This is a genomic window from Christensenella sp. (assembly GCF_034927525.1).
In the GTDB taxonomy this organism is placed as follows: domain Bacteria; phylum Bacillota; class Clostridia; order Christensenellales; family Christensenellaceae; genus Christensenella.
On record NZ_JAYFPU010000010.1, the window covers coordinates 1 to 42,789 of the forward strand.

A 42,789-nucleotide genomic window follows, 5' to 3' on the forward strand; every position below is an offset into this window, starting at 1 on the left:
ATTATAATAACGGCAGACAAAAATGTACATCAATATATTGCCGTAAATTGTCACTATCGTAGCGAGGTATCGTTATGCACATCACATATTTATCCAGCGACCAGACATTGTGCAAATTGAATCAGGACGCTTCCCTCGACATCTATCTCGACCAGATCGAGCATTGCCGTCGCGGCAATATCCCGTGGCAGCGCGGCAGCATCCCGTGGCACTGGCACGCAGAGATCGAGTTCGCTGTCGCAAGCCGCGGCGCGACTGAATTTTCCATAGCGGAAGAGACCGTTGTTTTGCAGGAGGGCGAGGGTCTGTTCATTAATAGCAGCCAACTGCACTGTATCCGTCCGCTGCGCGGGGACACTTCCTCCCTGTTTACCGTCGCGGTCAACCCCCGCCTTCTGAGCAGCGGGTTCGATCTATTGTCAACCAAATACGTGCTTCCCCACATCGGCGATACGGCGGTCAAATATGCAAAGCTTAGTCCACCCGTTGCGTGGCAAAAGCAGGCGCTCAGCCACTTGGACCATATTAGCAGCGTATCGTCAAAGCCCTCCTTCGGATTCGAATTCGATATGCGCAACGCACTGTGCCATATATGGCTGCTGCTCCTGCAAAATGTTTTCAACGCTTCTTCCCCCGCGCCGCGTTCGGGCGCAGACGACGACCTGCGCATCAAGCGGGCGCTGGCCTTCATACACGAGCACTATGCCGATGATATTTCCTTAAGCGACATCAGCAACGCCATCAACCTGAGCAAAAGCGAATGCTGCCGTTCCTTTCAGCGCGTCCTGCGCACAACACCTGTCGATTTGCTGATCACCTACCGTTTAGAGCGCGCCGCCGCCCTTCTTTCAGATACCGGCCTGCCCGTCAGCACCATCGCGACCATGTCGGGCTTCAATAGCCTCAGCTATTTCAGCAAGCTCTTTCGCGAGCGGATCGGTTGCTCCCCCAGAGAGTACCGCTGCTCCCCAAAATGACGCACAAAAAAAGGCTTTGCATTGCTGCTAAGCCTCTTTTTGTACGTATTTGCGTCAGATACTTGCGAATCCGCGCTTCAAATCGTCCAATATATCCTCTATGTTTTCGATGCCCACCGACAGGCGGATCATACCCGGCGTGATGCCCGCCGCGGCAAGCTGCTCGTCATTGAGCTGACGGTGCGTTTCGCTCGCCGGATGCAGTACACACGTTTTCACGGTCGCCACATGTACCACATTAGAGGCCATCTCCAGACTGTCCATAAATTTGATTGCCGCGTCACGGCCGCCCTTTAAGGAAAAAGCGATTACACCGCTCGCGCCGTCCGGCAGGTATTTCTGCCCCAGCTCATAGTATTTGTCGCCCACAAGGCCGGGATAGCTCACGCTGTGCACCTGCTCCTGCGATTTCAAAAACTTCGCGGCGGCAAACGCGTTTGCAGTGTGCCGTTCCATGCGCAGCGCAAGTGTTTCAAGCCCCAGATTGAGTAAAAATGCCGCGTGCGCCGTGGGGCTTGCACCAATATCGCGCATCAGCTGTACACGCGCCTTTGTGATGTACGCAAGCTTGCCAAACGTTTCTGTATACACGGTGCCGTGATAGCTTTCATCCGGCTGTGTAAGACCGGGATAATCCTTCCAGTCAAAGTTACCGCTGTCAACGATCACGCCCCCGAGCTGCACCGCGTGCCCATCCATGTATTTGGATGTGGAGTGCGTCACGATGTCCGCGCCGAATTCAAACGGGCGGCACAGGATAGGCGTTGCAAACGTGTTGTCCACAATAAGCGGAACGCCATGCCCATGTGCCAGCTTGGCAAACCGTTCGATGTCAAAGACTGAAATAGCGGGGTTGGCGATCGTTTCCCCAAACACAAGCTTGGTATTGGGGCGAAATGCCTTCTCGATTTCCTCATCCGGCGCATTCTGGTCAACAAACGTCGTCTCAATGCCCAGCTTTTCGAGCGTAACGCCAAACAGGTTGATCGTCCCGCCGTAAATTTCAGAGGCACACACCATATGATCGCCCGCGTCCATGATGTTCAAAATAGCGATCATGTTCGCGCTTTGTCCGGACGCGGTACACATCGCGCCTACGCCGCCTTCTAAGGCAGCGATCTTTTCTTCCACATAGCCGACTGTCGGGTTCGCAAGGCGCGTATAAAAGTATCCCGCCGCTTTCAAGTCAAACAAGTCGCCGATATGCTCCGTCGAATCATAATCAAAGGTCGTGGATTGGTAAATAGGCAGCGCATGCGGCTCCCCGTTTTTAGGCTTCCATCCTTCATGCAGGCATTTCGTTTCGATTCTCATATGATGTTTCCCTCCATAAGATTTTATATTTTATAAACGCACACCTTCCTAGCGCAGAAATGCGCCATACTACGTGCGCTTTATATCACGATACCGCCATTGGGGCTCAATACCTGCCCCGTAATAAATTTGCTCCGCTCCTCCGCCAGAAACAAGATCGCCTGCGCGATGTCGTCCGGCTCCCCGATGCAGCCGAGCGGCGTTTCTTCCCGCAGCTCCTCCTTTGTGTCCGTGTCGAGCGCCGCGTTCATTTGTGTCTCCACCACACCGGGCGCAACGCAGTTGACCTGTATGCCCGACGGGCCCACCTCTTTTGCAAGCGCCTTGGTAAAACCGATCACCGCAGCCTTGGAGGCCGAATAATGCACCTCGCACGATGCCCCCGCAATCCCCCAAATAGAAGATACATTGATGATCTTGCCGCGTTTTTCACTGACCATCTGGGAAAGCGCCGCCTGCGCACAATGGAACATACCTTTGATGTTGATGTCAAACATCCTGTCCCAGTCGCTCTCCGTAATATCCGAAAACAGCTTCTGCTGGGCGACGCCCGCATTGTTGACCAGCACATCCACACGAAAAAACAGTTCACGCGCATAGGCAAACATCTCGTCCACGTCTTCACGCTTTGAAACATCAGCATACACCATCTCCGCCGAAGCACCAAGCGCCCGCAGCCCGTCTCGCAGCTCTTGTGCATCCTGTTCGTGCGTACGGTAATTTATCAGTACGTTATAGCCCTCTTTTGCAAACGCCAGCGCCGTCGCGCGTCCAATCCCGCGGGAAGCGCCTGTTATGAGTACCGTCCTGTTCATAACATGTCCTTTCCAAAGCTTATGCTTCATTATAACGCATCTCCCTGCGAATGAAAACATCAAAAAACAGGCGGTTCCAACGGAAACGCCTGTTTTGTTTGTACTGCCCTCTTACTTCATCAAAGAAGCAATGTCGCTCGGAAGCTCCTGATTATAGATAACAGGCCACGACTCTGCCAGTGTTTCCTGTGTCACATTGATCGGGTCGATCAATACCATCTTGGGAACGCTTTCATCAACCGCGTCAAGCGCGCCTGCGATCATGCAGTGATACCCTACGCTGTACGGCTGCTGTGCGCCAATGCCCTTTACCATGCCGCCTTCCGCCATGATCCTTGCCACGTTGTATCCAAGGTCAACGCATGTCACGGCAAAATCATCGCCAAGCCCCACGCTCTTGGCAGAGGATATCACGCCTTCCGCCGGAACGTCCCACTGGGCATACGCGCCGTCAAGATCAGGGTACTTCGCAAACACACCGTCCGCGAGGGCTGCGCAATCTGTCGCTTCTGTATATCCTTCCTGTGTCACGATCTCGATGTTCGGGAAGTTCTTTTCAATGTAATCGCGGAAGCCTTGGTCGCGCGCTTTGTTGCCGAGATTGGGAGCAGTCCAGCTAAACATTGCGATTTTGCCCTCTCCGCCAAGCTGCTGTGCCATGTCCTTTGCACATTCCATGCCCGCGCCATAGGTGTTTGTCGTCACGAGGCTTACGTAATCTTCTTCTGCGAGGTTTGCATTGATGTTATCGAAGTAAACCATGGACGTACCGTTTGCCTGCGCACCCTTTAATTGCTGTGTCATCGCTTCCACATCCACCTGCATGATGATGACGATATCAGGATTTAAGGCCAGCACGCTTTCTAGATCCGTTGCCTGTTGCTCCGCCTTCCAGTCGCAATTGGTCTGCGCAACGATCTCGATGCCCAGCTCCTCCGCCGCTTTTGTCGCGCCATCTACCACCGCCGCGGAATAAGATTCGCCCGTCGTATGCATGACAAGCGCCGCCGTCAGCTTTCCTTCCTTGATCTTTGCCGCCTGCTCGTCTGTCAGCTTGAAGTCGTTCACGCTTACAGGCTCCACACCGTCAAAACGCACCACCCATTCATTGGGCGTTTCCATGTCCGGCAGGTCGATGCTTGCCTTTTGCGCAGGTGCGGACGATTCCGTCCCTGCCTCCGTCGGTGCCGCGGATGCTTCCGTTGCCGGCGCGGACGATTCCGCCGGGGCAGACGACTGCGCTGCCGGTGCCGTACATCCCGCAATACACGTCAAAACGAGCATCACTGCCAAAATGAGTCCCACTGTCTTTTTCATTTTCTTCCTCCTGTTTTTTCTTATTTATATCAACCCCCGCATAAGCCGGAAGGCCAATCCTTTGTTATTCTTTTCCCTTACGCAGCGTGCTGATCGTTCCAAGAGCGGTCGCCGCGATCACAACAATCCCGCGAATGACCATCTGCTGCGACGCAGACATCCCCGCAATGACAAGACCGTTGTCGATCATCGCCATCATCCACGCGCCGATAAACGTTCCCACGATCGTCGCTACGCCGCCGTTCATGCTCGTACCGCCAAGCACCACCGCCGCGATGACGTTCATCTCCGCGCCGTCGCCGTATACATAGTTCGCCGCCTCCAGCCTTGCCGAATAGAGGATGCCCGCAAAGCTCGAGAACAGCCCGCTCAAAAGCATCACCTTCAGCTTGATGTCCTTTACGTTCACGCCGGAATAGCGTGCAGCCTGTTCGTTTCCGCCCACAGCCAATACCTTCGGCCCAAAGGGTATCTTTTTCAATAATATGAATGCGATAACAAGACAAACGATGCACCAGACGATCATGACCGGTATGCCGAACACCGTGCCGTTTCCAAACACTTCAGAATATGTCTTGTCATAGATCGGGATCGATTGGGAGTTGGCCAGCCACAGAGAAAGGCCTTTTAAAATCGTCATCGTGCCGATGGTGATCAAAAACGAGGGCAGCCCTGTCCCCACAAGTATCCCACCGTTGACAAAGCCGATCAGCGCCCCCGTCCCAAGCGCCGCCAGTACGGCTACAAAAGCATTGCCGCCGCTTTGCATAACGAGCGCCGCAACAATACCCGACATGGCGACGTTCGCGCCCACCGTCAGGTCGATCTGCCCGCAGCCGATCACGAACACCATGCCAAAGCACATAATGCCGATCGTACTCATCTGCCGCAGGATATTCACCTGATTGAGGGGCTTTAAAAAGCCCGTGTCCCCAAGCGTGATCGTAAAGACCAAAAACGCTACGATGATCGCGATATACACGATCCCTTTTTGTAAATCAAACTTTTTTAACAAACTCCTACTGCTGGACTGCATTTTGTAGTACCTCCTCTGACTCTATTTCTTCATGTCTTAGCTCATTGATAATCCTGCCCTTTTTCAGGATATAAATTCTGTCGCATACCGCCATCAGTTCCTGCAGCTCCGACGAAACAAAGATCGCCCCGTTCCCCTCGTTGGTAAATTTGCGTATCGTCGCAATCAGTTCCTTTTTAGAGCTGATATCCACCCCCGCCGTCGGTTCATCGAGAAGCATGATCTTCATATCCGAACGCAGCCACTTAGAGACAACGATCTTTTGCTGGTTGCCGCCGGATAAGAGCCGGATCATCTGGTCAATCGAATCTGCCTTGACCGCAAGCTCGTCGATGCTGTAGCGCGTCGCCTGCTCCATCTTTTTCTGATCCAGAAAAGGCCCCTTCTTCATTTTCTCCAAAACGGGGAGCGTCAGGTTGTCCTTCACCGAGTGCATAAGCACCAGTCCCTTTGTGCGCCTGTCCTCCGGCACAAGGCCAAATCCCGCCCTGATAGCGTCCTTTACGGATTTCACAGGCCTTTCCTCTCCCAGCACGGTGATCTTGCCCTCCTGCGTCCTGCGGATGCCAAAAAGCGCTTCCAGTATCTCCGTGCGTCCGCTGCTCAAAAGCCCCGCAAAGCCAATCACCTCGCCCTTATGCAGCTGAAAGGATATATCCTTGATCCAGCCGTCCACTTGAAGTCCATCAACTTCTAAAATCGTTTCGTCAAATGCAGCGTTTTTCGGCGGATGCCACTCAAACGACGTGCTGTTTTCCTCGCCCATCATATGTGTAATCATTTTTTCGATGGAAAGCTCCCCGCTGTTAAGCTCCGCCACGATCTGCCCGTCACGCAATATCGTCACACTGTCCGCGATCGACATAATTTCGTTCATACGGTGCGATATATAGATGATGCCGATTCCCTGTTGTTTTAAGTTTTCAATGATGCCGAACAGATTTTCCACCTCTTTGGTCGAAAGGGAGGCCGTCGGCTCGTCCATAACGAGGATACGCGCGTCGCCCGAGAGCGCCTTCACGATCTCCACCATCTGCCGCTCACCAACGGTCAGTTTTCCAAGCGTCACGTCCGGGTCGATGTCCACGCCAAGCAGCGCAAGCAGTTCAAGCGCGCGTTTGCGCATCTGTTCTTTGTTGAGGATACATTTATGCTTGAGTATCTCATTGTTCAAAAAGATATTTTCAGTGACGCTAAGCGTCAGCACGCTGCTCATCTCCTGAAAGATCATAGCGATCCCATGCCCAAAAGCGTCCTTATAGCTCTTAAAGTCCACTTCCTCCCCACAGAATGTCATGCTGCCACTGTCGCGCGCATAAACGCCGGTAAGTATCTTCATCAGCGTGCTTTTTCCCGCACCGTTTCCTCCGACCAATGCATGTACCTTGCCCGCATACACATCAAAATCCACATTTTTCAGTACCTGATTGCCAAAAAAGCTTTTTGTGATGTTTTCAAGCTTCATAATGCATTTTTCCATATTCAACATCCCCCTTATCCGCCCACGACACACAGGAGCCCCGCCTCGTGCACCATCTGTGCGAGCGGTTCTAATTCCTTGCGGTCAAGCGTCTTTAAATTTGCCAACGAATATTCCATATCAAGCGCCTGATATTTATAACTGCCCAGTTGGTGAAAGGGCAGCAGGTCGATCCGCTTGATGCCGTTTTCTTTTGCAAGGGCAATCACCCGTCTAATAAAATCTTTATTCTGGTTAAAACCCGGAACGATCGGACAGCGCAACCTGACGTTTTTATTGTTTTCACGCAATTTTTTCAGGTTCTCCAACACCCGTTCCACAGAACAACCGGAAAATGTGCAAAATTGTGTTTCATTCAGCGTTTTGATATCAAACAATACCTCTCCCGCATATTCAAGCGCCCGCCAGAAGGGCGCCCACAAAGTCGCGCCGCACGTTTCCACCGCGGTATCGATGAATTCCAAGCTGCACCGCCTGATGCACTCCCTCACAAAATCCGGCTGCATCGTCGCTTCACCGCCGGAAAAGGTAACGCCGCCTTCCGAGCGGACATAATACTCCCTGTCCTTTGCGATTTCGTCCATCACCTCGTCCACTGTCATATCCCGTCCAAACAGTGTCCGCGCGTCATAAAAGCATTTGCTTACGCACGCCCCGCAGTTTGTACACAAGTCCCTGTCCGTCAATATTCCGCCCTTTGTTGCAGAGATCGCCTCCCGCGGGCAGGCCGCGATACACCGTCCGCAGCCCACACACTTATGTTTGCTGAACGCCAGCTGGTCTTGCATAGACTGAGATTCCGGATTGCAGCACCACGGGCAGCTTAGAGGGCAGCCCTTCAAAAACACGATAGTGCGTATCCCCGACCCGTCGTGCATGTGATAGCGTTCAATATTGTATATTTTTCCTTTTATCATCCTGCCCCCCGCCACTAGATCGTGTGCACGGTACGCGCGATGATGTCGTCCTGCAGCGCCTCGTCGATTGCCGTAAACAGCGCGCTGTACCCCGCCACACGCACCATCAGGTCTTTGTACTGCTCCGGGTTTTCCTTGGCTGCCTGCAGCACCTTGGTGTCGATCATGTTAAATTGGATGTGCTGTCCCTTAAAGTCTCCCAGATACGTGCGCAGCATGGCGATAAAGCGTTCCCGCGCCTCCGGCGTTTCGATCGTCTTAGGGTCAACGCGCATGTTGTAAAGCGTCCCGCCCGAAAGCAGCAGGTTGGGTATCTTTCCCACCGACTTTAAGGCCGCCGTCGGGCCGTTGATGTCCGTCCCGTGCATGGGGGAGGTCGTGTCCGCAAGCGGTTCTCCGCTCTTGCGCCCGTCGGGCGTCGCACCGACGATCTCCCCTAATGGCACGTTGGATGAAACCGTGTTCGTCGAAGGTACCCACACGCCGCCAATCGGCCCACGTCCATAACGCGTGGTATGGTATTTCACTTCCTCTTCAAATACAAAATTCAAATAATCGCTCATGATGCCGTCCACATAGTCGTCGTCATTGCCGTATTTTGGCGCCCGCAGCAGCATCTGCCGTATCTCCTCGCCGCTCGGCACGCTCGTCATATCTCCAAAATTTGTCTTGAGGGCATGCATCAGCTCTTCACCGCTGAGTACCCGGTCGTCAAAAACCAGCTTTTTGATTGCCGCCAGCGAATTGCCTGTGTTTGCAACGCCCATATAAAGCGGGCCGCAAAAATCATAGATTGCGCCGCCCTCCTTGACCGTCTTGCCCCGCTCGATGCAATCGTCGATCAGCATAGACATGAGCGGATCGGCAATGCCGAATTCCGTCGCCAAATCGAGTGTATTATCATAGATCACGTGCTGGCGGATGTAATAGCGCATCTGCTCCTTAAACGCTTCATACAACTCGTCATAGCTTTCGAACGTCGTAAGGTCGCCTGTCCCCTTATGCGGGCACTTGCCCGTCCGCGGGTCTGTCCCTCCGTTCATCGCCAGCTCCAGCGCTTTTGTCATGTTGACGAACGCCGCCCCGTCGGGGCGGTTGCTCTGCTTGCCCTCGATAAGCGGCTCGCCGCATCCCACGCATGAATAATCGTACGCGTCCTGCAAAGCGATCCCGCGGTTCACCAGCGCTAAGATATAGTTCTCATCGCTGTAGTAGGCCGGCTGCCCGCCGCCCAGCTTGTTGACGTCCAAAACCGCGTTCATATAGCGGTTTGAGGCACGGTCGTGGTATCTTGCCGACATCGGATTATTGAGCTGCATCATGGCCTGGCATTCCAGAATCAGGTACGTCATCTCGTTGGTCGCGTCGCGCCCCAAACGATCCTGCCCGCCGATCGTCATGTTCTGCGCCACCACATAGCCGCGGAACGAAGCCGTGCTCTGCCAGTCAAGTACGCGCGTGATCTGGAACATCTTAAGCATCATGTTTGAAAACAGCTCCTTGATGTCGTCTTCGCTCACACCGTCTTCCATCGCTTTTTTATAGTAAGGATAGAGCTTCTGATCTACTCGCCCAAACGAAAACGCGCTGCCGTTCCCTTCAATATTAAGCACGAGGTTTACAAAAAACATCGACTGGATTGCCTCATGGATGTCGCGTGCCGGTTCCATCGGCACATGCGCGCATACGTCTGCAATTTTGTGCAGCTCCTGCCTGCGCTCCACATCCGCTTCCTTGTCCGCCATTTCCCGCGCCAGCGCGGCATAGCGCTTTGCAAACAGCTCAATGCTGTCGCAGTTGATCAGCACTGACTGCAAAAACGGCAGTTTATTCAAGTTTTCCGGCACAGAAAGGTCAAGCGCTTCGATCGCCGCTTCCGCCCGCCTGCGGAAATTCCCAATCCCCTCTCCTAACACCCTTTTTAAGTTAACCGTAACGTGCCCCTCCGCACAGATGATTAGGTAATCCGTGTCGATCATGCCGATCTCGTACGCTTCCCACGCCGCCCCGGGTATCCTCGCAAGCACATGATCCTTATGCGTCTTTCCCTTCCAGTAAGGCGCGATCTCTCGTATCACCTTTTCGTCTTCTGGTCTGATGATGAATTTGTCCCCCGGACGCTCGTTAAAGCGGTGGGGCTTGCCGTCCAGCTCCTCAACAAACCAGTCGATCGCATAATCCGGATATACCTGCGCACAACGATCGCGCGTGCCGATCTCCCCCACGATCATCTCTCCGTCCAAAATACGGATGTCCAAATTTTCAAGCACGTTTTTAAGCGCTTTTGCCCTGCGCAGTACGACGGGCTCGCCCTCCGTCTGCATATAGCTTTGCGTCACCAGCCGTGCGCGGGACGATTCGATTTCCGGCACCGCCTCAAAAATCCTGCTGCGCAGCCTGTCGAGCCGCGCGCTGCGGTATACGGCGCATCCTTCAAACACCGCCCCCGTATCGATCGCTTCCCTGTTTTTAAAATCGGTATCATTCATCTGTTTTTCCTCCGTTCTTTCGCTGTTCTTGTCCGCCGTCAAACGAATTGTTTTGTGATAAGCATCCGGATATTACGTTCATAATCCATTGCGAACGAAAATGATTACTTTTTCATTCACTAAAAAAACGCATAAAAAAAGCGCCATCTCGGCGCTGAATTACTCAAAAAACGATTGAACGGGAAATTAAACCTTTTGATACAAGCTTTATCAAAATAATAGTCCCATTTTAATAAATTGTCAATCTTGCATAAGCTTTTTTCACATATGTGTAATCCATCTATGTTTTTCCCCATCCAAAAAGGGCTTTCCCAATTTCGGAAAAGCCCTCTGTTTTCTCTATCTACGCGGTTTTGAGCTTAGGTTCCCTGTCAAACTGCCAACCTGTCTTTTTCAGCAGCATCACCAAAATCGGGATCACGATGATCTGGATGATGATACCCGGCAGCGCGACCACAAACGAATTGGTCAGGAAAATCTCAAAGCTGTACGGCGTGCCTGCCATTCCCAGTAGGATCGTGTTCAAAAGCCCTGAAACAACCCTGCCCGCGAGCATCGCGCCGATAAGCGCCAGATATACGTTCAGTTTGCGATACAAAAGTCCACTCACGATGCCATACACGCACAGCTCAAACATCATCACAACGCCAATCGGATAAAGCGGCGGCATGCCCGTCGCAAAAGATGACAGCAGCGGCAGTATAAAACCGCATATTCCGCCGTATTTCCATCCGCAGATCAGCCCGCACACCAGTACCGGAATGTGCATGGGCAAAAACACCTGCCCCGCTCCACCGCCAAACGCATGGAACACCATAGGCAGCAGCATCCCCGCCGCGAGGCACAGTGCCGCCGCTACCAACTTCTTTGTTTCATTCTTCATTCTCTTTCTCCCTCTCTTTTTCTGTATATTTCAATTGCTTTGCAATCTTTTTTATGCTGCCGTCCGCACCGCTTTCAAATATCGCTCCGGCCTGTTCATATATGCCGCATCCGTCAATGTAACGCTGCTCGAGCGGCATCCATTTTTCAAAAAACACCCCTGCGCCCAGATTTCCTTCACGCAGCACGATCCGCTCTTTTTGCACCTTTTCTGCCACGTCCAGTACCATGCTGTCCGTATAATATTCATGCAGCGCGGGGTGCAGTGCATATGCGCCCTCCACTATATTCAAATCCCTGTCCTGTATTTCCCGCGCGTCCCCCAGCACACCTGCCATACAGTCATACGGGCGGTAGCGCACGGTTACCCCTGCGCAAAGCGGCTTTAGCACCTCGTCTTTGACCCGTTCGTAATGCACGTTCCCGCCCGGCTCTGACATTCGCTTCTCTGTCCGCATGTCCTGCGGCAGAAAAAAATCATCCATATGTATCACGCCGCAGCCAAATATCTCCTGTATCCGCTGCGCAAGCGTCGTTTTCCCGCTCCCGCACCGTCCATCAATGGCGATCACGCACTTTTCCTTCTCTCTATATTGTGCGATCCACCGAAGCACAGCATAACAATCCGCGTATTTTTGCTCCACCACACGGTAGTGCGGCTGGTACGCCTCGCGAAATTCCCTGCTGTGACGTATGCTCGGCACGCCTGTCCTCACATAGTCTGCCAGCTCGCTCACCGCGTCCGCCCCTTTGTGCATCCCGTAAAAACGGAACAGCCCCAGCCGTTTCAACTTCCGCAAAAGCGCCGCGCGGCTCCCACGCTTTTTGCCTGCCGTACGAAAAAACAGTTTTTCCAGTAAAAACAAATCCGTCTGATCGAATCCCGCCGCGTTCATGTGCATCCTGCACAGGCCGTTGCCGATCGGTTCAAACATCGCTTCGCACCGGTGCCCACCTATTTCATCATATTCATGCGCCAGCATATCGTGTGCCGCCGCCTCGTCCGCAAGCAGGTGCTCTGCGCCAAACTCGTTTTGATAAACAAGCTTCACCGCGTCCTGCAATGTCATTTTTTCATAGGCGCTTCTGTGCCTGCCTACGATTTCTTCCCATTCTTCCATCTGTATTTGCTCCAACAAAAAAGCCATGAATCGTTTGTTTTCTTTTCGAAAAACGCTAACTCTTCATGACTTAGTATTCACTGTCCGGTCTTATTTTTTCTATCGGGATTTTGAATGGACGCATTCCCGCGTCCCGGCTTCCTTCCTGAAAGCCGCTGCCCCTTGCTTAAGACCTGTTATTTAATTGTTTGATCGTTTCTACCGCCTCGGCGATGTGCGCCGACAGCGCATGATCCTTCAGCCCCATAATATTGATGTGGCACCGCGAAACAGGGATAGCGATCTTCTCCGCCGCACAGGTTGCCAGCGCCTCTGCCATACGCGGTGTGACCTCGCCAAGCATCGCATTTGCAAAAAACACACCGATCGGCCCGATCACAATGTCTGCACGCGCACAGTTATAGAGCACCGCGTTTTCGCCCGTCGCTCCCTGCGCCTGTCCGCCCTTTAGCATATTCGCAGTCGCCGTGGCGTTCGTGCCCACTGCGACCAGCTCAACATCGGGCAGCTCCGCCCGCAGCCGTTCGACGATGCTTCTTCCCATACCGCCGCCCTGACCGTCTATCACCACTACCAGCATACTCAAACCCTGTTTCTCTTTATGTTGGTATTATATCACAAAGCGGTGCGCATCACCAGCTTTTTCACAGCGAATCCCATCCTTTTTTCCTTAAAAACGCTTCCACCGTTTCACGTTTTGGCATATTGCGCGCGCCGATGTTGAGCGCCTTCAAATATCCGCAGGCATTCCCAAGCTGCGCCGCCTTCTCTATCGGATAGCCGTTCAAGTATCCGTACAAAAATCCTCCCGCAAACGCATCACCCGAGCCCGTCGTGTCCACAACAGGCGTATCGGTAAACCCACTCACCAATGCACTGCGCACCATATCGCCTTCACGCCACGCAACCACGCATCCCTTATCGCCGTCCGTTACGATCAGCACCTTATTGTCGTATTTCTGTGCAATGTCGCTCGCCGCCTTCAAGAGGTCGGTTTCCTCCGTTAGATCCTGCACTGCGTCCTTACACAGCTTGATGATATCTACGCACGCAAACGTCTTTTTCAAAAGCGCCGGATCGGCATACTTGTATTCATACAAAAAACGCGGCGCGATATCGATATCCATGGAGGTGACCACTCCGTTTTCGCGACATAGCTCCGCCGCTTCGTATAGCGGCCCCATCGGCATCTGCAGCATTTCCATGTGTACTGCTTTTGCGCCCTTGATATATTCATTTGCAGCGCGGATATCCTCGCTGCCGATCATTCCCTCCCCGCACATGGGGTGCATGATGTGGCAGCGCTCGCCGTCTTTTTTGTTGACCATCACCCACGCAAGCGAGCTGCGCGCTCCCTTCACAACACTGCTGTAAGAAAAATCGATCCCGCTTTCCTTCATGTCACGCTGTGCGCAAGCTGCGTATTCGTCCTCTCCCATCTTGCCGATGTGCCCGCACGAAAGCCCTAGGTTGTTTATCATCGTCAGGCAGTCAAGCGCCACACCCGAGGCCTTCGGTTCTACAAGCTCCGTCGAATTGATCTTCTGCTCCGCCTCCGGAAATTTCGAAACAAACGCGATGATATCACAGTTGATCGCCCCAATCGAAACCACATCCACCTTTTTCATTGCCGCATCCTTTCTGATTAGACCTCTACGTGTACATTTTCAAAATATTTCTTTGCTTCCTGTTCAAGCCCTGCTATCTGCTTTTGACTGAGTGGCTGCGCGTCCACCATCGGATAAACGCTGCCAAGCGCGTTGTGTTTAGAGATCGCCAGCTTATGGAAGGGCAGCAGGTCGATCCGCTTTACGCCTCTCAGGCCTGCGGCAAACGAAACAATGTTCCCGATCTCCTCTTTTGTATCATTGAATGCCGGGATCACCGGGATACGCACCGTGATGCTGGCGTCCGCTTCGCTCAAGCGCCTTATGTTCTCCATGATCCCATCCGGCTCTGTCCCCGTATATTCCCTGTGCTTTTTAGCGTCCGTATGCTTTAAGTCAAACAAGAACAGGTCTACCAGTTCATTGGCCTCCGCAAGCGTTTCCCATGATACCGCCCCGCACGTCTCCACTGCCGTATGCATACCAGCACTTTTTGCCCCGCCAAGCAGCGCGAACGCGAATTCCTTCTGGAAGAACGGCTCCCCGCCGGAAAGCGTTATGCCCCCGCCACTCGTAACATAAAAAGGCATATCCTTTTTTACGATTTCTAGCACCTCGCCCACGCACATCCTTTTACCCGTCATCTCGCGTGCGCCCTGCGGGCAATACTGTGTGCATTGTCCGCACAGGTTACATTTCTCGCGCAACGTCACGACCCTGCCGTTTTTAAAAACAATGGCGTGTTTTGGGCAGTGCGCGATACACGCGCCGCAATGCGTACACTGGTTATCCCAGACATAAAGCGACTGCCCGCTCATACATTCCGGGTTGCTGCACCACCTGCACCGCATCGGGCATCCGGAAAGGAACACCAGCGTCCGGATGCCCGGCCCGTCATGCAGTGCGTGCCGCTCTATGTTAAAAACATTTCCCTCCGTCTGTAATCCAAACTCCATATGTCCCCCAATGCTGCCTCTTAGATTTGATGCTCGGTGCGCGCAATGATCTGATCCTGCAAATGCGGATCGAGATTCACAAACAATGCGCTGTACCCTGCAACCTTGACGACAAGTCCCTTGTATTCGTCCGGTTCTTTCTGTGCCGCGCGCAGCGTTTCCGCCGCAACGATGTTGAACTGTACCTGAAAGCCCTGCAGGTTGAAATACGTCTGCACGAGCGATACAAACTTTTGCAGCCGTTCCTCCCCGCTCACTGCGGTCGGGTGTAGCTTGATATTGAGGATCGTGCCGTCTGTCGCCAAAATGTGATCCACCTTCGCCACGGATTTCAGCGCCGCCGTTGCGCCAGACAAGTCTGTCCCCGCCTCGGGTGATACATTGTCCGCCATCACGCTGCCCGCATAGCGGCCGTCCGGCGTCGCGCCGATTTCTTCGCCCTTATAGGCATTCGCGCTCAGCGTTTGCGGCGATGGGCAATACGTACCGCCCCGCGCGGGCGTATACGAACGTATCTCGTTGAAATACCAATTAAGCGACTCGCGCACCACCAAATCCACACTGTCCTCATCGTTGCCGTATTTATCCGCGTCCAGCATCTTCCTGCGGAGCAGCGCGTTTTTCTCGCCTTCCCAGTTTGCATGAAGCGCCTCATACATTTCCCCCGGCGTACATACCTTTTCTTCGAACACCTTTTCCTTCAGGGCATACAGCGCGTTCCCTACGTTGATCGCCCCGTGGCAGATGCTCAGCGTATTGTTATAATTCGGGCCGCCGCCTTCTTCGACGTCTTTTCCGATCTCCAGCCGATAATCCAGCACGGAAGAAAGGAACGGGCAGGGTGTCAGCTCCGCATGCGCGCGTGAAGTTACCTCGTCGAACATTGGTATCATTGACACATAAAATTCGAGTTGTCTGCGATACGCCTTTTCCACTTCTTCATAGCTTCTCATTTCGGCAAGCGTCTTTTCCTCCGGCAACACGCGCGTTCCCGTATGCCTGTTCCTGCCGCCGTCAAGCGCCATTTCCAGAACCTTGAGCAAATTGATGTGACAGCAGCCTCCATTGATCGTGTTATGCTTGCCGGGCACGATGGGTTCACAACAGCCGTCCACCGCCCAGTCGCGTGCGTCTTCTAATGTCACGCCCGTGCTCATCAGCATAGGAATGGTGACCTGGTCGTTAAAAAGCCCCGGCTGTCCGCCACCATGCGTAACGACGGTCTTTGCGCATTGAATAGCAAATTCGTTGGGCGTGCCCGGATGCAGCCGCGCAATGGTCGTCGGCTCCTGCATCCTTACCGTGCCCGTTGCCTCCAGCACCAGATAGCTCATGTCGTTTACCGCGTCGCTTCCGTCGCGTTTCTGCCCGCCAATGGTCAGTGTCTGGAACATCGGATATCCATGCATCGTGCGCGTATGGCTCATCGCGCGTATCTTCTTGATCTGGTTACATTTTAGAAAGAAGCATTGCAGCATAACAAGAGCCTGCTCCCTCGTGAGCCTGCCCGCCTGCACATCCTTTTCATAGTATGGCTGCATATACTGGTCAAACCGTCCAAACGACATCGAATGCCCGTTGGATTCTATCTGCAGGATCAGATGGATCATCCAGTAGCTTTGCAGCGCCTCATGGAACGTTTGCGCGCCAAACTCCGGCGCCTTCCGGCATACCCGCGCGATTTCAAGCAGCTCCTGCTTTTCCCGCGCGTCCATGATCCCTTCATTTGCCATGCGCTCCGCCTCGTTTGCGTACCGATTTGCAAACGTAACCGCCGCTTCCATGGAAATGACCGCGCTTTTCAAGAAAATTTTCTTCTTGACGTTTTCGCTCTTTCCCCTGTCCTCGTCACATTTTGCAATATATCCCTTTGCCTCGTCGATCACCGAGCGCAGACCCCTGCGGATCGTGTCTTCAAAATTGGCGATCACATGTCCGTCGCCCGTCGTCATTCTGCCTGAATTCGTGACCGTACCGTTAAAGCTCCCGTGTGCCGCGTCCCACACATCCTGATATTCCTCCGGCATCACAAGTGACAGTTCTTCCTTGCATTTGTCAAAATGCGTCTTTCCCTGCCAGTAAGGCGCAAGCTGCTTTAGCTCCTGTGCCGCTTCTACGGACACCTCAAACTTGTCAAGCAAACGGTCGTTCATGCACCCAAGCTCACCTAACAACCATTCCATCCCATATTCCGGAAAAATAGGCGCCGCATTGGGTATCCCCGCCTGGTTTCCCACAATAAGCTCGCCTTTTTCAATAAACACATGCTGGTTTTCCAGAATTTCCTTTAAAGCAAGCGCCCTGCGGATCGCCACCGGTTTGCCCTCTGTCTGCTGCCACGAACGCGTATAATACCGCGCACGCTCGCTGCACAAAGCAGGCTTTTGCTGCATGGCCAGTTCCCTTAAGCCCTGAACCCTCGTGTCCATACTAGACCTCCCTTACAAATTTCAATATTTATATCAGCGCATGGCATTGCAAAAATCCGCCTTTTCCGTATTCCCGCTTGCCCGCGCCTATTCCACTCTTTAAAATGCCGTACCCCTTTTCCTTAAGCTGCTGCTTCGGGAAAAAATCTTCAAAAAGCGCCGCGGCGATCGCCGCGCCCGTCGGTGTGATCAGCTCCTGCTCCACGTCCGTCACATCATACGGGATGTGATGGTCATGGAGTGTGTTTTTTGTTGCAGGCACAGGCACCGGGAGGCGCCCGGCCCTGTACCGTATCATTCCCTTTCCTTCTGTAAGCGGTGAAGCAAAAATGTGTCCCGCACCAAGGTCTTCTAAACATATCGCCGTGCCTACGATATCTACGATCGAATCGATCGCGCCCGTTTCATGGAAATATACGCCGCTTTTCGTCGTTTTGTGCGCTTTGGCCTGCGAATCGGCTGCGATCTCCAAAACTGCGCACGCCCTCCGCTTGACTTCTTTACAAAACGGGCTTTGCCCGATCAGCTTCCGCACGTCATAATAATTTCTTTGTACACGGTTGTCGTATGCGTCCGGGTCGATGAGCACATCAAAGTCGCTCATAACGATCCCGTCCTTTTCTGTTTTTGTATAGCGCAGCGCATATCCGGCAAGCAACAATTTCCGCAGCTCCCTGCTAAGCCGCTCAAAGCTGGCGCCGCTATCAAGAAGCGCCGCGATCGTCATATCCCCGCTAATCCCCCACGCACAATCAAAATACAGGTCCATTGCACACCCTTTTCCTTACGCCTTTCCGTCAGCCATGCACGTCTTAATCCATTCCATGACCGCCTGGCGGCAGCGCTCGACCCCCACAGGCATGACCTCCAGCGTGAACTGGTTTTCTCCGTCCGCCATCAGCTTATCGCGTACCCCGTTCATGTAAGCCGTATAGACCGCCGTTCCTACATTCACCTTATTGATGCCGCCCTTGATCGCGCGACGAATGTCTTCTTCTGGGATGCCCGTACCGCCATGCAGCACAAGGAATGCGTCAAGCGCATCATTGGCTTCCTTCAACTTGTCAAAATTGAGCTCCGGCTTACCCACATAAAATCCGTGCGCATTGCCGATGCCGATCGCCAGTGCATCCGGTCTTGCCTCCTTGACCAGTTTCACCGCCTCATCCAAAATAAAGAGGTAATCGTCTCCTGTATACGATGTCTCATAAGAAGACTCCCCGCGGATCCTGCCGATCTCTGCCTCCACATACGCGCCTTTTTCCCGCGCATAGTCGGTCACCGCGCGTACGTCGGCAATGTTTTCGTCGATCGGCTTGTGCGAAGAGTCCATCATCACAGAGAACACCCCCAAATCGATCGCTTTTTTGCACTCCTGCACAGAGGATGAATGATCCAAATGATGGATGATGGGCACGCTCGCCTCTTTTGTGACAACGTCCACCATCGCAGCACACATCTCATATCCGATATCTTCAAATACCGGCGGGTCTACCCCCACCATAACGGGCGCACGAAGCTCTTCCGCTGCCGCGACGATCGCCTTTAAGTCCCACATATCCGAATAATTGAACATCGGTACCGCAAAGCCTTCGCTGTCCGCGCGTGCAAAAAGCTCCCTGATTTCCTGCCCCGTGTACTTTTTCATATTCATATCTCCTCGCTTATGCCGGAATGTGTTCCGGTTTATTTGCTTTCAAATTTTGTGTAAACATCCTTTAGAGTCCCGCTGGAAAAAGAGCGGATAGGTAGACTTACAGGCTGCTTCCTTTGCTCCGATAAATAAGAGCCGTCAATGAGGCTCATATTGGTAAATTCGTTGCCGAGGTCGTTCGTGAACGGTTTGCCCGAGCGTATTTCGTCCACAAACAGCCCGATCTCCGTCTCAAACGAATCCATATGCCCGGGGTATATCCTGTCGATCGACTCCGGCAGCGCCACGTCTATTGTTTGCGCCGGACTGTCCTCCGCATACAGCGTGACATGGCGCACATCCGTATCATACGAGCTCAGTTCAAAATCGATCTGCCCGCGCGTGCCATAGATGCTACCGCGGTACGTGTTTGCCGTGCGGTCAAAATAGTGGCTAACCAGATTCACGATAGCGCCGCTCTCATAGGTGATCAGGTCAAGCGTCACATCCTCCACCTCGCGCCCAGGCATCACGATCATATTGCGTCCGTAGACCGTTTGCGGCTGCCCCAGCCAGATGGTCGCCACATCAAGGAGGTGTTGCCCCAATTCGCGCAGTATGCCGCCTCCCGACTGGTACAGATGCTTCCATTTGATTTCCGTGCGGTACATGGAATAGTGGAAATCGATATAAAACAGCGTCCCGATACGCGGCAGCAGCTCCGTTACCTTGCGGATCACAGGATGGAATTTCAGCTCAGAGGCCACGCAGAATTTCTTGTCATATCCCTCAAGCAGTCGATCAAGCGCGCTTAACTCGTCCATGTCCATGCAGACCGGCTTTTCACAGATCACGTGCTTGTGGTTTCGGATCGCACACTCCATCTGTGCCATCCGTTCGCTTGTCGGGCTGCAAATGCCGATGATGTCCGCGCCGCTCTGCTCGATCATCTCGCGCCAGTCCTCATAGAATACCGCATCCGGATGCTCAGCCGCCGCTTCGCTTTTTCGCTTCGCGGAATGGTTGTATACCGCGCACACCTCACAGTTTTCATTCCTTGAAAACCAGTCCGCATACACCTTGCCCATCTTGCCATATCCGATCACGCCGACTTTCAGTTTTTCAGCCATCCTATTTCCCTTTCTATTTTCCGCCGATCCCTACCGCAAAACCTTCCTTTTCCAAAAAAGCCTTGATTTCATCCATCCTCTTTTCCGGGGGAGGCTCTAAGTCCGGCAGTTCATAGCCCATGCGCAGGCGTTCATACTTCGATATCCCGAGCCTGTGGTAAGGTAGCAGGTCGATCCTGCACCCCGGGCTGTGTTTCGCTAGAAACGTTGCCATTTTGCGAAAGTTTTCATCATCGTCATTGATGCCCGGGATGACCGGTACCCTGACGATTATGTTTGCGTTCGTTTTTTTCAACCGGATATAGTTTTCCAGGATCAGCGTGTTAGAAACGCCGGTCACCTTTTTGTGCACCTCATCATCCATACATTTCAGGTCATATAAAAAGATATCAATGTACTCTGCCGTGGCCTTCAGCTTTTCCCAGTCAGTATATCCAGTGGTCTCGATACAGGTATGATATCTTCTTTTTTTCGCTGTCTTACAAAGCTCCAGTAAAAAAGGATATTGCGCAAATGCTTCCCCTCCGGAAAAGGTCACGCCCCCTCCGGAGTTCTCATAAAAGCCCTCATCCTTGCTGATCTCACGCATCACGTCCTCAACAGACATGACCTTTCCTACCATCGTAAGCGCTTCCGCGTTACACCCCTGCGCACACAACCCGCAGTAGGTACATCTTTCTTTATCGATCACAATGCCGCCCGGCCCCGCCGCTATCGCTGCGTGCGGACAAACCTCCACACACCGCAGGCAGCCTAAGCACCGCGTTTTCCACCACATGATCTGCGGCCCGCCGACCTGCGATTCCGGGTTGCTGCACCATGTGCACGCAAGCGGGCAGCCCTTCAAAAACACCAGCGTCCGTATGCCCGGCCCGTCGTTGATCGCAAAGCGCTCGATCTCAAAAACCGTACCCTTCTTTTTCGTTTCCATCCCCAACCCTGCAATTCCCAATCTTATAGATTGTGTTCTGTCCTCTCAATAATGTCGTCCTGCGTCCGGGGCTCTAAGTCGTTAAACAACGCACTGTACCCCGCCACACGCACCACCAGACTCTTGTATTCCTCCGGCTTTTTCTGCGCATCCTTTAGCGTGTCCGAGGAAATGATATTAAACTGCACATGCCAGCCTTTCAGGTCAAAAAATGTTTTCAAAAGCCCCATCATTTTAAGAACGCCTTCGTGCGTCGCAAGTGCATCCGGTGCAAACTTCAGGTTTAGAAGGTTCCCCCCCGTGATCAGGAAATTAGGCATTTTCGCAACTGATTTCAGCACCGCCGTCGGCCCGATCTTGTCCGTCCCGTGGTAGGGGGAACAGCCTTCGGTAAGCGGCTCTCCTGCAAACCGTCCTTCCGCGCTCGCCATCACGTTAACGCCGCTCGGTACATTGCCTGAGATCGTCGCCGTACACGGATAGCTTAAACAGCCGATCGGCCCGCGTCCATCACGCGTGGTCTTATACTTCGCCTGCTCGTCGATAAATATCTGGTATATCTCGTTTGCCAGCTCGTCCACGTCGTCCGCGTCGTTGCCGAATTTATCCGCCTTATTGAGCAGCATCTGGCGGACGTTCTCGCCCTCCGTGCCCTCAAAATTGCTTTTCAATACTTCCTGTAGCTTGTCCCCGCTGATCTTCTTTTCCTCAAATACCAGCTTGTCGATCGCTTCTAAGCTGTTTGCCGCGTTCACAATACCTGTTTCCGGCCCCGTGACCATATCGTATATGCTTCCGCCCTCTTTCGCCGTTTTTCCGCGACCGATACAATCGCTCACCAGTCCCGAGCAAAACGCCTCCGGTACAAGCTCCTCTACCGCATAATCGATGACATGCTCGCCCGTTACACGCAGCCTGACAAAATACTTCATTTGCCGAGCAAACTCTGCTAATATCTCGTCCTTACTGTTATATGTTGCCAGGTCCTTTGCCGCCGCAAGCGGTACGATGCCCGTCACCTCGTCTTTTCCCTTGTTGAGCGTAAGCTCCAATATCTTCGAGAAATTCGTAAAGCTCATGCCCGCCGAGCGATAACCGAATTTCCCCGGGATGATGGGCTCGATACAGCCCACGATCGCATAATTGTTCGCATCGTTCCTTGTAATACCGCGGCTCATCAGCGATTCAATCATCAGCTCGTCCGAATGCATCGCCGGCATCCCAAACCCAAGCTTAATGATCTCGATACATTTTTCAAGGTATGCGTCCGGGTTCAGCTTATTGTATCGTGCCGATACGTTCGGCTGCGGCAGCTGCGTCCTGCCCACGCTATCTAGGCACAGCATCGTAAGGTCGTTGACCGCATTCCTGCCGGACGGTGTGATGCCGCCAAGCGTCAAGTTCTGGTATGTAGGGCCGCCGCCCGAAAAGCGTGTGTGCGACCACGGCCTGATCTTAATAACGCCGAACGCCTTGATCCACAAACACGACAGCAGCTCCACCACTTCTTCAGGAGTGATCCTGCCCTGCGCGATATCCTCTTTATAATAAGGATACATGTACTGATCCAGCCGTCCAAACGACATCGAATGCCCGTTCGATTCGATCTGCGAGATCAAATGCACAAACCACACCGATTGCAGCCCCTCGTAAAACGTCCGTGCCGCCTTCTCGGGCACCCACGCGCAAACCTCCGCTATTTTGAGAAGCTCCCGCTTGCGTTTTATATCCGTTTCCTTTTCCGCCAACTCTTTTGCAAGCGCAGAATACCGCCGCGCAAAATCGATCACACCCTCATAAGCAACGATCACCGATTCATAAAAAATACGTTTGTGGTGGTTTTTCGGATCGGTCAAATCAAGCGCATCCAGTTTTTCCTTTGCCTGCGCAATAACGCCCGCCGCGCCGATCTTAAGTATCTTTTCAAAATCGAGCATAATATGTCCGTCGCCCGACGTCATGTTGCCATTCGCAGAAAGCACGCTTGCTTTATACGCGTCCTTCACATCGAGGGGCAACGTGGCCTGACACCTGTCCTCTAAGGTTTTTCCCTTCCACCATTCCGCGATCTCAAGCAGTTCAGCCTTCGTCTCAGGCGCAACCTTAAATCGGTCGCCCGGACGTTTTTCCAACTCGTCGATCTCCTCGAATATCCAATTGACGCAATACTCCGGAAAAATCGCCGCAGCACGCAGCTTGCCCGCCTGATTGCCCGCCAAAAGCTGTCCGTCCTCGATGAACAGCGTCATCTTGTTAAGCACATTTTTCAGCGCCTTTGCCCGCCGCAGTATCATTGGATCCGCCTTATGTAAGCGATACGCCTCGGTCAGATACCGCGCACGCTGCACGCAGACCTCCTGCTCCACAGCGACAGATTCCTGTTTCAGTTTTTCAATACGCAATTCCATTTCTATCTCATCCTCCGGTAACACGATTTCCCCACCGTCTACCATATATTTCTGATCAAAGTACTGGGAGCTTCATAACCTGCTCTGTCTCGACAAGCGTAGGCATAGACTTCATCGTGCCCACACGCTGTACGGAAAGCGAAGCCACCGCGTTGCCAAAATGCGCCGCCGTGAAAAGATCGCACCCTCGCCAGTACGCATACGCAAACCCGCCGTTGAAAGAGTCTCCCGCGCCACTCGTATCAAGCGCATTCACCTTATAGCTATTGACCATCATCCGTTCCTTGCCGTCTGATACGAACGCCCCCCGGCTGCCCATCGTGATAATCACGTTTTTCACGCCCTTATTATGGAAGAACGTGCACGCCTCAGAAGCGCTCTCCTCGTTTGTGATCGCAAACCCGCAAAAGTCCGCCGCCTCGATCTCGTTGGGGGTGATAATGTCGATATATGGATAAAAACTGTCGTCGATGGGGCTTGACGGCGCCGGATTCACCAGTGTCACAATGCCCTGCTTTCTCGCCGTCCTGATCGCGTGCTCGCACGTCTCCATAGGGATCATAAACTCCACCATGCAGATTTTTGCCCTGTCCATGCACGCCTTGTTTTTGTCCACATACGCAGGCGTGATTTCTCCATTTGCACCCAGTATGATGATGATCGAGTTCTGTCCCGTCTCGTTGACAAGCACATACCCGGAACCGCTGTACACGTCAGGCACCGTCTCCACGAAATCCGTATTGACGTTTGCCCACCTAAGGTCGTCCATCACCGTATCGTTGTAATGGTCAAGCCCGCCGATCTTGCTCAACAGCACGGTCTCTGCGCCCAGGCGCGCCGCAGCTGCGATCTGGTTTGCGCCCTTGCCGCCGCCCATGATGGTCACGCCTTTTCCATAGATCGTCTCTCCCGGCACAGGCAGCCGTTTATTGTGGATGATATAGTCTACATTGATGCTACCAATCTCTAAAATCATTTTTTCTTCTCCTGCTCTGCTCTCAGTTTATCCAGCTCGCGGTGCACAGACGCAATAGGCGGACAGCCGTCCACACAGATCGCGCGGTCTCCTAATGCATAGCGCAGGTTTGCCGCCGTGCTGATCGCACAGTCGCCGATAAAAAGTGCCTTTCCCTTGATCTGCTCCACCGGTATCTGCTTGGGGTTGATGCCCACAAATACATTCGTCACATTCGCATTGTCCGGAAAGTTTTCCGCCAGCAGATCGTCTAACATGATCTTCGTACGCCCGTAGCAATGCACGCACGGTCCGCCTTTGATGATCTGAAAATCCGGATATATCCCGTCGATCGAAACATCCGGCCGGTCAAATTTCTTTTTCACATCGTCAAGCTTTTCGCCCACAATGTCGATGTTATCCATAAAACCGTTTCCGATGCCCTGCATCCGCGCGATACGGATAGATTCCACCTCGTCCGCGCCGATCTCCATAACCTCGCTCGCGACCGCGTCAAGCGACACCATGTCCGCCGAAGCCATAATCAAATCCATCTGTACGTTCGTTCCGCAGCGCGGGCCTAAGCCCTGCATCGCGACCATGCCGTCAAGGATCGTCAAGTCCGTTTTCACGACCTTGTGCAGATCGATGATCTTCTGCATGATCTCGTCCTTGTGCCACTGTACCTTGTAATGATCGGGCAAAATGCCATGGTAATTCTTAAGGCCCAGCGTCACAAGCGTTTCAAAGTGCGTTTTCAGCGCCGGAATGTTGATGATCACTTCCGTCTCCAGCATCCGCTTTGCAATGGGCGCCTCCTGCAGGATCACGCCGTCCGGAATCTGCGTCATCACAAATTCGTCCTCATCAAAATCCACGATGACCGCGCCCGTTTCCTCCGCGACCTTTGCCATTCCCGTCTTTTCGATCACGTCCCAGTTTGTCCAGCGACCCACGCCAAGTATCTTCTTGCAGGAATAAGCCGAGCTGTCACCGATATACACCTTAGAAGCCCCCGCCTCAAAGCACAGCTTAACAACCGCCTTCACGACCCGCGGGTCTGTCGTCGCCGGCGGCGGATAAGGATACGCCAGATTCGGCTTGAGCATTACCTCGGCTCCTTTTCTCACATATCGCTGCATCCCCCCGACCAGGTCGACAGCCGCCTTGACTGCCTCATATATCTTTTCATCCCTGACCTTCGTGATCGACACAGTCGTCCTCTCATACTTGTGCTTCATCAATGTTTCCTCGCTTTCTTGCCTGCCTGAGCACTCTGCCGGTTGCCGGCAGCGCCGCCCATTGCTGCTATATCATATATTTTTTATACTTCGTCATATACCGTGCGCTCAATGAGGTCGTCCTGTACCTCTCGGCTCAGTTCAGTGAAATATGCGCTGTATCCTGCCACACGTATGAGCAGGTTTTTGTATTTCTCAGGCGTTTTCTGCGCCTTTTTCAAAAGGTCGCTGCTCACCACGTTGAACTGGATGTGGTAACCGCCCGCGAGGCAGTACGCCCGCAGGAAATTCGCAAATTTTGCGATATCCCTGTCCTCCTTAAGAACGGAAGGCGAGAAGCGCATATTGAGCAGCGTCCCGTTGCACGCGCTCACACTGTCCACCTTTGCCGCCGATTTGATCAGCGATGTCGGCCCGTTGACGTCCGAACCGTTCGTCGCAGAGATACCGCCGTTCGCAAGCGGTTCTCCCAACTTCCTGCCGGACGGCAACGCGCCTGTCGCAAGACCATGAGGAACATTGGAGGATACAGTAAATTCACCCGGCCAATATTTTTCGCCGTGCGGCCCTTCGTGCTTTTCCACTTCCTTGCACCATATCCGGCCGGCTTTTCTGACATAATTGTCTACAAAATCGATATCGTTTCCGTATTTGGGCACGCTGTACAAAAGCTGGTGCCGCAAATCGTCATACCCTTCAAAATCCTTGCGCAGCGCATCGATCAGCTGCGGCATCGTGCAAAACTTGTCCCCAAACACCGCCTGGTCGATCGCCGCCAAAGCGTCTCCCGTGTCCGGCAAGGCAACGCCGTTCACACCGACCGCTTTATACTTACAGCCGCCGCGCGTCATATCCAGCCCGCTTTCCATGCACCCGTCAAGCAGCGACGAGGTAAACGTGTTGGGTCCCAGCTTTCCATGATACTTGATGTATGTGCTGATCGCCGTCGTTGCCTGTCCCACAAAATACGCAAGCTGCTGCCGGAACGCTTCTATTACCTGTTCCATGCTCTCAAACGTTTCCGGCTCCTGCGTTTTCGGGCCGATCTGTTCTCCCGTCACCAGACATACGCCGCCGTTTAAGGCAAGCTCCAAGCACTTTGCCACGTTGAACTGCACCGCGTTTGTCCACCCGCAGCAATTTCCCGAGGTAGAAGGCTCGACACATCCCACGATGCAGAAATCCCGTGCTTCTTCTAGGGTTGCGCCCCGTTTGAGCATAGCCGGAATCCCCACCTCGTCCATAAACATCTTCGGCTTGCCGTGCCCTAACTTACTGACCTCCGCAAGCTTTTTCAAATATTCAAAGGGCGAATTTTTATGGATGCGTGCCGCAAATTCCGGCTGATAAAGCGGCACCTGCGCTTCGGCCTCCAAAAACATATACGTCAGCTCGTTCGTTGCGTCGATGCCGTCCGCGTCCACGCCGCCGACCATGATCGTCTGCGTCAGCGAAAATCCCGCGTAATACCGCGCCGTCGTATAATCCCAAAGCACGCTCATATGCGAGAATTTGATGAACAGCAGCTCGATCAGCTCCTGCACCTCTCCATCCGTCATACGTCCCGCTTCCCTGTCCGCTTTATAATAAGGATAGAAGTATTGATCCACGCGCCCCGGCGATATTGCCGTATCGTCCTGCTCGATGCCAAACAATACGATCTGTGCAAACCAGAACGACTGCATCGCCTCGCGCAGTGACTGTGCGGGATATTCCGGTATCCTTGTGCATATATCCGCGATCTCCATAAGCTCTTTTTTGCGCATCGGGTCGTCCGTTTGTTCCGCCTGCTCCTGCGCAAGTTCTGCGTACCTGTGCGCAAAAGCGATCACCGCTTCATAAATAATGACGATCGCGTCGTAAAAGCTTTTCTTTTCCTGCTCACCGGCGCCAAGCGCCGCCATGCGTTCTTTTGCTTCGTCAATGATCGAGCGAGCGCCGCGTTCGATGAATTTTTTATAATTGACATTCAAATGTCCCGCTCCGTGACGCAGATGTATCTCCGTCCCCGGCGGGATCGTGTGTACCTTCGCTTCGGAGGGGATCGCCGCATTGATACATTCCTCGGGCAACTCCCGCATCACATAATATTCGATGGTCTTATCCGCCCAGTAAGGGAAGATGTCTTCCATCAACTCTTTTCTCACCGCGTCAGACATCTCGTGCCTGTCGTACGGCCTGTCTACCGGATTCTTTTGCGGGTCTTGAAATTCTTTATTTAAAATAGTCGTCGAATATTCCGGATCCACGACCGACGCTCTCGGTTTTGTGGCCACATTCCCAACTATCAGTTCTCCGTCTAAAATATAAATGGACATCTTTGCAAGAACGTTTGCGATCGCCTTCGCGCGGCGGATCTCAGCCGGCTGCCCCTCTGTCTGCTTCCAGCTCTGCGTAAAATAACGCGCGCGCTCCACGCAAACGGAGGCTGTCGCGTCTATCGCGTTCTGATATAGCTTCTCCACTCTGGGAGTGATATTCTTCTTAAAATTCAATTGATAACTGCCTACGTCTGCCATGATAAAGTCTCCTTATTTGTAGAAATCCCATCCTACGTGGCGTTCTAAGGGAGGCCGCGGCTGCGCCATATACGCAGCCGCCTTTTCCCTTATGTTAGTTGTGTTCGTTCTTAATACATTTCCGTACGTGTGTCGACATTCTCCTGTGTCGCCTGCTCTGTTCCGAGGTTGATCTTCTGCGGAATGTCTTTGCCCATCAGGCTTGCGATCGCTGCCTGGCAAGCATAGTCGCCGTTGTTCATGTAGATCTGTGTCAGCTGCATTTTGCCTGCTTTGATCGCGTCAAATGCTGTCTGCTGATAGTCGCCTGCGGAGTATACCAGGATGTCCTTACCCGGCTCTTTTCCCGCTTTTTCGATCGCTTCGATTGCCCCGAGAGCCATCTCGTCGTTGTGCGCATAAACCGCTTTCACGTCGGGGTTCGCCTGCAGCGCGTTCGTCACTGTGTCAATCGCGTTGTTCCTCAGCCAGTTGCAATCCTGGTCTGCAACCATTTCGATACCCGGGTTCTTTGCAAATACTTCTTCAGCGCCGCCTTTTCTTCCCGTCGTGCACGAAGAACCGGACGTACCCTCAAGCTGGATGATCTTTCCTTCGCCGCCCAGGTCTTTGGCGATCATTTCACCGGCCATCGTGCCGAGCTGCCAGTCGTCTGTGGACATCCATGTGAGATATGTCCAGTCGTCGAACGGTTTGCCGCCGTCGATCAGTACGACCGGGATATTCGCTTCAGCAGCCTGCTGCAAAGCGGGAGAGATCGCGATACCGCCATGAGAGCTGATCACGATCGCATCGACCTTCTGCGCGATCAGGCTTTCGATGTTGGACACTTCCTTGGAAGGCTCACCTTCCCCGTCCATCATGACCATCTTTACGCCGTTCTCGTCGCACCATTTCTGTGCCCTGTCGACCATATCCAGTCTGTACGGATGATCCATTACGCACTGCGCAAAACCGATCGTGTAGTTGCCAGCCTTAACTTCGTCAGCATTGAGGCCAAAATCGATGGGGGTCGTGTCAGCCGGCAGTCCCGACCATTCGCTCGAAACATCGCCAGCCGCAGCAGCCGGAGCCGATGCCGACTCAGCCGGAGCCTGCGAAGCCTCTTTTGTTTCCGCCGGAGCAGCTTCCTGTGTAGCCGCAGCTGATGCCGACTCAGAAGCAGCCGGAGCTGCCGGTGCGCCGCACCCTACCGCCAGAACAGCGACGAGCAGTACAGCTACCAAGATCATAATCCCTTTTTTCATTGTTTTCCCTCCTGTTTTTTCTTCTTTATTCAGGCTTTCGCCTGTAGAAAACTTGATTGTTTAGAGCCGTTCCATGGCGTGCTTCCTTGCCGCCCTTTCATTGAAGTACTGCGTGATCACCGGTACCAGTACCGATACGAACACGATCAGTCCCTCCACGACCTTTTGCAGGTACATGTTGACGTTCGCCACATTGAGCAGGTTTGCGATAACGCCCAGTGCCAGCACGCCGAACATCGTTCCGAGAGCGCTCCCGCGTCCGCCGTCCATAGACGTGCCGCCCATCACGACTGCCGCGATCGCCAGCATCTCATAGCCCTCGCCCGACCTCGGCTCGCCGATCTTTAACTTGCTGCACAGCAGCGCGCCGCAGATGCCCGCAAGGACGCCGGTGATCGTATATGCCAGAAAACGTACCTTGCTTACGTTGATGCCCGTATATTTTGCCGCTTCCTCATTGCCGCCCGAGGCAATCAGGTCTCGTCCGTATTTCGTTCGCGTCAGCAGGATATGGATCAATATGATTGCGATGATCCATATGAACATAGGCAGGAAGAACGGGCCGATCTTTGTATTGCTGATCGCACCAAACGCCTCCGGGATACCCGAGCTGACCGGACGTCCGCTGTTGATGAGCAATGCCGCGGCGCGGCCTCCCATCATGGTGACCAGCGTTGCAACAAAGGGTTGTAAATGCCCCTTGGTGATCAGCAGCCCGTTGCCCGCGCCAAGAGCGGCACATACCACCACCGCGAGCAATACGGAAGCGATCGTGGGGAAGCCCGCATAGGCCTGCGTCATCGCCGCCACCATACATCCAAGCGCAACGTTAGAGCCGACCGACAGGTCAACGCCTCCGCCCCCGCCGATGATGACAAGCGTCATACCTGCCGCGAGCAGTCCGTTTTGTGCCGTCTGCTGCAGGATGTCTGCAACGTTGTTTAAGGTAAAGAACGACGGCGATACGAATATTCCAAGCACGAACACGAATATGAACACGATCATGCCGGGATAGTTTTTCACTAAACTCTTCATGTTAAACCTCCACTCCTGCAGCGTTTGCCAGAATACGTTCTTCGTTGAATTCGCTGCGGTTGATCTCCGCTAAGAAGCGTCCCTTGCGCATGATATACAGTCTGTCGCTCATCCCGAGCACCTCTGTCAACTCGGAAGATACGATGATGATAGAATCACCGCCCCTGCGCAGCTCCTCCAATGCCTCATAGACCTGCATCTTCGCTTCCACGTCGATGCCGCGTGTCGGTTCAAAACAGATAAATATGTTCGATTCACGCCCCAGCCATTTTGCAATGACGACCTTCTGCTGGTTACCGCCCGATAGGTTGTTGACAAGAACATTGGGTGACGGCGTCTTGATGCTCAGCTTTTCGATCAGCTTGCCGACCACCTTCTTTTCTTTCTTTCGTTCGACCAGCTTGATCGGGTTAGAAAGTCTGTCGATAAACGGAATAGAAATATTGTTTTTCACACTCAGACGCAGCATCAGGCCGTCGTGTTTTCTTTCCTCCGGTATATATGCAAGCCCGAGGTTCACCGCGTCCACCGGGGTATTCACCTTGACAGGTTTTCCATTGATCTCATATCCCTCGATCTGCATATCCTTGGTATCCACACCGAAAAGCGCTTCCGCAAACTCCCGCTGTCCGCTGCCTACAACGCCGTAGATGCCCAGCATCTCGCCCTTGTGAAGCTTAAACGAGATATCCTTTAGTCTGTAGTTGCTCAGGCTGTCGACCTTCATCACGACCTCGTCCGTCTTTTTGTACTGCAGCTCGGGGAACATATTGTCCATGCTGCGGCCGATCATCATACGGATTAGCTCCGCGGAATCGAGTCCCTGCATCGGACGCGTCGCGATGTGCACACCGTCTTTTAGAACGGTAACCGTATCCGCGATCTCAAAGACCTCCTCTAACCTGTGCGAGATATAGACGACAGTGATGCCGCTCTTTTTGATAGAATCGATAATCTCAAACAAACTCTTGGTTTCCGTCTGCGTCAAAACCGCGGACGGTTCGTCAAGCAGCAGCACCTTTGTATCGATAGAAAGCGCTTTTGCAATCTCTACCATCTGCTTTTGTGCCACCGTCAGGTTTTCCACCGTTTCGCAAGGATCGATGTCAAGGTTGAGCCTTGTGAGCAGCTCCTTTGCTAGCCTGTTCGTTTCCTTATAGCTGATCAGCTTATTTTTCTGCGGCATATGTCCCATAAAGATGTTTTCCGCCACGGTCAGCCCGGGTACCAAAGACAGCTCCTGAAATACCATGCTGATGCCTGCGTGACGGCTCTCGAGGACTCTGTCAAAATGCATTTCCTGTCCGTCTACGAACACTTTTCCCTCGTCCGCCTGATATACGCCCGTGATGATCTTAAGAAGCGTGCTCTTGCCCGATCCGTTCATGCCTAAAAGCGCGTGCACCTCTCCTTTGTTCAGCGCCATGCTGACGTTGTCGAGGGCTTTTACGCCGGGAAATTCTTTTGTAATGTTTTTGACTTCCAATACAATGTTGTTTTCCATGCTCATACCCTCTTTTCCATATTTGCCAGCTGACGCTGCTGGATCAATACCACCGCCATGATCAGCAACGCGGTAATGACCTGCTGGATATAGGAGTTGATGTTGAGCTGTGTCAGCAGGTTTTTGATCAGCGTAATGAACAACAGCCCCATAACTGTCCCGATCACCGTTCCCTGCCCGCCTGCCATGGGCGTTCCGCCGATCAGTACCGCGCTGATCGCGTCAAGCTCGTACCCGTTGCCCGCGTATGGGTCTGCCGACATCGTGAACGACGTGAACAGCATTCCCGCGACCGCCGCGCATACGCCGGAAATAATATATGTAGATATCTGGATTTTCTTTGTTTTTACGCCGGATATCGACGCTGCGTTGATGTTTGCGCCCACAGCGAACAGCTTGCGTCCATAGGCGCTTTTGTGCAGCACAAAATACGATACCAAGACCACCGCCGCAAAAATGATGATGGTATAGGGTATCACGTCTGCGACAAACCCGCTTGCCACGCTTTTAAAGTCCTCACGAACGCCTACGAACTGGAATCCGTTGCTGTAAACAAGCACGATCCCACGCCCGATATTGAGCATCGCCAATGTCATAATGAACGGCGATAGCTTGAGCTGCGCTACGCCAAAGCCGTTGATCAGCCCCATAATGACGCCCGCTGCCGCGCACGCCAGCAAAATCAGTATCACTGGCGACTCAACGCCCGGATACGGCGCGCCGCCTGTGTTTTGTACTTCCGTATACTGCATGGTGATGGATATCATAGCCGCGATGCCGAAGGTAGAACCAACCGATAGATCGATGCCTCCGTTTCCGCCGATGATGACGTATGTCATACCGACTGCCATCAACCCCATAATGCCCATCTGCCGCATCAGTCTGGATAAGTTGAACGCATCCACAAAGCTATCCGTTAATATCGCACCGACGATCAATATGGCGACGACGGCGATGATCAGGAAAAATGTATTTCCTTTAAACATGCTTGTTTTGGATGCTTTCTGCGCCAATGGCACTCTCTCCACTTTACTTGTATTCATAAATCCAACCTTCCTGTCAAACAATTATTTGCCCTGTGTCCGACGATCCGTTTCGCCCTGTCCAGGTCTTTTCAAGCAGGTCTTTCCCCTTCTCCTGCGCCCAGCCTGTCAGCCGCCGATCTGCACACTATCCACATATTGTGCAGCAGCCTTACTGAGCGAGCGCATTGCATTTTCTTCCGGCTTCTTTACATCGTGCATACCATATTGCCTCCCGAGCGCGATATATTTGCTCTCCCCCAGATTATGGTATGGCAGCAGGTGTATCTCTGCTATCCCAATGCCGGAAATAAACCTTGCAATGTCTTTTATTTCTTCCTCCGTGTCATTAAAACCGGGGATCACAGGCACCCTGCAAACGATGTGTTTCTTGTTTTTTGCCGCCCACTCCCAGTTTTTCAAAATTGCATCGTTTCCTCCGCCTGTCCATGTCCTGTGCTTCTCATTGTCCGTATGCTTTAAGTCCATCAAAAGCAAGTCAACATACCCGAGCACCCTTCTAAAGACTTCCGGCTCACAAACGCCGCATGTTTCGATTGCCGTATGTATCCCCCTTTCCTGTGCCGCTTTTAAGAGTTCCAATAAAAATTTGTGTTGATAGAGCGGCTCTCCGCCGCTTACTGTAAGCCCTCCCCCTGAAGTAATATAGAAAATTTCATCCTTTATAATCTCATCCATGACCTCGCTGACGCTCTTCTCGCTTCCCGCAATCTTAAGCCCCTGCGCCCGGCAGTTTGCGATACACGCACCGCAATAATCGCATTTTTCTTTACGATAGCTGATGCCGTCTTGTCCAATACTGATCGCATCTTCCGCGCATACCGCCTCACAAGTCCCGCACGCAATACACTTGCCTCGGGATATCATCATTTCCCGTTCCCGTTTTTGCGATTCCGGGTTTGCGCACCATCTGCACACAAGCGGGCAACCCTTCAAAAAGACGATCGTACGTATCCCGCTCCCGTCATGGATCGAATAACGCTGCAAATCAAATACTGTTCCTACGGCTGGTTCACTCTGATGCAATGGTCTGCCCTCCCATGTGTTTTTTCGACCGGTAAAATACCGCCTGCACGAGTACGATGACCCCGAACAATACCGCCGGCAGCAGCAGCGAAGCCCTTGAACCTGCCGCTTCCCCAATCACGCCCATCAGGTACGGAGCAACGGACATCCCTACCCCGCCCGATGCAAATGCGATCGCGAACACCGTGCCCGTCGAATCCTTTAAGTCCTGTGTTCCATGTGCTAAAATCATTGGGTATTGTGCCGAATAGAATATCCCAATCATGATGATCGATACCCACACCATCGGCTCGCTGGCTGCCATCGCCACCATGAGTGTTGCCGGAATGGAGAGTGCCGCAAGCACGATCGCTATTTTACGTGCGCTCCACTTAGAAGATGCAAAGGACAACAGCGTACGCGACAGGATCATCATTCCCCAGAAAAGGCCTACTGTCAGGTTGGACGCAAAGACGTCAAAGTGCATCGTCTCTTTGGTGAAGGTGGACATCCACCCCCACACGCCTACCTCCGCACCCGTATAACAGAACAAACAGATACAGGTCATCACGAAGTACTTGTTTTTCAGCAGGCTCCTTACGCTTTTAAAGGATATCGTTCCTGCCTGCTCCGGCTGTGGCACCTTCACCAGCAAGAACAAGATCGCTACCGCCGCATAAAGGATGCCCACACCGATATAGATGCTTCTCCACGATACGCCGGCTGCAAGCGCCGATCCGGTAATAAGCGGCATCATCAAGGCTCCCACCCCAAAGATCGCTTGAATAAAGTTGATATGGAATGTCCTTTTTAAAGGGTTCAAATCCGCCGCCATAGAGGTCGACATACTTTCCATGATGCCCGTTCCCCCGCCAATGAAGAACAAGAGCGTCAGCACCTCCGAAAAGCTCTGTACTGTGGCAAACAGAAAAAGCAAAATGCAATTTGCGATCACCGCAACGCTCAAAACCGCTTTTTTACTCACCTTGTCGGCGATGATCCCGCCCAAGATCGTGAAGATCGTAAAACCGATGAACTGGAAGGCTATCAGCATGCCCATTTCTATCGTAGTAAGGGAAAATTCGCTTCCGATCTCATCCAGCATCGGACTGATGATAACAAGCACCGCCGCACAGGCAAACATCAAAGAATATACAGATGCGATCGCTGCCTTTTTGTTACCTATCACTTTCCACCTCAATGCAAGTTAAGACCGTTTATAGCGTCCGGGGCATTCATTGTCCAACGATATTTTACTGATACTGAATTTTGAAAAACTGTGCGTTTTTTACACACGTTACTGTTGTCGCACAATCGGCTTGTTACATGTGTGCCTTTTGGTTACTTAGTTGCTTATCTTTAGTATATATTTTTTTTAAAGGATTACAATACTTAAATTCTATTTTAATAGATTAAAATTTTGTTTTAAATTTATTTAATACTGTTTTTTCTCTTTTTTTCTTAACATTTCTTCGTTTTACTATCATATATCAAAAACAATGCTTTTCTTTACCAATTACTTATGTTATTATATAGCACATAAGTAACATCCTATGTTCACATATCCCCTCTACTTTTCCCGTGTTTTTTGGAAAAGAATACCAATTGTGGCACTTGTGAATATATGTTATAATAAGAAAAAATTGAGGTAGGGTATGAACGACGTAACGTCTTCCAATAAAATTGAATTTTCAGGTGCGGACATCATGGAAAAAGTAACGCTGGCCGCCGAATTATATTATGTATATCATTTACATCAAAAAGACGTTGCCGAACGGCTGGGCGTTTCGCGCCCGTGGGTCTCAAAATTGTTGAAGCGTGCGGAAGATTCGGGGATCGTAAAGATCGATGTTGCGACTACCTCCGCAGGCATTGCCGAGGTCGAACAAAAACTGATCGAAAAATTCCATTTAAAAAATGCAAAAGTGATCCGCAGCGCAGACCGTTCGCAAACGCTCACACAGTGTGCGCGCGCCGCTGCCCATTACTTGATTTCCATATTGAAACCAAATGACTATATCGGTACTGCGTGGGGTTCGACGCTCGCTGCGATGTTCGACCAGAATTACCCGGTCAATTTTCCGGATGTCACGGTGATCCCCCTTGTGGGTGGCATCGGCACCGACGCCGACATCCTGAGCAACCGCCTTGCCGCCAATCTTGCGACCGCCTTAAATGGAAAATACCGCCTACTGCATACGCCCGCCCTTGTTGTGGGCAAGCAGGAGCGCGAGCTGATCATGAACGACCCTGCCACACGCGACATCATCACAAAAACGGAAAATGTCGATATTGCGATCGTTGCAATGGGTTCCCTAAAGCACTCCAAGGTTCTGCGCGACGGAGAATATATCACCAGGAGCGAGTTTCGCGAGTTGGAAGACATGGGCGTAGTCGGAGACTTTGCCCTGCATTTTCTCAACAAAGATGGTGAGCTGATACAGCACATCACACATGAAAAACTGATTGCCGGCGATATTCGCAAAACGCGCAAAAATGCGCGTGAGATGATTGGCTTTGCTATGGGAGAACAGAAGCTTCCCATCATACATGCCGCTCTGGTCGGTCAGTGGATCAACGTGCTGATCACGGATCTTGACACTGCCGACTCTCTTTTAGCCTACTAGATTTCATCTTTTTTGTCCATTAAAAAACCCATTGGTCAACCAATGGGTTTTATTTTTAATCTTTCTATTTACCACGAACCACCGCCACCGCCGCCGATTCCCCCGCCGGAAAATCCGCCGCCGCCGAAGCCGCCGCCGCCACCGATCCCTCCGCCAAAGCCGCTGCCTCCGGAATTTTGCGTCATCACCATTTGCTGCTGGGTATAATAAAGCGAATTGTTGAGCATACTCGCAAACCAGATCGTTGTAAATAACGAACCGTTATAGCCATAATACCAGCTTGGCGGCTCGACCGCGATGCTCTCAAACTGCTTAGCCCACTTGTCCGTTACCCCCAGCACATAGGCATACGGCAGGATGTGGTAAAAATACTGTGGGTCACTTTCCACCAGCATTTTTAGCTTTTCCGCCTCCACCGTCTCAATAAAATGCTTTAGCCCGAGAATGCGCCCCGCCCATTGTGCGCCCTTTTCGGTGCGCCGCCGAAGCGTTGGCGCAAGGAGCATCATCACAAGCGAACATCCCGCAGGCACGATCAGCCAAAGACCGAACAGCTCGAGGCTGAGCAAAAATACAAAGGCAAAGTAGATCAACAGCCCTATTACACAACCTATCATCAATGATGTTTTTGTCGCCAGCTTTTCTGATTTCAGCCTGTGCATATTGGAGCACAGCATAGAAGTCAGAGCCCAGCCGACCACCCATGCGATCACACCCGTGAGAATCCCTAGCAAAAGTTCAAACGATTCCGCATAGGTCGCGCTTCCCAGCATGATCGCAGCGGGCAGTGGCGCAAGCAAGGACACAAGCTGCGTCAGGCCAAGGGATTTTTTTGTAAATACCCTGTTCTCCGGCATCTGGTATTTGTCTTTGATGCGCGCCGAAGCCGCGGTAACAGTCGCCGAGAATTTATACTGCATATCCGTAATACTGATTTTGTTCCCCGCCTCAAACATCTTATCAAACAGAATGTGTTCGTAATCGTTTGCCGTTGCCGGCAATTCCTGCAATTTCTCAAAAGCCAGCTTCTTTTCATCCTCCTGGATGATCGAAATATTTCCCTGATCTGCCCAGTAAATGAGCAAGGAAACCACATCCCTGCTTTCTACGCTCCCGTCGATGATGAAGCCCACGTCAGCCGAGTTCATCCCTTCCGGCGGATTGAACTCCACCGTGCGGATCTCTTTTTTACGCTTCCCTGATGTGAATACCAAAACAAGCACAAGCGCAAAGATCGCGATCGAAGCATAGATACACGGCATGATGCCGTCCGCAGCAGTTCTTACTCCTACATAATATCCCTGCGGCAGCTCGAGGCGAATGGTGAAGCTCTCATACGGCGCTACCGTCTGCGTGATCTCTCCCGAAATCGTGGTGCCGTCTACTTTATACTTCACCGCGTCCTGATTGTACCCTGTATTGCCCTTCTGCCCCGTCGTAAAACCGACCTTGGACGCGTCAAATTCCTTGGGCATATGGATCGTGAAGGAAAAGTGGTTGATAGGCGCCGCCCACTTGGAATCGATCAGGTTGAAATAAAATTCATCGAATGCGGTCGTGCCGTCGTCCCCCGCATCCATCGTATAGCCATATTCATAGGTATGGACACCGGAAACCGTCTCGTCCGGATCGCCGATATAAAGCGAAATCATATCCCCTTCTTTTTCCGTATCGAATTGTCCGTCCGCATAAATATCCGTGACTTTCAGATTATACGTATTGGTATATTTCTGTCCGTTCGAAATGCGCACCACTTCGCTGCGGGTCGGGATATCTACCCGCAGTCCATGCTGCCCCTGCGCGATAAAATCTACCGTCATCGTATCGCGTATTTCATACACGTTGTTTTCCCTGACAGTGATTTCCCTGCTATAATCCAAAATTTCCAGATTCGTATCCGCTGCAGACGCAAATGACGGGATGAGCATCGCCAGTACGACCGCAAACAGGACAATCCATTTTTTCATCATATTACTCTCCATTTTTCTTGCAAAGCAAAAACGGGGACAGCATATACCAGTCCCCGTTTCATCTGTTTAGAACTGTACTTTTACGTTTTCGCGCTCCGTCTCATTTTCCACTTCAAACATAGGCTGTTTCGTGAATTTGAATTTGCGCGCAATCAGGTTCGTGGGGAACGTTTCCAGCTTGGTGTTAAACATCCTCACGTTCGCGTTATAGTATTTACGCGCGTTCGCGATATCCGTTTCCACCATATTCAGCTGGTTCTGCAAATCCAAAAAATTGGTGTTTGCTTTTAAGTCAGGATATGCCTCCGCAACCGCAAACAGGCTCCGCAAAGTACCCGTGAGGATATTCTCGTTCTGTAGCCGTTCCTCGGTTGTAGTGGAATTCGCGACATTGGTACGCGCCGCAGTCACCTGTTCGAGCGTCCCTTTTTCGTGCTCCGCATATCCTTTGACCGTTTCCACCAGATTAGGGATCAGGTCAAATCTTTTTTTCAGGTATACATCGATGGTGGCAAACGCCTCTTCGATGCTGTTCTTCATTTTGATGAAGTTGTTGTAGGATACGATATACCAGATCACAATGATCACAATAATCGCTGCAACGACTCCGATCAATATCCATAGCCATGTCATAATTGGGTCTCCTTTTTACTTGAGTGGGTAATGATCACTTCATGGATCACGAGCGGCTCTTTCCCTGTATTTTTGAGGCTATGCGACTGTTTGTCACCGCATACCATCACATCTCCCGGGCCTACGTTTACGGTCTTACCGTCATCCACATATTCCCCGTACCCCTGCCACACAAGATATACCTCAGCTTCGCTCTCGTGCGCATGTGTGCCCATCGTTACGCCTGCATCAAGGATCAGCGTCGCCGCCTTGCGCAGGTGCGGACACAGTTGCCCGTCGCTCAGCCAGTGCTCGAGGACTGCCGTCCCCTGCCCACCGCAAAAGTTTTCGCGCACTTCCCTGCGCCTTGTCGTTTTAGTCATTTTTTCGCTGTGCGATTCAGCTGGCGACGATCACCGCGTGAAATACAAGGTCTTCGCTACCCGTGCTGATGATCCCGTGGGAATCTCCGTCATAGCACATCACCACGTCGCCCGGAACAACCGTATAGGTCTTACCATTGTCATGATATTCTCCCTCACCCTTCTGGATGAAATAAAGCTCCGCCTCGCCCGTGTGGACGTGGTCTCCTACGGAATCTCCCGGCGCGATCGAAAGCGTCGCCACCATATTCAAATTCGGGCTGTTTTCTTCATCGGAGAGCCAGTAAGCGATATTTGCCACTCCATTACCGTCACAACATTTTTCCAAAGTCTTATGAATGAGTTCTTTCCTTACCATTTTTTCTTTCCTCCGTTTAAATTCGATTATTTTTCAACACGGATACAGCTTGGTACATCTATGACCGCATCCAGTTGTTTGATCTCCTCGATCGCCTTGTTTAAATCCTTCTCATGTGCCTTGTGCGTTACTAAGATAAGCGGTGCTGCTTTCTCACCCTCTTTTGCGCCTTTCTGGATCACGCTTTCGATGCTCACATCATGCTTGCCCAATATGCCGGCGATCTTTGCTAGTACGCCCGGTTTGTCTTCCACATTCGTACGGATGAAATATTCTGTGATCCAGTCGTCGTTGAAACGCACCTGATCCGCTTCGTACGTATTTTCAAACGTCGCATATTTGGGCTCGTGGTGAGTGGAATATACCATATCCGAAACGAGCGCGCTGGCTGTCGGAAAATCTCCCGCGCCTTTGCCGTACCACATCATTTCGCCAACGGCGCTTCCATTGATGAAGATCGCGTTGAAAGAGCCTTTAATGTTTGCAAGCGCGTGATCTTTTAGGATCATCGTGGGATGTACGCGTACCTCTATCGTGCCGTCCGCCGCCTTCTTGCCAATCGCCAGAAGCTTGACCACATAACCAAGCTCGCGCCCGATCTCGATATCCAGCTTCGTAATCTTTGTAATCCCCTCGCAATAAATCTTATCGACGGGAACACGTGCGTGAAACGCCATCGACGCCAGAATGGAGAGCTTATAACGCGCGTCGTAGCCTTCTACGTCGCTTGTCGGGTTTGCTTCCGCATATCCAAGCGCCTGCGCTTCTTTGAGCACGTCGTCAAAGTCGCGCCCCTCGTCGTCCATTTTTGTCAGGATATAGTTTGTCGTACCATTCACAATGCCGTAAATACTGTCTATGCTGTTTGCCTGCATCGAATCCTGCAGCGCGCGCAGGATGGGAATACCGCCGCCCACGGCCGCTTCAAAATAAAAGCCTGCATTGCCCTTCTTTGCTGCCGCTTCCAGCTCCGGCCAGTTTTGCGAGATCATGTCCTTATTTGCCGACACAACCGTCTTACCACTCTCAAGCGCCGCAATAATGAATTCTTTTGACGGGTGCTGCCCGCCCATGACTTCCGCGACCACCGTGATCTGTGGGTCATTTATGATCTCGTCGATATCCTTGGCCTTTTTTTCCTCCGGCACATCGACTGCATAATTTAAGGCCAGCGTCTTTTTGACCTCAAGACGGATCCCTTCTTTATGTTCAATGTTTTTTTGCTCTTTTTCGATCAGCTGATAAATCCCGCCGCCGACCGTCCCCATACCGAGGATCGCAACCTTTACCTCTTTCATCGCTTCTACTCCTTGTCAGCAATTCTTCATATAAATCTTATTCAAACCAATCAGCGTAAGCGTTGGTATGATTTCGTCGATGCAATCCGTTTCCGCAGCGATCAGCTCTGAAAAGCCTCCTGTCGCCACGACCTTTGCGCCGCCCATCTCGGCTTTCATCTTTCCGACGATGTACTGCACCTGTCCTACATATCCGTATATGATGCCCGCCTGCATGGCTGTGACCGTCGATTTGTTGATGATCTTATCCGGTCGCATCAGCTCGATACGCGGTAATCTTGCCGTGTTTATGGTGAGCGCCTCGGATGTGATCTTGATGCCCGGACAGATCGCCCCGCCGAGGAAATCGCCATTTTCAGAAATCGCACCAAAACTCGTCGCCGTACCAAAATCGATGGTGATTACCGGCCCGCCAAACAACTCGTAAGCGCCGACAGCGTTTACGATCCTGTCCGTTCCCAGCTCCTTGGGGTTATCATACTTGATATTAATACCCGTTTTTATGCCCGGTCCAACAAACATCGGCTTTTTTTCGAAATATTCACGCACCATATGATCAAGTGTATAGTTGATGGACGGAATAACGGAGGAGATGATCACCCCGTCGATATCCCGCGGCACATGCCCCAAGTAACGGAAAAAATCGATCATACGTATCCCGAACTGGTCGGACGTCGCCTCGATATCCGTCGCCATACGGAACGAGTGGATGAGTACGCTATCTTCAAACATACCACATTTTATATTTGTATTGCCTACATCCAGTGCAAAGATCATTGCTTACGTTGTCTCCTTCTTTTTCTCAAGCGGCGTAAGGCTCCCCAGAGCCGGAACCGACTTTTTTAAAGCACGCACGATGGGCGCGCACAGCAGCGCCGCCACGACCGCCTCGATGATACCATTGAGAAGCGCCACGGATAGAATAACGCTCCCTGCCACAACCGATGAAAAGAATGCGTACAGGAAGCCAAGATACAGTACTGTATTGGTCAGCGAACCCGCGACAGCCGCAACACCGATGTTGACAGCCTCTTTTTGGGTACGCATCGCCTTATACACGAACGCCACGACAAACGGGATGAGCAACCGCGGCACGATGATGTTGACCATAAGCATCGCGGGGTTATACGCCAGAAGCGTCGGCCCGAATACATCCGTCGGTATCTTTGCAATGCTGGTGAGCGCAAACAGCGCTGCCAGCGACAGTCCAGCTTTCCATCCCAGCGTCAGCGTGCCCACAATAACGGGCAGACACATCAGCGTGATCACGATCCCAAACGGCGTTTGGATATAGCCGATGGGCGTGAAGCCGAAAAGCAGTGTGATGGCGACCAGGATCGCCGTGAGGGTCAGTGTCCGTGTTTTTGTTTTCATAGTTACCTCCGCTCGAGTTTCATATATATGAATACCCTACTCAGTATAAATTTAATGAAACACAGGGTTTGTCTGTACGGCTTTCGGGGTATCAAAATGCCGTCAGCACCCGTTTTTCATCATTAAGATATTATAGCAGCATTTTATGCTGTTTTGCAAGGAAAACGGCGAAAAAC

36 protein-coding genes are annotated in these 42,789 nt (G+C 52.2%); 2 read left to right on the plus strand and 34 right to left on the minus strand.

What is annotated here, in order from left to right; all coding sequences use genetic code 11:
* Positions 1–74 precede the first annotated feature (74 nt).
* Entirely contained in the window at positions 75–977 is a 903-nt protein-coding gene (locus tag VB081_RS00270; protein WP_323398865.1) for an AraC family transcriptional regulator, read from the plus strand.
* A gap of 54 nt (positions 978–1,031) precedes the next feature.
* On the opposite strand, the gene VB081_RS00275 is transcribed toward VB081_RS00270, so the two are convergent.
* From VB081_RS00275 to VB081_RS00405, 27 genes are all read right to left on the minus strand, one after another.
* Entirely contained in the window at positions 1,032–2,291 is a 1,260-nt protein-coding gene (locus tag VB081_RS00275; RefSeq protein WP_323398866.1) for an O-acetylhomoserine aminocarboxypropyltransferase/cysteine synthase family protein, read from the minus strand.
* Between the two features lie 80 nt (positions 2,292–2,371).
* A complete protein-coding gene (ymfI, locus tag VB081_RS00280; RefSeq protein WP_323398867.1) occupies positions 2,372–3,136 on the minus strand; it encodes an elongation factor P 5-aminopentanone reductase in 765 nt (254 codons plus the stop codon).
* Between the two features lie 81 nt (positions 3,137–3,217).
* Positions 3,218–4,423 carry a substrate-binding domain-containing protein gene (locus VB081_RS00285; RefSeq protein WP_323398868.1) on the minus strand — a complete coding sequence of 402 codons (1,206 nt, stop codon included), beginning with the start codon at positions 4,421–4,423 and terminating at the stop codon, positions 3,218–3,220.
* Positions 4,424–4,487: 64 nt separating this feature from the next.
* Positions 4,488–5,459 carry an ABC transporter permease gene (locus VB081_RS00290; RefSeq protein WP_323398869.1) on the minus strand — a complete coding sequence of 324 codons (972 nt, stop codon included), beginning with the start codon at positions 5,457–5,459 and terminating at the stop codon, positions 4,488–4,490.
* Complete coding sequence (locus VB081_RS00295) at positions 5,443–6,939, minus strand: sugar ABC transporter ATP-binding protein (RefSeq protein ID WP_323398870.1); 1,497 nt, start codon at positions 6,937–6,939, stop codon at positions 5,443–5,445. Before VB081_RS00295 ends, VB081_RS00290 begins: the two co-directional genes overlap by 17 nt.
* Positions 6,940–6,953: 14 nt before the next feature.
* Entirely contained in the window at positions 6,954–7,856 is a 903-nt protein-coding gene (locus VB081_RS00300; protein WP_323398871.1) for a glycyl-radical enzyme activating protein, read from the minus strand.
* 14 nt (positions 7,857–7,870) lie between these two features.
* On the minus strand, positions 7,871–10,345 hold the full coding sequence (locus tag VB081_RS00305; protein ID WP_323398872.1) for a glycyl radical protein: 2,475 nt from the start codon (positions 10,343–10,345) through the stop codon (positions 7,871–7,873).
* 343 nt (positions 10,346–10,688) lie between these two features.
* Positions 10,689–11,228 carry an ECF transporter S component gene (locus VB081_RS00310; RefSeq protein WP_323398873.1) on the minus strand — a complete coding sequence of 180 codons (540 nt, stop codon included), beginning with the start codon at positions 11,226–11,228 and terminating at the stop codon, positions 10,689–10,691.
* Positions 11,218–12,348 (minus strand): uridine kinase family protein, encoded by a 1,131-nt coding sequence (locus tag VB081_RS00315; RefSeq protein WP_323398874.1) that lies wholly within the window; start codon positions 12,346–12,348, stop codon positions 11,218–11,220. The genes VB081_RS00310 and VB081_RS00315 overlap by 11 nt, the downstream gene beginning before the upstream one ends.
* A gap of 166 nt (positions 12,349–12,514) precedes the next feature.
* Positions 12,515–12,928 carry a DUF3842 family protein gene (locus VB081_RS00320; protein WP_323398900.1) on the minus strand — a complete coding sequence of 138 codons (414 nt, stop codon included), beginning with the start codon at positions 12,926–12,928 and terminating at the stop codon, positions 12,515–12,517.
* Between the two features lie 64 nt (positions 12,929–12,992).
* Positions 12,993–13,976 carry a carbohydrate kinase family protein gene (locus tag VB081_RS00325; protein WP_323398875.1) on the minus strand — a complete coding sequence of 328 codons (984 nt, stop codon included), beginning with the start codon at positions 13,974–13,976 and terminating at the stop codon, positions 12,993–12,995.
* Positions 13,977–13,993: 17 nt separating this feature from the next.
* Positions 13,994–14,911 carry a glycyl-radical enzyme activating protein gene (locus tag VB081_RS00330; protein WP_323398876.1) on the minus strand — a complete coding sequence of 306 codons (918 nt, stop codon included), beginning with the start codon at positions 14,909–14,911 and terminating at the stop codon, positions 13,994–13,996.
* Positions 14,912–14,931: 20 nt separating this feature from the next.
* Positions 14,932–17,340 (minus strand): glycyl radical protein, encoded by a 2,409-nt coding sequence (locus VB081_RS00335; RefSeq protein ID WP_323398877.1) that lies wholly within the window; start codon positions 17,338–17,340, stop codon positions 14,932–14,934.
* A gap of 28 nt (positions 17,341–17,368) precedes the next feature.
* On the minus strand, positions 17,369–18,109 hold the full coding sequence (locus VB081_RS00340) for a LarC family nickel insertion protein (protein WP_323398878.1): 741 nt from the start codon (positions 18,107–18,109) through the stop codon (positions 17,369–17,371).
* Positions 18,110–18,124: 15 nt separating this feature from the next.
* A complete protein-coding gene (locus VB081_RS00345; RefSeq protein ID WP_323398879.1) occupies positions 18,125–18,988 on the minus strand; it encodes a class II fructose-bisphosphate aldolase in 864 nt (287 codons plus the stop codon).
* A gap of 38 nt (positions 18,989–19,026) precedes the next feature.
* A complete protein-coding gene (locus VB081_RS00350) occupies positions 19,027–20,103 on the minus strand; it encodes a Gfo/Idh/MocA family protein (protein ID WP_323398880.1) in 1,077 nt (358 codons plus the stop codon).
* A 13-nt stretch (positions 20,104–20,116) separates the two neighbouring features.
* Positions 20,117–21,034: a glycyl-radical enzyme activating protein gene (locus VB081_RS00355; protein ID WP_323398881.1), complete on the minus strand. Its 918-nt coding sequence runs from the start codon at positions 21,032–21,034 to the stop codon at positions 20,117–20,119.
* Between the two features lie 23 nt (positions 21,035–21,057).
* Complete coding sequence (locus tag VB081_RS00360; protein ID WP_323398882.1) at positions 21,058–23,442, minus strand: glycyl radical protein; 2,385 nt, start codon at positions 23,440–23,442, stop codon at positions 21,058–21,060.
* A gap of 55 nt (positions 23,443–23,497) precedes the next feature.
* A complete protein-coding gene (rbsK, locus tag VB081_RS00365; RefSeq protein ID WP_323398883.1) occupies positions 23,498–24,418 on the minus strand; it encodes a ribokinase in 921 nt (306 codons plus the stop codon).
* Positions 24,415–25,638 (minus strand): DUF362 domain-containing protein, encoded by a 1,224-nt coding sequence (locus tag VB081_RS00370; protein ID WP_323398884.1) that lies wholly within the window; start codon positions 25,636–25,638, stop codon positions 24,415–24,417. The genes rbsK and VB081_RS00370 overlap by 4 nt, the downstream gene beginning before the upstream one ends.
* Before the next feature lie 83 nt (positions 25,639–25,721).
* Positions 25,722–28,157: a glycyl radical protein gene (locus VB081_RS00375; protein WP_323398885.1), complete on the minus strand. Its 2,436-nt coding sequence runs from the start codon at positions 28,155–28,157 to the stop codon at positions 25,722–25,724.
* A gap of 110 nt (positions 28,158–28,267) precedes the next feature.
* Positions 28,268–29,404 carry a substrate-binding domain-containing protein gene (locus tag VB081_RS00380; protein WP_323398886.1) on the minus strand — a complete coding sequence of 379 codons (1,137 nt, stop codon included), beginning with the start codon at positions 29,402–29,404 and terminating at the stop codon, positions 28,268–28,270.
* Positions 29,405–29,464: 60 nt separating this feature from the next.
* On the minus strand, positions 29,465–30,439 hold the full coding sequence (locus VB081_RS00385; protein ID WP_323398887.1) for an ABC transporter permease: 975 nt from the start codon (positions 30,437–30,439) through the stop codon (positions 29,465–29,467).
* 1 nt (position 30,440) lies between these two features.
* The gene (locus VB081_RS00390) at positions 30,441–31,943 is read right to left on the minus strand and encodes a sugar ABC transporter ATP-binding protein (protein WP_323398888.1); all 1,503 of its coding nucleotides are present in this window, start codon (positions 31,941–31,943) and stop codon (positions 30,441–30,443) included.
* A 2-nt stretch (positions 31,944–31,945) separates the two neighbouring features.
* A complete protein-coding gene (locus VB081_RS00395) occupies positions 31,946–32,986 on the minus strand; it encodes an ABC transporter permease (protein ID WP_323398889.1) in 1,041 nt (346 codons plus the stop codon).
* 108 nt (positions 32,987–33,094) lie between these two features.
* Positions 33,095–34,012: a glycyl-radical enzyme activating protein gene (locus VB081_RS00400; RefSeq protein ID WP_323398890.1), complete on the minus strand. Its 918-nt coding sequence runs from the start codon at positions 34,010–34,012 to the stop codon at positions 33,095–33,097.
* Positions 33,999–35,180 (minus strand): MFS transporter, encoded by a 1,182-nt coding sequence (locus tag VB081_RS00405; RefSeq protein ID WP_323398891.1) that lies wholly within the window; start codon positions 35,178–35,180, stop codon positions 33,999–34,001. The genes VB081_RS00400 and VB081_RS00405 overlap by 14 nt, the downstream gene beginning before the upstream one ends.
* 466 nt (positions 35,181–35,646) lie before the next feature.
* On the opposite strand from VB081_RS00405, the gene VB081_RS00410 reads away from it, so the two are divergent.
* Positions 35,647–36,618 carry a sugar-binding transcriptional regulator gene (locus VB081_RS00410; RefSeq protein ID WP_323398892.1) on the plus strand — a complete coding sequence of 324 codons (972 nt, stop codon included), beginning with the start codon at positions 35,647–35,649 and terminating at the stop codon, positions 36,616–36,618.
* A 68-nt stretch (positions 36,619–36,686) separates the two neighbouring features.
* Here the strand turns inward: VB081_RS00410 and VB081_RS00415 are convergent, their stop codons facing one another.
* The 7 genes from VB081_RS00415 to VB081_RS00445 form a co-directional block, all read right to left on the minus strand.
* Positions 36,687–38,588: a DUF2207 domain-containing protein gene (locus VB081_RS00415; RefSeq protein WP_323398893.1), complete on the minus strand. Its 1,902-nt coding sequence runs from the start codon at positions 38,586–38,588 to the stop codon at positions 36,687–36,689.
* A 66-nt stretch (positions 38,589–38,654) separates the two neighbouring features.
* Positions 38,655–39,221, minus strand: coding sequence for a LemA family protein (locus tag VB081_RS00420; RefSeq protein ID WP_323398894.1), 567 nt, complete (start codon positions 39,219–39,221; stop codon positions 38,655–38,657).
* Positions 39,218–39,583 (minus strand): cupin domain-containing protein, encoded by a 366-nt coding sequence (locus tag VB081_RS00425; RefSeq protein ID WP_323398895.1) that lies wholly within the window; start codon positions 39,581–39,583, stop codon positions 39,218–39,220. The genes VB081_RS00420 and VB081_RS00425 overlap by 4 nt, the downstream gene beginning before the upstream one ends.
* A gap of 16 nt (positions 39,584–39,599) precedes the next feature.
* Positions 39,600–39,941 carry a cupin domain-containing protein gene (locus VB081_RS00430; protein ID WP_323398896.1) on the minus strand — a complete coding sequence of 114 codons (342 nt, stop codon included), beginning with the start codon at positions 39,939–39,941 and terminating at the stop codon, positions 39,600–39,602.
* A 26-nt stretch (positions 39,942–39,967) separates the two neighbouring features.
* Positions 39,968–41,239 carry a homoserine dehydrogenase gene (locus VB081_RS00435; protein ID WP_323398897.1) on the minus strand — a complete coding sequence of 424 codons (1,272 nt, stop codon included), beginning with the start codon at positions 41,237–41,239 and terminating at the stop codon, positions 39,968–39,970.
* Between the two features lie 15 nt (positions 41,240–41,254).
* Positions 41,255–42,016, minus strand: a complete 762-nt coding sequence (locus VB081_RS00440) for a type III pantothenate kinase (RefSeq protein WP_323398898.1) — start codon at positions 42,014–42,016, stop codon at positions 41,255–41,257.
* Between the two features lie 3 nt (positions 42,017–42,019).
* Positions 42,020–42,613 carry an ECF transporter S component gene (locus tag VB081_RS00445; protein ID WP_323398899.1) on the minus strand — a complete coding sequence of 198 codons (594 nt, stop codon included), beginning with the start codon at positions 42,611–42,613 and terminating at the stop codon, positions 42,020–42,022.
* Positions 42,614–42,789: the final 176 nt, after the last annotated feature.

Excerpts from the sequence above, each read along its gene's own strand:
- VB081_RS00270 (WP_323398865.1), top strand. The coding sequence starts at position 75 with ATGCACATCACATATTTATCCAGCGACCAGACATTGTGCAAATTGAAT.
- VB081_RS00275 (WP_323398866.1), bottom strand. The coding sequence starts at position 2,291 with ATGAGAATCGAAACGAAATGCCTGCATGAAGGATGGAAGCCTAAAAAC.
- ymfI (WP_323398867.1), bottom strand. The coding sequence starts at position 3,136 with ATGAAGCATAAGCTTTGGAAAGGACATGTTATGAACAGGACGGTACTC.
- VB081_RS00285 (WP_323398868.1), bottom strand. The coding sequence starts at position 4,423 with ATGAAAAAGACAGTGGGACTCATTTTGGCAGTGATGCTCGTTTTGACG.
- VB081_RS00290 (WP_323398869.1), bottom strand. The coding sequence starts at position 5,459 with ATGCAGTCCAGCAGTAGGAGTTTGTTAAAAAAGTTTGATTTACAAAAA.
- VB081_RS00295 (WP_323398870.1), bottom strand. The coding sequence starts at position 6,939 with ATGGAAAAATGCATTATGAAGCTTGAAAACATCACAAAAAGCTTTTTT.
- VB081_RS00300 (WP_323398871.1), bottom strand. The coding sequence starts at position 7,856 with ATGATAAAAGGAAAAATATACAATATTGAACGCTATCACATGCACGAC.
- VB081_RS00305 (WP_323398872.1), bottom strand. The coding sequence starts at position 10,345 with ATGAATGATACCGATTTTAAAAACAGGGAAGCGATCGATACGGGGGCG.
- VB081_RS00310 (WP_323398873.1), bottom strand. The coding sequence starts at position 11,228 with ATGAAGAATGAAACAAAGAAGTTGGTAGCGGCGGCACTGTGCCTCGCG.
- VB081_RS00315 (WP_323398874.1), bottom strand. The coding sequence starts at position 12,348 with ATGGAAGAATGGGAAGAAATCGTAGGCAGGCACAGAAGCGCCTATGAA.
- VB081_RS00320 (WP_323398900.1), bottom strand. The coding sequence starts at position 12,928 with ATGCTGGTAGTGGTGATAGACGGTCAGGGCGGCGGTATGGGAAGAAGC.
- VB081_RS00325 (WP_323398875.1), bottom strand. The coding sequence starts at position 13,976 with ATGAAAAAGGTGGATGTGGTTTCGATTGGGGCGATCAACTGTGATATC.
- VB081_RS00330 (WP_323398876.1), bottom strand. The coding sequence starts at position 14,911 with ATGGAGTTTGGATTACAGACGGAGGGAAATGTTTTTAACATAGAGCGG.
- VB081_RS00335 (WP_323398877.1), bottom strand. The coding sequence starts at position 17,340 with ATGGACACGAGGGTTCAGGGCTTAAGGGAACTGGCCATGCAGCAAAAG.
- VB081_RS00340 (WP_323398878.1), bottom strand. The coding sequence starts at position 18,109 with ATGGACCTGTATTTTGATTGTGCGTGGGGGATTAGCGGGGATATGACG.
- VB081_RS00345 (WP_323398879.1), bottom strand. The coding sequence starts at position 18,988 with ATGAAAAAGTACACGGGGCAGGAAATCAGGGAGCTTTTTGCACGCGCG.
- VB081_RS00350 (WP_323398880.1), bottom strand. The coding sequence starts at position 20,103 with ATGGCTGAAAAACTGAAAGTCGGCGTGATCGGATATGGCAAGATGGGC.
- VB081_RS00355 (WP_323398881.1), bottom strand. The coding sequence starts at position 21,034 with ATGGAAACGAAAAAGAAGGGTACGGTTTTTGAGATCGAGCGCTTTGCG.
- VB081_RS00360 (WP_323398882.1), bottom strand. The coding sequence starts at position 23,442 with ATGGAATTGCGTATTGAAAAACTGAAACAGGAATCTGTCGCTGTGGAG.
- rbsK (WP_323398883.1), bottom strand. The coding sequence starts at position 24,418 with ATGATTTTAGAGATTGGTAGCATCAATGTAGACTATATCATCCACAAT.
- VB081_RS00370 (WP_323398884.1), bottom strand. The coding sequence starts at position 25,638 with ATGAAGCACAAGTATGAGAGGACGACTGTGTCGATCACGAAGGTCAGG.
- VB081_RS00375 (WP_323398885.1), bottom strand. The coding sequence starts at position 28,157 with ATGGCAGACGTAGGCAGTTATCAATTGAATTTTAAGAAGAATATCACT.
- VB081_RS00380 (WP_323398886.1), bottom strand. The coding sequence starts at position 29,404 with ATGAAAAAAGGGATTATGATCTTGGTAGCTGTACTGCTCGTCGCTGTT.
- VB081_RS00385 (WP_323398887.1), bottom strand. The coding sequence starts at position 30,439 with ATGAAGAGTTTAGTGAAAAACTATCCCGGCATGATCGTGTTCATATTC.
- VB081_RS00390 (WP_323398888.1), bottom strand. The coding sequence starts at position 31,943 with ATGGAAAACAACATTGTATTGGAAGTCAAAAACATTACAAAAGAATTT.
- VB081_RS00395 (WP_323398889.1), bottom strand. The coding sequence starts at position 32,986 with ATGAATACAAGTAAAGTGGAGAGAGTGCCATTGGCGCAGAAAGCATCC.
- VB081_RS00410 (WP_323398892.1), top strand. The coding sequence starts at position 35,647 with ATGAACGACGTAACGTCTTCCAATAAAATTGAATTTTCAGGTGCGGAC.
- VB081_RS00415 (WP_323398893.1), bottom strand. The coding sequence starts at position 38,588 with ATGATGAAAAAATGGATTGTCCTGTTTGCGGTCGTACTGGCGATGCTC.
- VB081_RS00420 (WP_323398894.1), bottom strand. The coding sequence starts at position 39,221 with ATGACATGGCTATGGATATTGATCGGAGTCGTTGCAGCGATTATTGTG.
- VB081_RS00425 (WP_323398895.1), bottom strand. The coding sequence starts at position 39,583 with ATGACTAAAACGACAAGGCGCAGGGAAGTGCGCGAAAACTTTTGCGGT.
- VB081_RS00430 (WP_323398896.1), bottom strand. The coding sequence starts at position 39,941 with ATGGTAAGGAAAGAACTCATTCATAAGACTTTGGAAAAATGTTGTGAC.
- VB081_RS00435 (WP_323398897.1), bottom strand. The coding sequence starts at position 41,239 with ATGAAAGAGGTAAAGGTTGCGATCCTCGGTATGGGGACGGTCGGCGGC.
- VB081_RS00440 (WP_323398898.1), bottom strand. The coding sequence starts at position 42,016 with ATGATCTTTGCACTGGATGTAGGCAATACAAATATAAAATGTGGTATG.
- VB081_RS00445 (WP_323398899.1), bottom strand. The coding sequence starts at position 42,613 with ATGAAAACAAAAACACGGACACTGACCCTCACGGCGATCCTGGTCGCC.